Annotated in this window: 55 protein-coding genes and 1 tRNA gene (1 of these 56 running past the window's edge); 32 read left to right on the forward strand and 24 right to left on the reverse strand. The window is 33.0% G+C overall.

Going from position 1 to position 57,671, the window contains the following annotated elements:
- Window positions 1-642: 642 nt before the first annotated feature.
- The 10 genes from QO190_RS01940 to QO190_RS01985 all read left to right on the forward strand — a co-directional run bounded on the left by QO190_RS01940 (window position 643) and on the right by QO190_RS01985 (window position 8,706).
- Window positions 643-906 carry an AtpZ/AtpI family protein gene (locus QO190_RS01940; protein WP_371461423.1) on the forward strand — a complete coding sequence of 88 codons (264 nt, stop codon included), beginning with the start codon at window positions 643-645 and terminating at the stop codon, window positions 904-906.
- A gap of 5 nt (window positions 907-911) precedes the next feature.
- Window positions 912-1,283, forward strand: coding sequence for a hypothetical protein (locus QO190_RS01945; RefSeq protein ID WP_371461422.1), 372 nt, complete (start codon window positions 912-914; stop codon window positions 1,281-1,283).
- Window positions 1,284-1,347: 64 nt separating this feature from the next.
- Window positions 1,348-2,508, forward strand: coding sequence for a F0F1 ATP synthase subunit A (atpB, locus tag QO190_RS01950; RefSeq protein WP_371461420.1), 1,161 nt, complete (start codon window positions 1,348-1,350; stop codon window positions 2,506-2,508).
- A 130-nt stretch (window positions 2,509-2,638) separates the two neighbouring features.
- Window positions 2,639-2,833, forward strand: a complete 195-nt coding sequence (gene atpE / locus QO190_RS01955; RefSeq protein ID WP_012782425.1) for an ATP synthase F0 subunit C — start codon at window positions 2,639-2,641, stop codon at window positions 2,831-2,833.
- An 85-nt stretch (window positions 2,834-2,918) separates the two neighbouring features.
- Entirely contained in the window at window positions 2,919-3,416 is a 498-nt protein-coding gene (locus QO190_RS01960) for a F0F1 ATP synthase subunit B (RefSeq protein WP_069796933.1), read from the forward strand.
- A 1-nt stretch (window position 3,417) separates the two neighbouring features.
- Window positions 3,418-3,957 carry an ATP synthase F1 subunit delta gene (gene atpH / locus QO190_RS01965; RefSeq protein WP_371461418.1) on the forward strand — a complete coding sequence of 180 codons (540 nt, stop codon included), beginning with the start codon at window positions 3,418-3,420 and terminating at the stop codon, window positions 3,955-3,957.
- 16 nt (window positions 3,958-3,973) lie between these two features.
- Window positions 3,974-5,551 (forward strand): F0F1 ATP synthase subunit alpha, encoded by a 1,578-nt coding sequence (atpA, locus tag QO190_RS01970; protein ID WP_371461416.1) that lies wholly within the window; start codon window positions 3,974-3,976, stop codon window positions 5,549-5,551.
- Window positions 5,552-5,636: 85 nt separating this feature from the next.
- A complete protein-coding gene (atpG, locus tag QO190_RS01975) occupies window positions 5,637-6,494 on the forward strand; it encodes an ATP synthase F1 subunit gamma (protein WP_371461415.1) in 858 nt (285 codons plus the stop codon).
- Between the two features lie 524 nt (window positions 6,495-7,018).
- A complete protein-coding gene (locus tag QO190_RS01980; RefSeq protein ID WP_371461414.1) occupies window positions 7,019-8,362 on the forward strand; it encodes a hemolysin family protein in 1,344 nt (447 codons plus the stop codon).
- A 56-nt stretch (window positions 8,363-8,418) separates the two neighbouring features.
- On the forward strand, window positions 8,419-8,706 hold the full coding sequence (locus QO190_RS01985; RefSeq protein WP_069796922.1) for an ATP-dependent Clp protease adaptor ClpS: 288 nt from the start codon (window positions 8,419-8,421) through the stop codon (window positions 8,704-8,706).
- 296 nt (window positions 8,707-9,002) lie between these two features.
- Here QO190_RS01985 and QO190_RS01990 read toward each other — a convergent pair whose 3' ends face one another.
- Window positions 9,003-11,204: a M20/M25/M40 family metallo-hydrolase gene (locus QO190_RS01990; RefSeq protein ID WP_371461413.1), complete on the reverse strand. Its 2,202-nt coding sequence runs from the start codon at window positions 11,202-11,204 to the stop codon at window positions 9,003-9,005.
- Between the two features lie 10 nt (window positions 11,205-11,214).
- Complete coding sequence (locus QO190_RS01995; RefSeq protein WP_371461412.1) at window positions 11,215-13,776, reverse strand: BamA/TamA family outer membrane protein; 2,562 nt, start codon at window positions 13,774-13,776, stop codon at window positions 11,215-11,217.
- Between QO190_RS01995 and QO190_RS02000 the strand changes: the two genes are divergently transcribed.
- Both QO190_RS02000 and QO190_RS02005 read left to right on the forward strand, forming a co-directional pair.
- Window positions 13,762-14,490, forward strand: a complete 729-nt coding sequence (locus tag QO190_RS02000) for a TrmH family RNA methyltransferase (protein WP_371461410.1) — start codon at window positions 13,762-13,764, stop codon at window positions 14,488-14,490. The two genes, QO190_RS01995 and QO190_RS02000, sit on opposite strands and share 15 nt — an antisense overlap.
- Window positions 14,491-14,577: 87 nt before the next feature.
- On the forward strand, window positions 14,578-15,507 hold the full coding sequence (locus QO190_RS02005) for a diacylglycerol kinase family protein (protein ID WP_371461409.1): 930 nt from the start codon (window positions 14,578-14,580) through the stop codon (window positions 15,505-15,507).
- Window positions 15,508-15,510: 3 nt separating this feature from the next.
- Here the strand turns inward: QO190_RS02005 and QO190_RS02010 are convergent, their stop codons facing one another.
- The 6 genes from QO190_RS02010 to QO190_RS02035 all read right to left on the reverse strand — a co-directional run bounded on the left by QO190_RS02010 (window position 15,511) and on the right by QO190_RS02035 (window position 18,950).
- A complete protein-coding gene (locus QO190_RS02010) occupies window positions 15,511-16,368 on the reverse strand; it encodes a mechanosensitive ion channel family protein (RefSeq protein WP_371461407.1) in 858 nt (285 codons plus the stop codon).
- Window position 16,369: 1 nt separating this feature from the next.
- A complete protein-coding gene (locus QO190_RS02015; protein WP_371461405.1) occupies window positions 16,370-16,873 on the reverse strand; it encodes a phosphoribosyl-ATP pyrophosphatase in 504 nt (167 codons plus the stop codon).
- A gap of 11 nt (window positions 16,874-16,884) precedes the next feature.
- Window positions 16,885-17,196 carry a phage holin family protein gene (locus tag QO190_RS02020; RefSeq protein WP_371461404.1) on the reverse strand — a complete coding sequence of 104 codons (312 nt, stop codon included), beginning with the start codon at window positions 17,194-17,196 and terminating at the stop codon, window positions 16,885-16,887.
- 82 nt (window positions 17,197-17,278) lie between these two features.
- Window positions 17,279-17,623, reverse strand: coding sequence for a YtxH domain-containing protein (locus QO190_RS02025; protein ID WP_371461403.1), 345 nt, complete (start codon window positions 17,621-17,623; stop codon window positions 17,279-17,281).
- Window positions 17,624-17,746: 123 nt separating this feature from the next.
- Window positions 17,747-18,421 (reverse strand): (d)CMP kinase, encoded by a 675-nt coding sequence (gene cmk / locus QO190_RS02030; RefSeq protein WP_371461402.1) that lies wholly within the window; start codon window positions 18,419-18,421, stop codon window positions 17,747-17,749.
- A gap of 79 nt (window positions 18,422-18,500) precedes the next feature.
- Window positions 18,501-18,950 (reverse strand): hypothetical protein, encoded by a 450-nt coding sequence (locus QO190_RS02035; protein ID WP_371461401.1) that lies wholly within the window; start codon window positions 18,948-18,950, stop codon window positions 18,501-18,503.
- A 205-nt stretch (window positions 18,951-19,155) separates the two neighbouring features.
- On the opposite strand from QO190_RS02035, the gene typA reads away from it, so the two are divergent.
- From typA to QO190_RS02050, 3 genes are all read left to right on the forward strand, one after another.
- The gene (gene typA, locus QO190_RS02040) at window positions 19,156-20,958 is read left to right on the forward strand and encodes a translational GTPase TypA (protein ID WP_371461400.1); all 1,803 of its coding nucleotides are present in this window, start codon (window positions 19,156-19,158) and stop codon (window positions 20,956-20,958) included.
- 33 nt (window positions 20,959-20,991) lie between these two features.
- The gene (gene ychF, locus QO190_RS02045; protein WP_371461399.1) at window positions 20,992-22,083 is read left to right on the forward strand and encodes a redox-regulated ATPase YchF; all 1,092 of its coding nucleotides are present in this window, start codon (window positions 20,992-20,994) and stop codon (window positions 22,081-22,083) included.
- A 110-nt stretch (window positions 22,084-22,193) separates the two neighbouring features.
- A complete protein-coding gene (locus QO190_RS02050; RefSeq protein ID WP_069798490.1) occupies window positions 22,194-22,982 on the forward strand; it encodes a TIGR00266 family protein in 789 nt (262 codons plus the stop codon).
- 57 nt (window positions 22,983-23,039) lie between these two features.
- On the opposite strand, the gene QO190_RS02055 is transcribed toward QO190_RS02050, so the two are convergent.
- Window positions 23,040-23,744 (reverse strand): DsbA family protein, encoded by a 705-nt coding sequence (locus tag QO190_RS02055; RefSeq protein WP_371461397.1) that lies wholly within the window; start codon window positions 23,742-23,744, stop codon window positions 23,040-23,042.
- A 172-nt stretch (window positions 23,745-23,916) separates the two neighbouring features.
- Between QO190_RS02055 and QO190_RS02060 the strand changes: the two genes are divergently transcribed.
- The 3 genes from QO190_RS02060 to QO190_RS02070 all read left to right on the forward strand — a co-directional run bounded on the left by QO190_RS02060 (window position 23,917) and on the right by QO190_RS02070 (window position 29,111).
- Window positions 23,917-25,794 carry a DNA topoisomerase IV subunit B gene (locus QO190_RS02060; RefSeq protein ID WP_371461395.1) on the forward strand — a complete coding sequence of 626 codons (1,878 nt, stop codon included), beginning with the start codon at window positions 23,917-23,919 and terminating at the stop codon, window positions 25,792-25,794.
- 64 nt (window positions 25,795-25,858) lie between these two features.
- On the forward strand, window positions 25,859-28,459 hold the full coding sequence (locus QO190_RS02065) for a DNA gyrase/topoisomerase IV subunit A (RefSeq protein ID WP_371461394.1): 2,601 nt from the start codon (window positions 25,859-25,861) through the stop codon (window positions 28,457-28,459).
- A gap of 10 nt (window positions 28,460-28,469) precedes the next feature.
- Window positions 28,470-29,111, forward strand: a complete 642-nt coding sequence (locus QO190_RS02070) for a rhomboid family intramembrane serine protease (protein WP_371461392.1) — start codon at window positions 28,470-28,472, stop codon at window positions 29,109-29,111.
- Window positions 29,112-29,214: 103 nt separating this feature from the next.
- On the opposite strand, the gene prmC is transcribed toward QO190_RS02070, so the two are convergent.
- Entirely contained in the window at window positions 29,215-30,027 is an 813-nt protein-coding gene (gene prmC / locus QO190_RS02075; protein ID WP_371461391.1) for a peptide chain release factor N(5)-glutamine methyltransferase, read from the reverse strand.
- Window positions 30,028-30,111: 84 nt separating this feature from the next.
- Between prmC and QO190_RS02080 the strand changes: the two genes are divergently transcribed.
- From QO190_RS02080 to QO190_RS02090, 3 genes are read left to right on the forward strand one after another with little or no spacing between them, the layout of a single operon-like run.
- Window positions 30,112-30,486 (forward strand): STAS/SEC14 domain-containing protein, encoded by a 375-nt coding sequence (locus QO190_RS02080; protein ID WP_371461390.1) that lies wholly within the window; start codon window positions 30,112-30,114, stop codon window positions 30,484-30,486.
- A 24-nt stretch (window positions 30,487-30,510) separates the two neighbouring features.
- On the forward strand, window positions 30,511-31,068 hold the full coding sequence (locus QO190_RS02085) for a hypothetical protein (RefSeq protein WP_371461389.1): 558 nt from the start codon (window positions 30,511-30,513) through the stop codon (window positions 31,066-31,068).
- Window positions 31,069-31,110: 42 nt separating this feature from the next.
- Complete coding sequence (locus tag QO190_RS02090) at window positions 31,111-31,617, forward strand: pyridoxamine 5'-phosphate oxidase family protein (protein WP_371461388.1); 507 nt, start codon at window positions 31,111-31,113, stop codon at window positions 31,615-31,617.
- Window positions 31,618-31,662: 45 nt separating this feature from the next.
- On the opposite strand, the gene pdeM is transcribed toward QO190_RS02090, so the two are convergent.
- The 7 genes from pdeM to QO190_RS02125 all read right to left on the reverse strand — a co-directional run bounded on the left by pdeM (window position 31,663) and on the right by QO190_RS02125 (window position 39,823).
- Window positions 31,663-32,301 carry a ligase-associated DNA damage response endonuclease PdeM gene (gene pdeM, locus QO190_RS02095; RefSeq protein WP_371461386.1) on the reverse strand — a complete coding sequence of 213 codons (639 nt, stop codon included), beginning with the start codon at window positions 32,299-32,301 and terminating at the stop codon, window positions 31,663-31,665.
- A gap of 21 nt (window positions 32,302-32,322) precedes the next feature.
- Window positions 32,323-34,785, reverse strand: a complete 2,463-nt coding sequence (locus QO190_RS02100) for a ligase-associated DNA damage response DEXH box helicase (protein WP_371461385.1) — start codon at window positions 34,783-34,785, stop codon at window positions 32,323-32,325.
- Window positions 34,786-34,816: 31 nt separating this feature from the next.
- Window positions 34,817-36,409, reverse strand: coding sequence for an ATP-dependent DNA ligase (locus tag QO190_RS02105; RefSeq protein WP_371461384.1), 1,593 nt, complete (start codon window positions 36,407-36,409; stop codon window positions 34,817-34,819).
- A gap of 3 nt (window positions 36,410-36,412) precedes the next feature.
- A complete protein-coding gene (locus QO190_RS02110) occupies window positions 36,413-37,510 on the reverse strand; it encodes a ligase-associated DNA damage response exonuclease (protein ID WP_371481254.1) in 1,098 nt (365 codons plus the stop codon).
- Window positions 37,511-37,513: 3 nt separating this feature from the next.
- On the reverse strand, window positions 37,514-38,104 hold the full coding sequence (locus tag QO190_RS02115; RefSeq protein ID WP_213189358.1) for a ferritin-like domain-containing protein: 591 nt from the start codon (window positions 38,102-38,104) through the stop codon (window positions 37,514-37,516).
- 101 nt (window positions 38,105-38,205) lie between these two features.
- Window positions 38,206-38,967 (reverse strand): peroxide stress protein YaaA, encoded by a 762-nt coding sequence (yaaA, locus tag QO190_RS02120; protein ID WP_371461382.1) that lies wholly within the window; start codon window positions 38,965-38,967, stop codon window positions 38,206-38,208.
- 244 nt (window positions 38,968-39,211) lie between these two features.
- The gene (locus QO190_RS02125; protein WP_213189356.1) at window positions 39,212-39,823 is read right to left on the reverse strand and encodes an L-threonylcarbamoyladenylate synthase; all 612 of its coding nucleotides are present in this window, start codon (window positions 39,821-39,823) and stop codon (window positions 39,212-39,214) included.
- Between the two features lie 88 nt (window positions 39,824-39,911).
- On the opposite strand from QO190_RS02125, the gene QO190_RS02130 reads away from it, so the two are divergent.
- The 5 genes from QO190_RS02130 to QO190_RS02150 all read left to right on the forward strand — a co-directional run bounded on the left by QO190_RS02130 (window position 39,912) and on the right by QO190_RS02150 (window position 44,927).
- A tRNA-Met gene (locus QO190_RS02130) sits at window positions 39,912-39,984 on the forward strand.
- Window positions 39,985-40,105: 121 nt separating this feature from the next.
- Complete coding sequence (locus QO190_RS02135) at window positions 40,106-41,518, forward strand: CotH kinase family protein (protein ID WP_371461380.1); 1,413 nt, start codon at window positions 40,106-40,108, stop codon at window positions 41,516-41,518.
- 179 nt (window positions 41,519-41,697) lie between these two features.
- Window positions 41,698-42,057 (forward strand): BlaI/MecI/CopY family transcriptional regulator, encoded by a 360-nt coding sequence (locus tag QO190_RS02140; protein WP_069798227.1) that lies wholly within the window; start codon window positions 41,698-41,700, stop codon window positions 42,055-42,057.
- Window positions 42,058-42,123: 66 nt separating this feature from the next.
- The gene (locus QO190_RS02145; RefSeq protein ID WP_371461379.1) at window positions 42,124-44,046 is read left to right on the forward strand and encodes a M56 family metallopeptidase; all 1,923 of its coding nucleotides are present in this window, start codon (window positions 42,124-42,126) and stop codon (window positions 44,044-44,046) included.
- A 20-nt stretch (window positions 44,047-44,066) separates the two neighbouring features.
- Complete coding sequence (locus QO190_RS02150; protein WP_371461378.1) at window positions 44,067-44,927, forward strand: GLPGLI family protein; 861 nt, start codon at window positions 44,067-44,069, stop codon at window positions 44,925-44,927.
- 140 nt (window positions 44,928-45,067) lie between these two features.
- Here the strand turns inward: QO190_RS02150 and fsa are convergent, their stop codons facing one another.
- Window positions 45,068-45,721 (reverse strand): fructose-6-phosphate aldolase, encoded by a 654-nt coding sequence (gene fsa / locus QO190_RS02155; RefSeq protein WP_069798232.1) that lies wholly within the window; start codon window positions 45,719-45,721, stop codon window positions 45,068-45,070.
- A gap of 260 nt (window positions 45,722-45,981) precedes the next feature.
- On the opposite strand from fsa, the gene pepE reads away from it, so the two are divergent.
- Window positions 45,982-46,674, forward strand: a complete 693-nt coding sequence (gene pepE, locus QO190_RS02160) for a dipeptidase PepE (RefSeq protein ID WP_371461377.1) — start codon at window positions 45,982-45,984, stop codon at window positions 46,672-46,674.
- A gap of 79 nt (window positions 46,675-46,753) precedes the next feature.
- Here pepE and QO190_RS02165 read toward each other — a convergent pair whose 3' ends face one another.
- Window positions 46,754-47,164 carry an acyl-CoA thioesterase gene (locus tag QO190_RS02165; RefSeq protein ID WP_371461376.1) on the reverse strand — a complete coding sequence of 137 codons (411 nt, stop codon included), beginning with the start codon at window positions 47,162-47,164 and terminating at the stop codon, window positions 46,754-46,756.
- Window positions 47,165-47,299: 135 nt separating this feature from the next.
- Between QO190_RS02165 and dnaA the strand changes: the two genes are divergently transcribed.
- The 3 genes from dnaA (at window position 47,300) to QO190_RS02180 (ending at window position 50,054) form a co-directional block, all read left to right on the forward strand.
- Complete coding sequence (gene dnaA, locus QO190_RS02170) at window positions 47,300-48,751, forward strand: chromosomal replication initiator protein DnaA (RefSeq protein ID WP_069798238.1); 1,452 nt, start codon at window positions 47,300-47,302, stop codon at window positions 48,749-48,751.
- 96 nt (window positions 48,752-48,847) lie between these two features.
- Window positions 48,848-49,306 carry a low molecular weight protein-tyrosine-phosphatase gene (locus QO190_RS02175; protein ID WP_371461374.1) on the forward strand — a complete coding sequence of 153 codons (459 nt, stop codon included), beginning with the start codon at window positions 48,848-48,850 and terminating at the stop codon, window positions 49,304-49,306.
- 49 nt (window positions 49,307-49,355) lie between these two features.
- A complete protein-coding gene (locus QO190_RS02180) occupies window positions 49,356-50,054 on the forward strand; it encodes an SAM-dependent methyltransferase (RefSeq protein WP_069798243.1) in 699 nt (232 codons plus the stop codon).
- Window positions 50,055-50,056: 2 nt separating this feature from the next.
- Here QO190_RS02180 and QO190_RS02185 read toward each other — a convergent pair whose 3' ends face one another.
- From QO190_RS02185 to QO190_RS02195, 3 genes are all read right to left on the reverse strand, one after another.
- The gene (locus QO190_RS02185) at window positions 50,057-50,452 is read right to left on the reverse strand and encodes a hypothetical protein (protein WP_371461373.1); all 396 of its coding nucleotides are present in this window, start codon (window positions 50,450-50,452) and stop codon (window positions 50,057-50,059) included.
- Between the two features lie 87 nt (window positions 50,453-50,539).
- Entirely contained in the window at window positions 50,540-51,430 is an 891-nt protein-coding gene (locus QO190_RS02190; RefSeq protein ID WP_371461371.1) for a DUF4349 domain-containing protein, read from the reverse strand.
- 107 nt (window positions 51,431-51,537) lie between these two features.
- Window positions 51,538-51,993, reverse strand: coding sequence for a DUF962 domain-containing protein (locus tag QO190_RS02195; RefSeq protein WP_371461435.1), 456 nt, complete (start codon window positions 51,991-51,993; stop codon window positions 51,538-51,540).
- 163 nt (window positions 51,994-52,156) lie between these two features.
- Between QO190_RS02195 and QO190_RS02200 the strand changes: the two genes are divergently transcribed.
- Window positions 52,157-52,861, forward strand: coding sequence for a class I SAM-dependent methyltransferase (locus QO190_RS02200; RefSeq protein WP_371461370.1), 705 nt, complete (start codon window positions 52,157-52,159; stop codon window positions 52,859-52,861).
- Window positions 52,862-52,864: 3 nt separating this feature from the next.
- On the opposite strand, the gene QO190_RS02205 is transcribed toward QO190_RS02200, so the two are convergent.
- Window positions 52,865-53,455 (reverse strand): hypothetical protein, encoded by a 591-nt coding sequence (locus QO190_RS02205; RefSeq protein ID WP_371461368.1) that lies wholly within the window; start codon window positions 53,453-53,455, stop codon window positions 52,865-52,867.
- 133 nt (window positions 53,456-53,588) lie between these two features.
- Complete coding sequence (metG, locus tag QO190_RS02210) at window positions 53,589-55,622, reverse strand: methionine--tRNA ligase (protein WP_371461367.1); 2,034 nt, start codon at window positions 55,620-55,622, stop codon at window positions 53,589-53,591.
- Window positions 55,623-55,985: 363 nt separating this feature from the next.
- Here metG and QO190_RS02215 point away from each other — a divergent pair, with 363 nt between their 5' ends.
- Window positions 55,986-57,671, forward strand: partial view of a SusC/RagA family TonB-linked outer membrane protein gene (locus QO190_RS02215; protein WP_371461366.1) — the 5' portion only. The gene runs 1,038 nt beyond the window's last position; the window shows 1,686 of its 2,724 coding nt (coding positions 1-1,686); its start codon is at window positions 55,986-55,988; the stop codon falls past the right edge of the window.

Below are 57,671 nucleotides of genomic sequence, written 5' to 3' on the forward strand. Positions count from 1 at the left end.
TTCAAGAAAAAAAATCTTTGCGTATAAAAATATACCCTAGAAGCCCCATCTCAAAAAGCACTTCACCCTATAGACCCCTGAAATTGTAAAACGCTCTTGTATCTCGCCATGCGCTAATGAAATGAATGTAAGAAGTAAGGAATAATTATGAGTTGTATCACTTTAATATATACTTATAGTATAGTTGTAGTATAGTTAATGTATAAATAATAGATATTATATTTCTATAAAAGTAATAAATGAAGAGCATTATAAGGGAAGTATTCCAGATGATTCAGATTTCTAATGCGTGTATACAAAACAGAACCCTGTCATTCTGAACGAAGAACAGCGTAGTGAAGAATCTCTTCATGAAGCAAAATATTTCAACTTCACAACTTCACAATTTCCGATGGTTCTAAAAAATAGATGTTTTAAACAAAAAGTGAAATTTTTAAATTTCACCACTTTCAGCTCTTCCCAAAGGAAAGTCAAAGTAAAGTATAAGAAATGTATAATTAAAGGGTAACCAATCATCCATAACATCTTCTTTTAAGATTGTGAAAAGGGAGTGCCAGTCTTTTTAATTCTATAAACATGACATTTGTCATATTTTTTGTCATTCCGCTCAGTTTTACATAGTTTTACACCAAATTAAAAACAATGGCTCTACAAGACCAAAATACTTCGAAACCCACTGAAGAACAAAAGGAAGAGTACAAAAAAAATCCCATGCGCTTGTACGGAATTTATTCTTCCATCGTGTTTCAGATGTTGGCCATCATTGCTTTAGGATTTTGGGGCGGGAAGAAAATTAATGATTATCTAGAATTGCCCAATGATTTATTAACCGTAGCCATCGGTTTAGCTGGATTGGGATTAGCCTTGTACAGTACCTTAAAACAATTAGAAAACATAAACAAATAACACGCATGAAACAGTCTACCTCTTGGTTATACATTGTTCTTTTTATTCTGGTCTTTTTTTTACATTTTGCGATATGGCAACTTTATGTAAATGACTTTCAAGTCATATTTATTCGCTATTATCTTTTCTTAACCATTTTATTTATGATGCTCATCACCATTATGTCTATTGTCAAAAAGATTTATCCCGAGTATATCGGTTTTACTTTTATGGGGCTCATGCTCTTTAAGTTGAGTATTATGTTCTTGGTAATGAATAAATTACACTTATCCGAAGTGCCATATCACAAGTATCATTTTATACCGCCTTACTTGGTTTCTCTGCTGTTAGAAACTTTGTTCGCAATCGGTTTATTGAAAGAACAAAAAAATAACTAATTCATACTTTGTTAATTTGTTTTTTTATCATATTTTTGCAAAACTTTTAAAATAACATAAATCAATGCTGAAAAGAGGAGTTTTATTAATCGGTTTTTTATCTACATTTTCACTTTCTTTAGCGCAACATCACGAAGCTGCAGCAGAAACTAAACCTGCTACAGAAACCAAAGTGGTAAGTGCCGAAGAAGCAGAAAAAGAACAAATAAAGAAAGAAAATAAGGAGTTTATAGACCATCACTTGTTAGATGCTCACAGCTTTGATATTATGGTGGAAAAGAAAGCAGACGGTACAGAACACCACATCGGTTTCCCACTTCCTGTTATTTTCTATGATGAAGCAAACGGTCTTCACGCATTCATGAGTTCAGAATTTCACCACGGTAAAGAATTGAAAGATGCTCATGGCAAAAAATACAACGTAGTAGAAAGCAAAGGTGCAAACTACGCTCTTTACCACGAAAAAATTGTAAAAACAGATGCATCTGGTGCCATTACTTTAGATGACCACGGTCACGCTACCAATGCAAAAGTTTTAGACTTATCTATCACGAAAAGTGTTTTAATGATTCTATGTGCATCATTATTGATGATTGTAATTTTCGGCTCTATGGCTAGAAATTATAAGAAATCACCAATTCCTACAGGTGCAGGTAAATTATTCGAACCACTAGTAATCTTCATTAGAGATGAGATTGCGATTCCAAACATCGGACCGAAATATCACAAATATATTTCTTACTTATTAACTATTTTCTTCTTCATTTTATTCCTGAACGTATTTGGTTTATTACCTTTCGGGATTAATGTAACAGGGAATTTAGCCATTACAGCTGCTTTAGCAATTTTTACCTTCACCATTACACAGTTTACGGCAAACAGAAACTATTGGCAGCACATCTTCTGGATGCCAGGTTTACCGTTCTTAATGAAATTGGTAATGATTCCTATCGAATTAATCGGGATGATAATTAAGCCGTTTGCATTGTTAATACGTCTCTTTGCAAACATGTCAGCAGGTCACATCGTAATTATGTCATTAATTGCAATGATTTATTACTTCCAAAATGTAATTGCAGGCGTTGCATTCCCATTCTTAACATTTGTATTGTATTTATTAGAGATATTAGTAGCGTTCTTACAAGCGTATATCTTCACTATGCTGTCTGCGGTTTACTTCGGAATGGCAAATGAAGAACACCACCACGAAGAAGCTCATCACTAATAAGAACCAAGTGAAAAGAGCCAAGATAAAAGAGTTAAGAGCCAAGTAGAAAGTTATCATTTTGAACTCGAAACTCGGATTTCAAAACTCAAAACATAAAAGTAGAAACTAATTTTTAAAATTATATATTATGGAAATTCCAAAACTAGTAGGTGCAGGTTTAGTAGTAATCGGAGCAGGTTTAGGTATCGGTAAAATCGGTGCTGCTGCTTTAGAAGGTATGGCTCGTCAGCCAGAACAAGCTGGTAAATTACAAACTGCAATGCTTATTGCTGCTGCACTAGTTGAAGGTCTTGCATTTGCTGCATTATTTGCTGTAAACTAAGACTCAAAAAAATAGCACTCACCCGTAACGGTTGGTTACGGGAAGTGTTTTTAAAAATTAAATAAAAAAAATATATAAAAATCTTATGGGATTATTAGAGAATTTTTCGTCAGGTTTGTTCATCATTCAGTCAGTTATTTTCTTGATACTTCTTTTCGTGTTAGGAAAATTTGCATGGAAACCTATCCTTACTGCTTTAAATGAGAGAGAAGTTTCTATTCAAGACGCTATTAACCAAGCTAAATTGGCTAAAGAAGAAGTTGCAAATCTTAAAGCAGACAATGAGAGAATCATCCGCGAAGCTAAAGCTGAACGTGATGCCATCTTAAAAGAAGCAAGAGAGTTAAAAGACAAAATCGTAGGTGAAGCAAAAGACCTTGCAAAATCTGAAGGAGACAAAATGATTGAACAAGCTAAACAATCAATCAATGCTGAAAAAAATGCAGCAATGGCTGATATCAAAAATCAAATTGGTTCTCTTTCTGTAGAAATTGCAGAAACTATTCTAAAACAAAAATTAGATAATGCTGATGCTCACAACGCATTAGTTGAAAAAATCATTAATAAATCTAACTTAAATTAATATGCTAACCTCTAAAGTAGCGAAAAGATATGCACAAGGTTTACTAGACTTTACTCAAGAGTCTGGGAACACGGCTTCTATTTTTTCGGAAATGAAAGATGTAGTAAAGATTTTTAATGAATCTAAAGAATTAAAAAACTTCTTTGCTTCGCCAATCATTGACGCTAAAAAGAAAACCAAAGCAGCCTTAGAAATCTTTGCTCAGTTTTCACAATTAAGTAAGAATCTTATTACTTTGGTGATTAAACAAGGTAGAGAAAGTCATCTGCAAGATATAGCGCAAGAGTTTATCAATAAAGTAGAAGACTTACAAGGCGTACAGAGAGTTACCTTAACCGTAGCTTCTGAACTTTCTCAGAAAAATGTAGAAGACATTGTAAAATCTTCATCTTTAGTAGACCATACTAAAAACTACGACTTAAAAGTGGTAGTAAACCCTGAAATTATTGGCGGTTATATTTTAAGAGTAGGAGACCAGCAGGTTGATACTTCTGTAAGAACTAAACTAAGCCAAGTGAAAAAAGAATTTCAATTAAATTAAGTTAAAAAACCATAAAATGGCAGAAATAAATCCGGCTGAAGTTTCAGCAATTTTAAAACAACAGTTAGCCAACTTTGATACACAAGCGAGTGTAGAAGAAGTGGGTACAGTATTACAAATTGGAGACGGTATCGCTCTAGTTTACGGTTTAGAAAATGTACAATACGGAGAATTGGTAAAATTCGAATCAGGAATTGAAGGTATTGTATTAAATCTTGCAGAAGACAATGTAGGTGTTGCACTTCTTGGAGAATCTAAAAGAGTAAAAGAAGGAGATACGGTAAGAAGAACCGAAAGAATCTCTTCTATTAAAGTAGGAGAAGGTCTTTTAGGAAGAGTAGTAGATACTCTAGGAAATCCTATCGATGGTAAAGGTCCTGTAACCGGAGATCTTTATGAAATGCCACTAGAAAGAAAAGCTCCAGGAGTAATTTTCCGTCAACCGGTAAATGAACCACTTCAGACAGGTATCGTAGCAATTGACTCTATGATTCCAATCGGAAGAGGACAAAGAGAGTTGATCATTGGAGATAGACAAACAGGTAAAACTACCGTTGCTATCGACACTATTTTGAACCAAAAAGAATTTTATGATGCTGGTGAGCCTGTATTTTGTATCTACGTTGCTGTAGGTCAAAAAGGTTCTACTGTAGCACAAATCGTAAAAACTTTAGAAGATAAAGGAGCTTTAGCTTATACCGTTGTGGTAGCAGCAAACGCTTCAGACCCTTCTCCAATGCAGGTGTATGCGCCAATGGCTGGAGCTGCAATCGGAGAATATTTCAGAGACACTGGTAGACCAGCATTAATCGTTTATGATGATTTATCTAAACAAGCAGTAGCTTACCGTGAGCTTTCTCTATTATTAAGAAGACCACCAGGTCGTGAAGCATATCCTGGAGACGTTTTCTATCTTCACTCAAGATTATTAGAAAGAGCTGCTAAAGTAATTAAAGATGATACCATCGCTTCTCAAATGAACGATTTACCAGAATCATTAAGACCAATGGTAAAAGGAGGTGGTTCATTAACGGCTCTTCCAATCATCGAAACTCAAGCAGGTGACGTATCAGCATATATTCCTACCAACGTAATTTCGATTACAGACGGACAGATCTTCTTAGAGTCAGATTTATTCAACTCTGGGGTGAGACCAGCGATTAACGTAGGTATTTCTGTATCGAGAGTAGGAGGTAACGCTCAGATTAAGTCTATGAAAAAAGTTTCTGGTACCTTGAAACTTGACCAAGCGCAGTACAAAGAATTAGAAGCTTTTGCTAAATTTGGTTCTGACTTAGATGCGGCTACTATGGCGGTAATCGCAAAAGGAGAAAGAAACGTAGAAATTCTTAAACAACCAGTAAACTCTCCACTACCTGTAGAATCACAAGTAGCGATGATTTACGCAGGCACTGAAAACTTATTGAGAAACGTTCCTGTAAGAAAAGTAAGAGAATTCCAAGTAGAATACGTAGACTTCTTAAAAAATAAACACCCAGAAGTAATGGCTGCTCTTAAATCAGGTAAGATTGATGACAGTTTAACAGGTGTTCTTAAGCAAGTAGCTACAGATTTAGCTTCTAAATATAACTAAAATTAGTTGATGGTTTTTGGTTGATAGTTGACGGAATTTTCTAAGACTAGCAACCAACAACCGACAACCAACAACTAAACTAAATATGGCAAATTTAAAAGAAATTAGAGGAAGAATAACTTCTATTTCATCTACAATGCAGATTACAAGTGCGATGAAAATGGTTTCGGCTGCGAAACTGAAAAAAGCACAAGATGCCATTGTAATGTTAAGACCTTATTCTGAAAAACTTCAAGAAATCATTCAGAATGTAAGCTCAAGCTCTGATTCTGATAACGTTTCTGCTTTTGCACAAAAGAGAGAGGTGAAAAAAGTACTATACATCGCTATTACTTCTAATAGAGGTTTGGCTGGTGCTTTTAACTCATCTATTATCAAAGAATTAAACCACAGAATTTCTAATTCTGCTGTAGAAGTAGAAGTGTTAACCATCGGTAAAAAAGTTTTTGATGCTGTAAAGAAAAACAGAACGGTATATGATAATCAAAGTGCCATCTTTGATCATGTGAGTTTTGAAAAAGTATCAAAAGTGACTTCTGCTGTGATGAAGGATTTCAGCCAAGGAAAATTTGATGAAGTACATCTAATTTATAATAAATTTTTAAATGCTGCTAATCAAGAAGTAAAAACTGAACAGTTATTACCAATATCAATGCCGGAAACTGATGGTAATGCAAACAGTGATTATATTTTTGAACCCAACAGAAACGAGATTTTGGATAGCCTAATTCCTAAATCTATTAAAACGCAAGTGTACAAAGCAGTGCTAGATTCTATCGCATCTGAACATGGAGCGAGAATGACAGCGATGCACAAAGCGACTGACAATGCACAAGCACTTAAAAATGATTTGGTAATTTTCTATAACAAAGCGCGTCAAGCTGCGATTACCAATGAAATTTTAGAAATCGTTTCTGGTGCAGAAGCACTTAAAAATAGCTAAGAAATATTTCTTTTATACGATAAATGAAAGGGCGTCAACTCAGGTTGATGCCCTTTTTTGATGATGGTAAAATGATAACTTCATTTTATGAGTTCACTACAGACATTTAATTTTGTTTATAATGATTAATTTTCTTATCTAAAGGAATTTAGTTAAAAAGAATAAAACTAAAAATTAAAATACGTAATTAAGCGTATTGTATGTCATGGGGTTTGGGTGTACTTTTGAACTGTAAATTTAAATAAAGCATTACACAAAAGTGTAATTGATTCATAAAGTAAATCGTTTTAAATTTGCACCATAATAACCGTAGAACACAAATGATGATAAATTTTCTACTGCAGTAAAATTAAGGTTATTATGAAAACTGCAGTAGAAATTTTTTAAATTGGAAGTAGTAATTTTCTTCATATTTCGATTTTTAGACCAAAAAAGGGTGCGTTTACGCACTCTTTTTTATTAAACTTTTATATTAAAAATAATCATATATTTGCATAGATTAATTAATTCACAATTTTTTATAAATGGATTACGATAGTGTCGTCAAACTTCTTATTGCATTATTACTCGTATTATTAAACGGTTTTTTCGTAGCGGCGGAATTCTCCATCGTGAAGGTTCGTTATTCACAGATTCAAATTAAGGCTGCCGAAGGAAACAAAATGGCGAAACAAGCCGAACACATCATCAAACATTTAGATGCTTATTTATCTGCTACACAATTAGGGATTACCTTAGCTTCATTAGCATTAGGTTGGGTAGGAGAAAGCGCTCTGGAACATGTTTTCCATGGCATATTCTCTTATTTCAATATCAATATTGCACCTGCAATGATTACTACTATTTCTGTGGTAGTCAGTTTCCTAATCATCACGATTATGCATATTGTTTTTGGGGAATTAGTGCCTAAATCCATAGCGATTAGAAAGCCAGAAGCCACCACATTTGTCATTGCAGCACCATTAAGATTATTTTATAATATTTTCAAACCATTTATTTGGTTAATGAATTTATTCTCAAATGCTTTTTTAAAAGTAATAGGAATTCACCCTGCTTCTGAACACGAAATTCACTCCACAGAAGAACTTCAATTATTGGTAAAACAATCTGCAGACAGCGGTGAGATAGAAGAAGAAAACTACGAAATCATTAAAAATGCTTTTGATTTTACAGACCACACTGCAAAACAAGTGATGGTGCCTCGTCAAAATATTATTTCTATTGATATAGAAGATGATAAAGAAGAAATTCTAAAACAAATCATCGATTGTGGATATTCTAGAATCCCAGTGTTTAAAAACTCGATTGATAACATTATCGGACTTTTCTACACCAAGGAAATTATGAGAGAATACATCAAAAACAAAGACCTTGATTTAAAAGAGTTTTTGAGAGAAGCATTCTTCGTGGTTGGAAGTAAAAAGATTTCAGACTTGTTAAATGTTTTCCAACAAAAGAAACAGCATTTAGCCATCGTTATCGATGAATTCGGAGGTACAGAAGGTATTCTTACGTTAGAAGATATCTTAGAAGAATTGGTAGGCGAAATCCAAGATGAAGAGGATGATGAAGATAAAATCGTAGACCAAGTAGGCGAAAACGTTTTCTGGGTAAAAGCAACTCAACCTTTAGAAGAAATTAACGAGTGTTTGCCGAAAGAGTTATCAGAAGTTGGTGAATACAATACTTTAGCTGGATTTATCCTGCATCAATTAGAAGATATTCCAGAAGAAAATCAAGAGTTCGATATCGATGATTATCATTTCAAAATTTTGAAAATGAATAATAAGTCGGTAGAATTGGTAGAACTGGTGTACGAACCAAAAGATATTGTAGATGATTTAACCGAAGAAATTAGCGAAATCTAATCATTGGCTAATTAATCTCAACCTTTACCTTTACCTCAAAGTTAACTTCACTCAAAATGAAATTTTACGATAATCCTCAAAGAGAATATCAAGAAGAAGTAGCGCTTCTAGAACAGGAAGACGAAGTCTATAAATTAGTGCTGCATAATGATGATGTAAACACTTTTGATTTTGTGATAGAGTGTTTAATCGAAATTTGTAAACATACGCTAGAACAAGCTGAACAATGCACCATTTTGGTACATTACAAAGGCAAATGCACCGTGAAAACTGGTAGTATGGAACTTCTGAAACCCATGCACGAAAAATTAATTTCCAGAGGTCTTACTTCTGAGATTGTATAAATAAAAAACTCGTTCCAAAATTTCGGAACGAGTTTTTTGTTATCAAATTTTCTTTAACCTAAAAGTGAAATTTAATAGTTGTTCTATTTGTACAATATTAATATTCTAAATTTACAAGTTTATCAATTGCGTCTGGCTTTAGCCCGATGAAAAAGTCAAAAAAATAAATGGCTTTAGCCAAAACCTAGATAAAATTTGGCTAAAGCCAATCTTGTATTAGATTAAAAAAAACGGGCTTTAGCCCGTTCCAATTGATATATTAAAGTGATAGATTTAATGGTATTTTTGAATTAAGATTAAAACTTCACCTTAAAAACTTTCGTTTCTCCATTTCTAATCACGGTAACTTCTTTTTCGTCTCCAGCATTGAGTTTTGATAGACAATCCATATAAGAATAAACTTCTGTGATTTTGCAATCTCCAATTTGGGTAAGAATATCTCCAGACTGAATTCCTGCAACTGCGGCAGGTCTGTTATCGGTAACTCCATCAATGTGCAAACCATCTTTAGAGTCTGCATAACTTGGCATAATTCCCAGTGTTACTTTGTATTTTGGGACAGATTTGGTAGAAGTGGTTTTGGTCTTCGTAAACGGAATTTCAGATTTTTGAGAAAGTTCATTCGCAATGCCAAAAACATATTGGGTGATGGTTTTTACGCCATCGAAATTTATTTTATCACTGTCATCACTTGGTTTGTGATAGTCTGCATGTGTTCCAGTAAATAAGAATAAAACAGGAATATCTTTCAGATAGAAGCTGGTGTGATCAGAAGGACCAACTCCAGATTCATCAAGAGTAATATTATATCCTGCAGGTTTCACTTTTTTCACCAAATTTGGGAAAATAGGAGAGGAACCTACACCTCCTACAGTAAGATTTTTATCTTTATCTAATCTTCCTACCATATCCATGTTAATCATAGTGACTACATTAGGATATTGAGATTTTACATTTTCTGCGAATTTTTTAGAGCCAATCAGTCCGTCTTCTTCTGCAGAGAAAAGCACAAAAACATAATTTACTTTTTCGTGAGTCTTATTTTTGGCAAAAATTCTCGCCAATTCCATCACTGCTGAAACGCCAGAAGCATTGTCATCTGCACCATTGTGAATTTGTCCGTCAGAATTCATCAGTGTAGATTGATGATGTTGGTTTAATCCTAAATGGTCGTAATGTGCACCAATGACAATCGTTTTAGCGGCTTTATTGTCTAAATATCCTATCACGTTGGTTCCTTTACTTGGAGTAGAAGAATTTTCATCGTGTGGATTCAGTTTAATGGAATATTCAAACGGTTGTAAATGGGTTTTAAGGCCTAATTTTTTAAAATATTTCTGAATATAATTTGCCGCTTTTTGCTCGCCTTCACTTCCTGCCAATCTGCCTTGTAATTCGTCACTGGCAAGATAGGTAAGATGATTTTTAAGTTGAGTTTCGTTTACATTTTCTGCTTCGTCAGTGTCTACCCAATCTGCGATGAAAACATTGGTTTCTCTCGGTTTTGACTGATTTCTATTGCTGCTGAAAACCAATTTTTTCCCATCTTTAGAGAACATCGGGAACGCATTGAATTCACTTTCGTAGGTAATTTGTTTCAGATTTTTTCCTTCTAAATCTATGGTGTACAACTGGAAATCATAACCTCTGGTAGAATGATGATTACTTGAGAAAATAATTTTCTTGTCATTTGGAGTGAAATACGGCGCCCAATTCGCTTTTCCAAGATGCGTAATTTGTTTTAAATCGGTTCCATCAGCATTGATGGTGTAGATTTCCATATTGGTAGGTGCAACTAGATTTTGAGCCAAATAATCTTTGTATTCTTTGATTTCTGCATCTGTTTTTGGTCTAGAAGCACGGAATACAATTTTTTTAGAATCATGAGAGAAAAATGCGCCACCATCATAACCTAAACCGAAGGTAAGTTGTTTCAGATTTTTTCCGTCAATATCCATCGTCCAGAGTTCTAAATCGCCAGTTCTGGTAGAAGTGAAAACAATTTTTTTACCGTCTGGAGAAACCACAGCTTCTGCATCATAACCGGGAACATCTGTTAATTTTTTGACAATTTTCCCGCTCAAATCTGCCATATAAATGTCAAATTCTGGATAAATTGCCCAAAGATATTTTCCGTCTTTAGAAACAGGTGGAGCTGGACAAGCGCTGTTCGCTTCGTGTGTAGAAGCGTAGAGAATATGTTGGTTATCTGGCATAAAGAAAGAGCAAGTGGTTCTTCCTTTTCCTGTAGAAATTAATTGTAAATTATCAGATTTTTTAGAATAATCCTTCGATAAATCATAGGCGAAAATCTGATCACATTCTGCCCCCAAATTTTTATTGGTTACTTGCATCGTCAGGAATTTTCCATTGGGAGAGAAATACGCTTCTGCATTATCTCCACCATCTGTCAGTTGCTGAATATTTCTAAGATTTCTTTCTTGTGAAAATAAGAAAACACTATTAAGCAGTGCAAGAATGATTACATTTTTCTTCATATGCGCTTTTTTAGAAAGGATAACCAATCGAGAAGTTGAAAGTTGGTTTAAATGGTTTTATTTTGTCAAAAACCCATCTTTCTCCTTTTGGCTGATTTGGGTCGTGTAATTTGTAGGCTAAATCTATTCTTACCGTAATATACGCCACATTAATTCTCAATCCGAAACCAGAACCCAATCCCATTTGAGAAATAAATTTATTGAACTTAAATTCATCCCCAATTCCTGAATCTTTGGTGCTCCAAATGTTTCCAGCATCTGCGAAAACGGCACCTTCAAACATGTCATTAAATGGATATCGGTATTCTATGTTGGTGGTCAATTTTACGTTATCCATCATATAAGCTCTCACTTTTTGGTCGATTTGTGTATCTGCAGGACCTAATCCACCAAAAGCAATCCAAGCTCTGATGTCATTACTTCCCCCATTGAAATAAGAACGGATAAATGGCATGTTGCTAGAATTTCCATAAGGAATTCCTACACCTATGAATTGTCTTACAATAAACTGTGATTTGTTTTTGAAAGTGAAATATTTTCTCGCATCAATGTCGAATTTCACAAACTGGGAAATCGGAATGCCGAAAATGGTTTTGCTGTTGGTTAAAACCCCAGAATCCGTATTGTTTTTACTGAAAATACTCAATAAATTCCCAGCCAATTCTACTTTAGCATCCAAAAAGAATGGGTTTTGATAGCCTTTTTTCCCGATTTCATTGTAGATATAATTGTAAGCCAAAGAATTGATGAGAACGTCTTGAGTCAATCGGTCTTTTTTAATGGTAGACTGTCTGAAATTGAGCAATAAATCTAAACCAGTTGGCGAAAGACTATTCGCAAAACCTGTATCATTAAGCAATAATCTAGATTTGGCTTCGGTGTCTAAATTGATAGCACTAGGATTATAGATGTCGTAAAGGTTAAAAATTCCGTCTTTAATATCTCCTTCCGTTTTGAATAAATCATAATATTTATTCTTATTTCGGGTAAATGAAAACTGCGTGTTAAAAACGGATAATCGGTGAGAAATCACTTCATTCACCGTGATAAAATAATTCAAACCAGCGTTCACGTTGATTCTGTCCATCCCAATATTATTCTGTACAGAAGCACCTAAGTTAATGGTAGAAATGGGGGAGTATTTATTTGGGACAAATTTTTCGGTGTTAAAAGGCAAGAGCAATCTTGGGAAATTCAAGCCAAATTGTAGGGAATATTCAGAAGCGTTAAACAACGCATTAGGATTTTTTTCATCGTAAACCGTACCAAAAGTTCCAGAAACACTTCCCGTAAAGTTTTCGGCGCCACCAAAAACATTTCTAGCCGTCAATTCGGCAGAAGGAGAAAACCCGAAGTTCAAAATTTGAGAATAATGTAAATCAAGCGCGGTTTTAAAATTGTATTTCGGTAACGGAATGAGCTTGTATTTTACATTGATAATGGTGTCATTCGGATTGCTATATTTATCTGGAGAAGCTTTATAACTGGCAATGCTGAAATTATTAAGCGCTAAGAAATTTCTTTTGGTAAGATCAAGATTTTTTTGGTTGTAAATTTCACCTTTTTTCAACGTAATCGGTCTCCAAAGTGCTTTAACCTTATATTGGTCATCTATTCTTTTGATGATTGCATTTTCGTATTCTTTTACGTCTACATTGGCTGTGTCAGTAAGTTTTTCTAAATATTGAATTTCTACGTTGCCAATGGTGTATTGTTTGTAAGGTGTTTTCAGCGTGTCTTTCAAGATGTCCATAGTGAGTGGAACTTGCTTTCTGCTTTGCAAAGTGTCTGCGGTAAAATAAATTTCGCCACCATCTCTATTGAAGCTATAATAACCCTTTTCTTGCATGAGTTCGGTAATTCTTTTGACCTCGTCTTCTAATTTTTCTTGGTCTAAAACATCTCCTGATTTTACTTTAGATTCTGTAATTTTCTGTTCGTAAATATTTCGGATGTTTTCGTAGGGAATATTGTAGTAATATCCGTTGATATAAGTAGGATCTTTGTACGTAATTTTGTAATTGGCTTGTGCTTTTTTTGCCGCAGAATCGAGTTTGTGAGAGAAATCGACGTGAGCGTCCCAGAATCCTTTATATACCAAGAATTTTTTAATGGAATTAGCACTGGTTTCGGTTTTTCCTTGCTCTAAAATGATAGGAGGTTTCCCTAAAGAATGCCAAACTCTGTTCCAAAACAAACTATTGCCCTTCAATTCTGGGTGATTGTATTTTACATAAAGAGAATCTCTGAGTTTTTGGTTTCTCATTTGTCTCGGAAACGTTTGATACTCGTTTAGAATGCTGTCATATTTCGCATTCGCCATGTTATAAATCCATAAACGAGTAGGGAACAAATAGAGGTCTTTTTTATTGGGTTTTTGACTAACAAAATTCGGGATTTCTTCATCGAAATCTTTTCGGTCTACATATTCAAAATTATTTTTGGTCAATAAATACTCACCATTCGGAACTTTCTTGGTACTGTTACAAGCGTAAAGAAACCAAACGAGGATTGCAAAAGATAAAAATATGTGGTATTTTTGAAAATATTTAAAAAAATGCTTACTGCTCATAAAATAAAAGTTTTTCAGTCTTTGGACAAAAAGAAGTTCAGACAAAAATACAATTTGTTTTTGGTTGAAGGTAACAAAATAATCCAAGAGTTGAAACATTCTTCTTACAAAATTCAAGAAATTTTTTCTATTCAACCCGAAGATTTATCCTTCCCTGAAACAGAGATTCATCCGATTACAGAACGTGAACTGAAGAAAATTAGTTTTCTGCAAACACCAAAAGATTCTGTAGCGGTAGTAGAATTGCCTTCTCCTGAAATGCTAGAGCAACAGAAAATTCAGATTATTTTAGACGGAATTCAAGACCCGGGAAATCTGGGAACCATCATCAGATTGGCGGATTGGTTCGGAATTGAGCAGGTGATTTGCAGTCAAGACACCGTAGATGTTTACAATCCAAAAGTGATTCAGTCGACCAAAGGTTCTTTTGCCAGAATCAATGTAGTGTATACCGATTTAACCGAATATTTGGCTAAAACAGACGCAGTAAATATCGGTACAGATATGGTAGGCGAAAATATTTATCACTTTGATTTTCCTGAGAAGTTCAATCTTATTTTGGGCAATGAAGGAAACGGAATGCGACCAGAAGTAGAAAAATTGGTTTCCCAAAACATTACCATTCCTCGATTCGGACCAAAACAATCTACAGAAAGCCTTAATGTTTCGATGGCGACAGGAATAATTCTAGGGCAGATTTTTTCTAAAATTTAGGAATTAGGGATTAGAGATTAGGATTTAGTTTTGAGAAAAATGTTTATCTTTAAAAGCTAATTTTTATATCAACCTTTACCTCTTTCAATGCCAAGAATCGCCTTTTTCATTAATCCTACGATTAGACATTTCAAGAAAATTGAAATCGATATTCAGCATCATTTTCTTAATCAAGACTATCAGTTTTTTATTTCAGAATATTCTGGGCATTTTTTAACCTTGCCAAAAAGAGCGGTGGAAGAAGGTTTTACCCATTTTATTGCAGTAGGTGGAGATGGAACACTCAATGAGATTGTGAATGGTATAATAGAAGCGTTTCGTACAGAAAATGGCTATGATTGGGAAAGCATTTCAAGAATAAAAATTGGGATTTTACCATCAGGAAGCGGCAATGATTTTATCAAAAATTTAGGTTATACAACCATAGACGAATTGCAATCGCTTATTGCAAAAGATTCTTCCGCGCTTGTAGATGTGGGTTTTGCAGAATTTCTGAACAGAGAAAAACAAAAATCAGAGCGTTTTTTTATCAATGTTTCAGATGTAGGAATTGGGGGAGAAGTAGTGATTAGTAAAGAAAGATTGCCTTTGGTTTTTCCAGGCGAGGTGAATTATTTCGTTGCTATTCTTTCTACTTTTTTAATGTACAAAAAGAAAACCATCAAGGTCACCGCCAAAGATTTTACGTGGCAAGGAAAAGTACTGAATTATGTAGTTGCCAATGCCAAATATTTCGGGAATTCTATAGGAATTGCGCCACATGCAGAGATTTCTGATGGCGAATTTGCCATTACCAATGTGGGTGACATTAGTTTGTTGGATTACTTTAGAAATATTGGAACGGCTAAAAAATGCAAAAAAATCAATCATCCACAAGTTTCTTATACTTCGGCTCAAGAAGTTTTCATCGAAAATGCAGATGGTTTGGCTTTAACCATCGATATGGACGGAGAATTCATCGGTTATGCACCGGTGAAATTTACTTGTCTCAAAGAAAAACTGCGTTTTTTGAAGTAAAAATTATTCTTTTACTGTTTTTCTTTCATCATCAGGATTGGGAGAATTCTCTTGGATTTGAATGTCTTGTTTTTTAATGTAATGAATAACTTTGAACAAAATTTCAGATTTTAAACTGTTTCCGGGAGCGTTTACATCAGTCGTTTTGAACCAATAAGCGCCACGCAATTTTATTTTTTCGCCATCTATTTCTTGTACATAAACACTTGCATGAGGATTTTTTTCTACTTCTTCAAACGAATTGATGATGTGCAAAATATCCTTCATCACTTTTTCTAAATCTTCGGAATAATCTACATTAATGAAGAATTCACTTCTCAAAAGTTGATTGTACGTGAAATTTTCAAGTGGATTTTTTAGAATAATGGAATTGGGAATAAAAACATCTTTTCCGTCAAGAGTTTTAATATTGGTTTCTCTGAGCGACATTTTTTTAACTCGACCTCTCATTCCTTGTACTTCAATTAAATCACCGATTCTAAAAGGTCTTCTAAACGCCATAAGAATTCCTGCCAAGAAATTTTCGCCAATATCTTTTAGAGCAAAACCTACAATAAAAGTGGTGAGTGCAGTTCCTGCTAAAATTTTATCGGTAATATTTCCGTAGCCCAAAATTCCCAAACAAACGATAACCAAAAAGATGGTAAGGATAAAAGAAACGATATTCACCAAAAAATCTGTAACGATAGAATCTTTTGATTTTTCGTCTATGAATTTGGTAACGACTTTTGAAAAAAGTTTAATGGCGAAAATCCCCGCAATAAAAACCAAAATTGCCAACAAAATTGCAGGCAATTGACTTAGGAAATTTTCCCATGAATGTTGTATTGTACTGCTGAAATCGACAAATTCCTTTTCCATATTATAAAATTTCTTCTAGGCTTTTTAAAACTTCACGTTCTTCGTATTCTTCTAATTTTTCTCTTAAAAATTTTAAAACCATGGGAGCCAAATAAATAAGCGCAATGCCTATTAATTTTTTCTTCCAACTGGTGTGATAGAGGTTCTTCTTCGCAAAATTGGTCACTACGGCTGCCAATCCTATTTTAATGGCATTTTCGGCGATGCTTCCTACTACGTTTTGAGTATTGATGCCTATTTTTTCTTCGCCGTATTGATTGATTTTGGTTTTGATATAATTTTCGGAAGCGCCACCTGTAGCAAAACTTAAAATATTGGCTGGTTTGAGTGCTAATCGGTGTTCTCCGTTTTCGTCGGTCTTATCAACTAAAAATTGGTCGGTGAATCCATGAGTGATGGCACTTAAACTTTCTTTAGGGTTTTTAAATGCTGCGATGTCTTCTAACTCGGCAATTTCTTTTCTTAAAGTTTCCTTGCGTTTTCTTAAGTCTTCTAAGTTTTTCATGTCATGGAATTTTAATCGTTAAAAAGCGTTTCTATTGCCTTATTGGTAATGATTTTTTTAATGTAGTTTCTCATTAAAAAGACCAATAAGATGAGCAATAAATAGAATCCTGCAAGAATGAGGAAGCCATAAGCAAAGTTGTGGAGCCAATTTCCTAAGAATAAACCTAAACTTACGTTTAACAAAAAGATAAAGAAAATGGCAAGAACAGATATAATCATTACAGGTACTGAAACTCCAATGATTTTAAGAGATTTCTCGGTAGCATCTAGCTTTACGAGTTCTATTTTTTTTTCCGCGTAATCTTTGATGAGGTCTATCATGGCAAATTTCTTTGTTTAAAGTTACAAAAAAAGGAACTTTTATGATAAGTTCCTTTATAAAATTTTATAAAAACTTTACAGATTATTTTAAAGCATCTAGCTCTGTTTCTACTTCTTTTACTACTTCCGAAGCTTTATTGGCTGCGGTATGTTTGTATTTTTCGTAGCTTTCTTTTACGCTAGAAACTACTTTATCTAAATTTTCTTTTGCCTTGTCTGATAGATTTCCGTATTCCGACTTTACTTTTTCAGATACTTTATCATATTCGTCTAATGCTTGATCTTTTAAATCATTCGCTTTAGCTTTTAGTTTTTTTCTGGTTTCTTTACCTTCTTCTGGAGCGTAAAGCATTCCTAGAACTACACCTACTGCAGCACCTGCTAAAAGTCCTGCAATAATTCCTGCTGTATTTTTACCTTTTCCCATTTTGTAATAATTTAGTGTTAATAATTTATTTTGGTTTACCTCTTCATTCGCACAACTTCTATACCAAATATAAGAAAAATTTTCACAAATTTATGTTAAAATTGTATGAATAGATTCTATTTTTTATTTCGAAATATGTGATAGAATCAATGCTATGGTTTCTTCTTTGTTCAGTAAAGTATTGTCTATCAAGATGGCATCATCTGCTTTTTTTAGTGGAGCTACCGCTCTTTCACTATCGATTTTATCTCTGGTTTTTAGGTTTTCGTAAACTTCTTCTCTGGAAATGTCTACGCCAGAATGTTGCAGTTCTAGATGTCTTCTTTTTGCTCTTTCTTCTGGACTGGCGGTGATGAAAAATTTATAATCTGCATTTGGCAAAATAACGGTTCCTATGTCTCTTCCGTCCATGATTACGCCACCTTTTTGAGCTAAATTTCGTTGAAAATCAAGTAAAAAAGCTCTCACTTCTGCTTGTTTTGCAATAAGGCTTACATGGTCAGAAACTCTAGGTTCACGAATTTCTTTATCGATGTTTTTGCCATTGAGGAAAAGCTCTAAAACGCCATTGTTTAAAATAAATTCCAAATGAATTTGGTCAAATTTTTCAAAGAGTGACTTTATGTCTATTTTTTGGCTGTCATTAAGGCAGTTTTCTAACGCAAAATACGTAATTCCACGGTAGAGTGCACCTGTATCAATATGGATGAGGTCAAGTTTTTGGGCAATCACTTTAGAAATTGAACTTTTTCCGGTAGATGAAAATCCGTCAATAGCAATAACTGGTTTTTTGTTCATGCTACAAATTTCGTTAAAGTTTTTTGAATTTGAAAATAACCAAAAGAAAAACCTTTTGTGGTTGCTGAGTTTTTATCTTTTAAAAGGATTTATTTTTTGGATAGCCATGATAATAGTTAACTTCTATAATGAACGCTTTTCCATTGTTTGTTCTTTTAAAATTTTTTAGTCCAAGAGAATCCAAAATGCGATTTCCATGATTTAATATCAATTTGTCTAATGGTGAAAACTTTAAATAGATATTTTTGTCATAATCTTTGGGTAAATCTCCATCAAAAACAGTGTAAATCATTTGTTTTGAAACTTCACTAGTTTTTGTAATCTTATTAGGATAGAATTCGTAATAACTTCGAAATCCTGAGCTGTCAACTGAAGCATAAATATGTTGAATGTTGTTTTTTTTACTTTCGTTGTAAAATTTCACTTTTCCATAATGTGTGTCGATTTTATCAACAAGTGCTTTTTTGCTTGAGCAGCAAACAAATAGAATTTGTAAAACTATTATCCCCAAAAAACGTAGGTTTGTCATTTCGTAAAGCTAAAAATTACAGCAAACTTGCAGACTTGCAAAGTTACCAAACCAAATATACAAAAGTTTTCTTTCTATTCGTTTTCTAAAATCTAAAGTCTCAAAATGATTTCATTATCAATGTTTTAACGAATTGTTAATCTTGTATCTTCATACTTCCATCTTCCAATTTTTTTCACTACTTTTGCACCTTCAAAAAATATATATGCAAAATATCAGAAACATCGCAATTATTGCCCACGTAGACCACGGGAAAACCACATTGGTAGACAAAATTATCCATGCTACTAATGTTTTCAGAGATAATCAAGAATCTGGAGATTTAATTATGGATAATAACGATTTAGAGAGAGAAAGAGGAATTACAATCCTTTCTAAAAATATTTCAGTTACTTATAAAGATACTAAAATTAATGTAATCGACACTCCTGGTCACGCCGATTTTGGTGGTGAAGTAGAACGTGTTCTTAAAATGGCTGATGGTGTATTGTTATTGGTAGATGCTTTCGAAGGACCTATGCCACAAACTCGTTTCGTTTTGCATAAAGCTTTAGAATTAGGGCTTAAACCTATTGTAGTTATTAATAAAGTAGATAAAGAAAACTGTCGACCAGACGAAGTTCATGATAAAGTTTTTGATTTATTCTTTAACCTAGATGCTACCGAAGAACAGTTAGATTTCCCTACTTTCTATGGTTCTTCTAAGCAAGGTTGGTTCAATACTTCACTAGAACCTACAGATAACATTTTACCAATTTTAGATGGGATTTTACAATATGTTCCAGCTCCAAAAGTAGAAGAAGGTAACTTACAAATGCAAGTAACTTCTCTAGATTATTCTTCGTTTTTAGGAAGAATTGCAGTAGGTAAAGTATCCAGAGGTTCTATCAAAGAATCTCAGTGGATTGGTCTTGCACAAGAAAATGGCAATATCCTTAAAGGTAAAGTTAAAGAATTATATATTTTTGAAGGTTTAGGCAAGAAAAAAGTTACAGAAGTTCAAGCAGGTGATATTTGTGCAGTAGTAGGTTTTGATGCGTTCCAAATTGGAGATACTTTCGTAGATTTAGAAAATCCAGAACCATTGACTAGATTGTCTATTGACGAGCCTACGTTGAACATGACATTCTCAATCAATAATTCTCCTTTCTTTGGTAAAGATGGTAAATATGTAACGTCTAATCACTTGAAAGAAAGATTAGAAAAAGAATTAGAGAAAAATTTAGCATTAAGAGTAGAGCAAACCGAAGATGCAAATACATTCCTAGTTTTTGGTAGAGGTATTCTTCACTTATCTGTTTTAATTGAAACCATGAGAAGAGAAGGTTACGAGATGACGATTGGTCAGCCACAAGTAATTCTTCACGATGTAGATGGAGAAAGCCATGAACCCTACGAAAGTTTAGTAGTAGATGTTCCAGAAGAGTATGCTTCTAGAGTAATCGATTTAGCTACGCAAAGAAAAGGTGACCTTCACATTATGGAAACCAAAGGAGAAATGCAACACATGGAATTCGAAATTCCTTCAAGAGGTTTAATCGGATTGCGTTCTCAAATGTTGACGGCAACTGCAGGTGAAGCGATTATGGCGCACCGTTTTACCGATTATAAACCTTTCAAAGGAGCGATTCCTGGTAGAAATAATGGAGTTTTAGTTTCTAAAACACAAGGTCCTTGTACAGAATATTCTATCGCGAAATTACAAGATAGAGGTAAGTTTTTTGTAGATCCGGGCGAAGAAATTTATGCAGGAATGATTATTGGTGAACAAAACAAACCTGGAGACTTAGTCGTAAATATTGTAGAAGCAAAACAATTGAATAACATGCGTGCTGCTGGTAAAGATAAAGACGGAAATATTGCTCCAAAAATCTTATTCTCACTAGAAGAGTGTATGGAATATATTCAAGCAGATGAATGTATAGAAGTTACACCAAACTTCATCAGAATGCGTAAAAAAATCCTTTCTGAAGAAGATAGAAAACGTGCGGAAAGAAACGCGAAATAAAATTAGAACTTCAAATTTCAAATATAAATTACAATGAAATGTGGAATTGTAGGTTTACCAAACGTAGGTAAATCAACCTTATTTAACTGTCTTAGCAACGCCAAAGCACAATCTGCGAACTATCCGTTTTGTACGATTGAGCCTAACTTAGGAACAGTTTCTGTACCAGACCCTCGTCTTTTTGAGTTAGAAAAATTGGTAAATCCAGAGCGTGTTTTACCAGCAGTGGTAGAAATTGTAGATATTGCAGGTTTGGTAAAAGGAGCTTCTAAAGGGGAAGGTTTAGGAAACCAGTTTTTGGCAAATATCAGAGAATGTGAAGCGATTATTCACGTTTTAAGATGTTTTGATAATGGAAATATCGTTCACGTAGAAGGTTCTGTAGATCCAATGAGAGATAAAGAAATTATCGATATAGAACTTCAATTAAAAGACCTTGAAACACTTGGTAAAGCAGTTGAAAAAGCTAAAAAATTCATTAAGTCTGGTAAAAAAGAAGATATTTTAACTTACGAAACGCTTCAAAATCTTCAGAAATTTGTAGAAGATGGTAAAAACGTAAGAGAATTCCCTACAGACGATTTTACTCAATCTATTATTGATGAGGTTCACTTGTTAACCAAAAAGCCAGTGCTTTACGTTTGTAATGTTGATGAAAATGCAATTAAAAACGGTAACGAATGGATTGCTAAAATCGAAGAAATGGCGGCTAAAGAAAATGCAGAAGTAGTGGTTTTAGCAGCACAAATCGAAGCAGATATCAATGAACTGGAAACTTTCGAAGAAAGACAAATGTTCTTGGAAGAATTAGGTCTTGAAGAACCAGGAGTGAACAGACTCATCAGAAAAGCATACGATTTATTGCACCTTCAAACGTATTTTACAGCAGGGGTAAAAGAAGTAAGAGCTTGGACAATTGGTAAAGGTTGGACTGCTCCACAAGCTGCTGGTGTAATTCACACTGATTTTGAAAAAGGATTCATTAGAGCAGAAGTTATCGGTTATGATGATTTTGTGAGCTATGGTTCTGAAGCGAAAGTGAAAGAAGCTGGAAAAATGAGAGTAGAAGGAAAAGAATACATCGTAAAAGATGGAGATGTAATGCATTTCCGTTTTAACGTGTAAAAATTTTATAAGTAAAAACTTACTATATTAAATCGAGCAAAGTAATTTGCTCGATTTTTTTTGTAACGATTTCAATGGTTTCAAAACTAATTGTAAAAAAATAAAAAAAAATGAACAATCACGAAATAGACTACAAAATTCACGGTGAAGAATTGCAATGTGTAGAAATAGAATTAGATCCACAAGAAGCAGTGATTTCTGAACCCGGAAGTTTTATGATGATGACAGATGGTATCCAAATGGAAACCCTTTTTGGCGATGGAACAGAAACTGGCGGATTATTAGGGAAACTATTTTCTGCAGGGAAAAGATTGTTGACAGGAGAAAATCTTTTCATGACGGTTTATACCAATACTTCTTATCAAAAAAGACAAGTGACCTTTGCTGCGCCTTATTCTGGGAAAATTATTCCTCTAGATTTGTCTGATTTAGGTGGAAAAGTGATTTGTCAAAAAGACAGTTTTCTTTGCGCTGCAAAAGGTGTTTCTGTAGGAATAGAATTTCAAAGAAAATTAGGAACTGGACTTTTTGGGGGAGAAGGTTTCATTATGCAGAAACTAGAAGGAGACGGAATGGCTTTCGTGCACAGTGGTGGTTATGTGGTAGAAAAAGTCTTGCAACCCGGCGAAATTTTAAAAATAGATACAGGTTGTATTGTAGCTTTCACTCAAACGGTTTCTTACGATATTCAGTTTGTTGGCGGAATTAAAAATACCATTTTCGGAGGAGAAGGTTTATTCTTTGCGCAATTGCAAGGTCCGGGAAAAGTTTGGATTCAGACGCTTCCTATCAGTAGACTGGCAAGCAGAATTTTACAATATGCAGGTCCTTCTGGTAGAAGAGAAGAAGGAAGTGTTTTAGGGAAATTAGGAAATATGCTCGATGGAGACGGATTTTAATATTTAACTATTGATTTCAAAAATAAAAGCGAACTTTTTAAGGTTCGCTTTTTTATTTTAATTGCAATTTCCATCTATGTCGCAAGAATCTCCAGAATTGATGAGTTGTAAACCTTTGTCACCGCTAGAAAACTCTTCCCAAGTTTTTTCTAATGCTTCTAAAAACAATTCAGGTTGTTGCGCTCCAGAAATTCCATATTTATCATTAATCACAAAGAAAGGAACTGCGTTAATTCCTAATTGTGCAGCCAATTGCATATCTTGTTTCACAAAATAACCCAATTCATCAGATTGTAAGGCGTTTTTAGCCTCATCTTCTGTGATTCCAATAGTCTTTGCCAACTGAATCAATGTTTCCTCATCATCGATGTTTTTTCCGTCTAAAAACTGTGCTTCAAAAAGCGCTTCTTCCATTTCATTGGCTAAATTTTTAGTTTTTGACAACTGAATCAGCAAATGTGCTTTATAAGAATTAGCCACTTTAGAATTATCAAAATTAAAGTCGATTCCCGCTTCTTTTCCAGCCATTGCTGCACCTTCATGCATGGCTTTTGCTCTTTCTATGGTAATTCCTTTCGCTTTCGCAAAATATTCATAAGGATTTACATCTGGCTGCGTTACCAATTGTGGGTCTAATTGAAAACTGTGCCAAGTGATTTCTAATTTTTCGGCGTGAGGAAATTTTTCTAATGCTTTTTCAAATTTCTTTTTTCCTACAAAGCAAAACGGACAACGAACGTCACTCCAAATATTTATTTTCATAATTTTTCTAATTTGAGCTACAAATATAGTTTAGTTTAGACGCTATTGCATTGATGTATGATAAATTCTCGCTAAAAAAACTTTTCCACAAAATTTCTTCCATAAATTTAGTTTCGTTAAATTTGTGAGTTATTGGTTTTAATTAACTTTCACGCGGTAAAGCAGGAAATATATGAGTGAGAATCTACAGGTAAATTATTCAGAAGAAAACATACGAACGCTCGATTGGCAGGAACACATTCGTCTTCGTCCTGGTATGTATATTGGGAAACTAGGAGACGGTTCTTCCGCAGATGATGGAATTTATATTTTGTTAAAGGAAATCATTGATAACTCTATCGATGAATTCCGTATGAAATCTGGAAAAAGAATCGAAATTAAATTAGATGAAGGTAAAGTTACCATCAGAGATTTTGGTCGTGGTATTCCATTAGGAAAAGTAGTAGATGCGGTTTCTAAAATGAATACGGGTGGTAAATATGATTCTAAAGCTTTCAAAAAATCTGTAGGTCTTAATGGTGTAGGTACCAAAGCAGTAAATGCACTTTCAGATTATTTTAGAGTGCGTTCATTCCGTGATGGAAAAATGAAAGTGGCAGAGTTTTCGAAAGGAAACATCACCGAAAACCATCCTGAAACCGATACTTCAGACAGAAACGGAACCGAAATTTCTTTCATTCCTGATTACAGTATTTTCACGCATTTCAAATTCAGAAAAGAGTATATCGAAAGAATGCTTCGCAATTACGCTTATCTGAATCCGGGGCTTAAAATTATCTTTAACGGAGAAACGTATTACTCTGAAAACGGATTAAAAGACTTGTTAGAAGAAGAGTTAGAAGGCGAAATTCTGTATCCAATTGTTCATTTGAATGATGAAGACATAGAACTCGCGATTACCCATTCTGATAAATCACAAACCGAAACCTATTTCTCTTTCGTAAACGGACAAAATACTACACAAGGTGGAACGCATCTTAATGCTTTCCGTGAAGCGTATGTAAAAACGATAAGAGAATTTTTTAATAAAAACTTTGAAGCAGCAGATATTAGAAAATCTATTATTGCCGCTATTTCGATTAATGTAGAGGAACCTGTTTTTGAATCTCAAACCAAAACCAAACTCGGTTCTAATGATATCGGTCCCAATGGTCCTTCTGTAAGAACTTTTATCATTGATTTCTTAAAAAATAAACTCGATAATTTTTTACACAAAAATCCAGAAGTTGCCGAAGCAATTTTAAGAAAAATTATCATTTCCGAAAGAGAAAGAAAAGAACTTTCGGGAATTCAGAAACTAGCGAGAGAAAGGGCGAAAAAAGTTTCGCTTCACAATAAAAAACTGAGAGATTGTAGACAACACTACAATGATCAAAAAGCTTCTAGAAAATCTGAAACCATGATTTTCATTACTGAGGGAGATTCTGCTTCTGGTTCTATTACCAAATCTAGAGATGTAGAAACTCAGGCGGTGTTTTCATTGAAAGGAAAGCCTCTCAACTGTTATGGTTTGACCAAGAAAATTGTGTATGAAAACGAAGAATTTAACCTTCTTCAAGCTGCACTAAATATTGAAAATAGTTTAGAAGATTTGCGATACAATCATGTTATCATTGCTACCGATGCCGATGTAGACGGAATGCACATTCGATTGTTGATGATTACGTTTTTCTTGCAATTTTTCCCTGATTTAATTAAAAATGGACATTTATACATTTTGCAAACGCCACTTTTCAGGGTGAGAAATAAGAAAGAAACTAGATATTGCTACTCTGAAGAAGAACGATTGAAAGCACTGAATGAATTAGGCAAAAATCCAGAAATTACCCGATTCAAAGGATTGGGAGAAATTTCACCTGATGAATTTAAACATTTCATAGGGAAAGATATTCGTCTAGAACCAGTAGTCATTGGTAAAGACAGTACCATTAATGATTTGTTAGAGTTTTATATGGGTAAAAATACTCCTGACAGACAAACTTTCATTTTAGAAAACTTAGTGGTGGAAGACCCAGATATTGATAAAAAAGAGGTTCTGAACGACGCATAATTGTTTCTAAGAATTGGAAATATTTGAAAAAAGCAAACAAAGAAGGTAAAACGCAAGGTTAATAATGGAAGGACACGAGCACAAGGAAGAATCCTTAAAAAAAGTATCAGGTTTATACAAAGATTGGTTTCTAGATTACGCATCATACGTAATTCTAGACAGAGCCATTCCGTCTATTTATGATGGTTTTAAGCCAGTACAGCGTAGAATTATGCATTCTATGCGCGAATTAGAAGACGGTAGATATAATAAAGTTGCCAATATTGTAGGAAATACCATGAAATATCATCCTCATGGTGATGCTTCTATTACGGATGCGATGGTTCAAATTGGTCAAAAAGAATTGCTCATTGATACCCAAGGAAACTGGGGAAATGTCTACACAGGAGATTCTGCTGCGGCAGCCAGATATATTGAAGCTAGATTGACTCCTTTTGCTTTGGAAGTGGTTTTCAACCCGAAAACTACAGAATGGAGCAAATCTTATGACGGTAGAAATAATGAACCAATTGACTTACCTGTAAAATTCCCTTTGCTTTTGGCTCAAGGTGTAGAAGGAATTGGGGTAGGACTTTCTACCAAAATTATGCCTCACAATTTTAATGAACTTTTGAGTGCTTCTGTAGCTTATTTGAAAGGCAAAAAATTTGAACTTTATCCCGATTTTCAAACGGGAGGTTTATTAGATGTAAGCAATTATAATGATGGTCAACGTGGCGGAAAACTTCGTACTAGAGCCAGAATTATTCAAAAAGATAAAAATACGCTTTGTGTTACCGAGCTTCCTTTTTCTAAAAATACGGGCGATTTAATTGATTCTGTAATCAAAGCCAACGAAAAAGGGAAAATCAAAATCAAAAAAATTGAAGACAATACTTCTGATAAGGTGGAAATTAATATTCATTTAGCGAATGACGTTTCTCCAGATAAAACAATCGATGCATTATATGCTTTCACCGATTGCGAAGTTTCTATTTCGCCGAATGCTTGTGTTATTGTAGGCGACAAGCCAGAGTTTCTTTCGGTTTCTGAAATTCTAAGAAGAAATACAGACCATACGGTTTCTTTACTCAAAAAAGAATTAGAAATAGAACTTCACGAACTCGAAGAAAAGTGGCATTTTGCAAGTTTAGAAAGAATCTTCATTGAGAATGAAATTTACCAAGAAATTAAAGGTAAAAATTCTAAAGAAGAAGTTTATACTGCAATTGATAAGGCGCTGAAACCTTTCATTAAAAAGTTAATGAGAGCAGTTACGGTAGAAGATATCATCAAGTTGACGGAACTTCCTTTCATGAGAATTTCTCGTTATGACAGAGATAAAGCCGAAGAAAATATCCTCGCTCTAGAAGGTAAAATGGAACAGGTGAAACATCACTTAGCGAATTTGATTGCTTATGCTATTGATTATTTCACCAATATTCAGAAAAAATACGGAAAAGACAAAGAGCGTAAAACAGAACTTAGAGTTTTTGATAACATCGATGCTACCAAAGTAGTGTTAGCCAACGAAAAATTCTATGTGAATAGAGAAGAAGGTTTCATTGGAACTTCTCTCAAAAAAGACGAATACGTTTTCGATTGTTCAGATATTGATGACATTATCACCTTCCAAAGAGACGGAACGATGAAAGTAGTAAAAGTAGAAGCCAAAACTTTCATCGGGAAAAATATTGTACACGTTGGCGTTTTCAAAAAAGGAGACAAGCGTACCGTTTACAACATGATTTATCGTGAAGGTAAAGAAGGTCCTTATTACATGAAACGTTTTTCTGTAACGGGTGTTACCAGAAATACAGACTATAAATTGGCTTCGGATAAAAAAGGTTCAGAAATGTTGTATTTCTCAGCTAATCCAAATGGTGAAGCAGAAACGGTAACCGTTTTATTGAAACCAAATTCTAGAGTTAGAAAAAATAAAATTGAGATTGATTTCTCAGAATTAGCGATTAAAGGAAGAGATTCCAGAGGAAATCTCGTAACCAAATACGCCGTGAAGAAAGTTGATTTGAAAGAAGAAGGCGTTTCTACTTTGGCTCCAAGAAAAATTTGGTTTGATGATACGGTTCGCAGATTGAATGCAGACGGAAGAGGTACCTTATTAGGCAGTTTCAAAGGAGATGATAAGATATTAACCGTTAATCAAAATGGTGAGGCCAAATTGGTGACTTTCGACTTGCTAAATCGTTTTGATGATGAATATTTAATCTTAGAAAAATGGAAGCCAGAACAACCGATTACATGTATCTATTTTGATGGCGAAAAAGGCATCTATTTTATCAAACGTTTCTTGCTGGAAAATACAACGAATGTTCAGCATTTTATGCCAAGTGAACATCCGAAATCTTTCGTAGAATTTGTGGGAACTTCTGATGGTTGTACTGCAGAAATTATCTTCCCGAAAGATAAATCAGGCAAAGAAAAAGAGCCAGAAATTATCAATATTGATGAATTTATTGCTGTAAAAGGTATTAAAGCAATCGGAAATCAGTTTATCAAAGAAAAAGTAAAATCTATTAACATTACCATTCCAGAACCAGCTGAAGAAGAGCAAGAGTCAGAAGATTCTGCCAATGAAGAGTTTGATACTGATTCTGACGCTAACGAAATTCCAGAAGAAGGTCAAATTGGGGATTTATTCTCCATTGATGAAAATAATGAATAATTAAAAAAGCATGCATCCAATATTATTAATTACAATAGCTATTACTGTAGTCATCAGTATTATGGGATTTCAAAAAATCCATATTTTTGAAAAATATAAATTCAACGTTTCGGCGATACAAAATCGAAAAGAATACATCAGACTGCTTTCTGCAGGATTTCTTCATGCAGATTGGGGACATTTGTTTTTCAATATGTTGACGCTGTATTTCTTTGCACCAGTTGTGTTATATGTGTATGGAGTTTCAGGGTTTTTGTTGGTGTATTTAGGCTCAATTGTCATAGGAAATTTATTTTCTCTGTATTTGTATAAAAGACAAAGCTGGTATTCGGCAATTGGAGCGAGTGGAGGCGTTTCTGGGATTTTATTTGCTGCGGTAGCTTATGCACCCAACCAAATTGAAGTAAATTTCTTGCCTGGTTATATTTTTGGAGCTTTGTATTTTGGGTATTCCGTTTACATGATGCTTAATCCAAGACCGCATGATAATATTGGTCACGCTGCACATTTAGGTGGTGCTGCTTTTGGATTGGTTTACGCTGTTGCGCTAGAACCAGAAATTGCCATGATTAATGCAGTTTATTTACTGATTATGTCACTTCCATTGATTTACATGAGCTACCAAGTTTTTGTGAAGAAAAGAATTGGGTAGTTTATAATTAAAGAATTCAAAAATAAAGAAATAGTAAGTCGGATTTTAGTCCGACTTTTTTATTATAAATAATCTGCAAAATTTGCTTAATCAGCGAGAGAAATTACTTTTTGCCCATCACAAATCTATCATTGCCAGATAAATCTTTTACTAATTCGCTTTCTGAGAAATTTCTGAATAATTCTAGTGTTTCTTTTCCTAATTTTTGATTGATTTCAAGGAAAAATAAACCGTTTTCATTGAGATGATTTTCACAGTCTTTTGCAATTTTTCGGTAGAAAATAAGTGCATCAGAAGTTGGTGAAAATAAAGCGATATTGGGCTCAAAACCTTTTACCGAATCTTCGATTTCCGTATTTTCATCTATGCCGATGTAAGGAGGATTTGAGATGATCACATCATATTTTTCGGTCAAGTCTGTGTTCAGGTAATCTGATTGAATAAAGTTAATTCTTGTTTTATGGAATGTTGAGTTTTTTTGAGCAATTTCAAGTGCTTTTTCTGAAATGTCCATTGCGAAAATTTCCGCATCTGGGAAATGTTTTTTTAAAGTAATCGGAATGATTCCGCTTCCTGTTCCAACATCTAATAATTTTAGATTTTGGATTTTAGATTTTAGATTTTTAATTTTTGAAATCGCCAATTCTAGCAATTCTTCCGTTTCAGGACGAGGAATTAAGACGTTTTCATCTACAAAAAATCTATTTCCATAAAATTCGGTATATCCCAAAATCTGTTGATATGGTTTTCCTTTTTTGAGTTCTTCAGTTACTTTTTTGAATTCCGAAGCCAGATTTTCTAGTTTTGTTTCTTGAAAATCTTCTAAGAAATATCGGTAAAGAATTCTGCTTTCTTCTTTGGAATAAATAGTTGCTAAAGCTTCAGAAAACGCGTGGAAATAATCTTGAAATTGCATTTTACAAAATTATATAAATTATCCTAAATATTCTGTAATATGTTTCGGAGCTTAAACTCTGAAATTTGTCAAAAAATAAAAGTAATGATTACTAGAATCAAAGAATTACCGGATAACATGGTGGGCTTTTTAGCCACTGACGAAGTTTCAGCAAAAGATTTTATAGACGTAGTAATGCCAGAAGTAGAAAAATTTATCGAGGAAAAAGATAAGTTGAATTACATGTTGGTCATCGAAACAGATTTATCCAAATTTACAGCAGGAGCTTGGTTCCAAGATGCAATGCTGGGCGTAAAAACATTAACCAAATGGAATAGAGCGGCCATCGTTTATGATTCTGAAATAGTACAAGATTTTACAGAAATTTTTAGCAAAATTATGATTGGCGAGTTTAAAGGATTTGATAAAAAAGATTACGATACAGCCGTAAAGTGGACTTCGGAACAAATTGACCTATAATTTTTAACATCAAAAACTCTTGCTATGAACGAAAATAAAAATCCTCAAATTACATTAACCAAAAGCAGTTCTGTTTCGGAAATTCTACTTGAAAACGACAACAATGCTAAAGAAATTTTTAAAAATTTAAAACAAAATCTCTACAACGTAGAGCATTGGAACTTGGTTAAAGACAAGGAATACTGTCATTTTCAACTCTGCAACCAGAACGGAGAAGAAAAAACGGGAAAAATAGAAAATGGCGACCTGATTAGAATCTGCGTGACCGATGAAAATCAAAAAACGACTTGCTATGATTGGTTTCAAATAAGAGATTTAGAAGAAACCAATTTTCCAGACGAACAAATCATTAGTTTTCATCTCCATCCGATGATGAGTTCTCAATTAGTTATTGAAAAAAAGAATAGAAGCAAAAAACGCTTGGCAATTAATTCTTTTTCAATTAGAAGATTGAGAAATAAAATTATTACAGAAATAGAAGAAACCAACGAAATGATTAATCTAGAAACGGTGAATTTTTATCACAAAATCAGAAATCTTTTCTTAGGATTTAATGGAATTTTAAACATTAAAATATATTAAACAACATCAATACATCATATCAATCACCAAATCACAAAATTTATGTCAACCCAAAATTTATTTCAAAATGAAGCCATAGAAAAGCTTAAAGAGCTTTCAGAAAAAGCGAGAACGTGTATGTTTGTGACTGAATTAGACCAATTGCCTTCTAATTCTAGACCGATGAGTCTGCAAGAATGCGATGATGAAGGAAATCTTTGGTTTATTTCGAGCAAAGAAAGCAATAAAAATATGGAAATCGAAAGAGATTCTAGAGTTCAACTTTATTTTATGAATAATAGCGACAGCGAATATCTTTCTGTATATGGCAAAGCGTTTATCTATGATGATAAATCTACAATAGAAGAAAAATGGAGTGTTTTTGCCAATGCTTGGTTTGATGGAAAAGATGACCCAAATGTTTCTATTCTTAGAATTGTACCAGAAGATGTTTATTATTGGGATACAAAAGCTGGGAAACTCGTTTCTTTATTGTCATTTGCTACTGCGATTGTTACTGGTAACAAAACCGATAACAGTGATGGAGTAGAAGGACAAATTTCAATCTAGGGACACTCTATATATATCGAGTCCGCATTTTATTGCGGGCTTTTTTTACCATTCAATTAACTTTTCAGCGGTAATAATATATTTTTTAAAAGTAGAATTTTGCTTTTTCTCAAAATTAGTATCTAATCCAGTGAATTGAGAGAATGCAGGCAAAATAATTTGATTTTCCGAGACTAAAAAGCAAGGAAATTTCAATTTTTGTCGGTTTTGAGCCATCAATGAAACTCCAGGATGAATGTGCCCACCAATTTGTGGTTTTTGAATAGAGTCTAAAGATTCGTGAGAAAAAATAAGATTTTCGGTTTCATAAATTTCAGTTTCTTCCATTCCGAATTCTTCTGAAAATCTGTCGTGATTTCCTTTGACGAGCAACCATTTTATCATGTTAAAACTTTCAAACCATTTTCTGAAGATTTCTATTTCAGAATTCAGTTCTGCGTGAAACAAATCGCCAACAATAATTATCTTTTCAGGTTCATAATGTTCGATTACTTTTTGGAGATTTTCTAAATCTTTTTCAATCACGCCATTCGGTAAAGCAATTCCGTTTTTTCTGAAATGTGCGGTTTTTCCTAAATGTAAATCAGACAAAATCAAAGATTTTTCTTTGTCCCAAAAAATACTTCGGTATTGATTGAGCGTCAATCGTTCACCAGCAAAATTGATAGAAGTTTCAGAAATCATGTTGCAAAAATACGAGAAAAATTATCGAGAAAAGCGATTTCTTTTTTTAGGGATTCCAGCGGTTTTCATTCTTTCGATTCTGGTCAATAAATCTTCACTAGAAAGCGATTGACGAAGGCTGTCTACTTTTATAGGGAAACTCAATGGTGTAAATTGTGTGGTTTTTTCGAATACAATTTTAGAAACTGAAATTCTTTCAAAAGCTTCTCTTAGTCGTACTTCTTCTAACTGATTGTTAAAAACTTCAGTGTAAGCTTGTCTCAAAAGTAAATTGTCTGGTTCGTAATCTTCCAACACTTTAAAAATAAGGTTTGACGAAGATTGAATGCTTTTAAATTTCTTTTTATTGCCGTAATAATTTTGTAAAACCAAACCAGAAATCACTGCAATATCTCGAAATTTTCTTTTGGCCATTTCCGCAGCATTGATACTTGCCATCACATCTTGAATGAGATTTTCTTTGCTCAAAATTTGTTCCAAATGTTTTTCTTCTAAAGAAATCGGTTGGTCGCTACTCAGTTCGAAACCGTAATCATTCATCGCCATGGTAAAAGAAATCGGGAAAATTTTAGAAATTCTGTACGCTACCAAAGCAGACATCACTTCGTGAACCAATCTTCCTTCAAAAGGATACATAAAAAGGTGATTTCCGTATTTGTTTTCGATGAGTTCTACCAAAAATTCATCAGATTTCGGAATGTGAGAGACGCCTTCTTGGTCTAGAAGCAACGGTTGTAGAAATTTTAGTTCTTTTTCTCTAGGATTTGGGGAAAGAGAATCATCTAATTTTTCTCGTAAAAAATGAGACAAATAGGAAGTCATTGGCAATCTTCCACCTGCGTAACTTGCTGCAATTCCGCGTTTTTTAGAGCTTAATTTTACCTGAACTTCTTGTTCTTTGATATTCACAATTTCTAAAACTCTTCCTGCTAAAATAAAAGCATCTCCTTTGTTCAAACGGGAAATAAAAAACTCTTCAATCATCCCAATGTAACCACCTCCGAAAAATTTCACTTTCATCATCACATCGCTTACAATCGCACCTAAATTCATCCGATGAAGCATAGCAATTCTTCTGCTTTTAACTTTGTAAATTCCGTCTTCTATGACTACTTTTTGGAATTCTTCATAACTTTTCAGTGATTTTCCACCAATGGTGATGAACTGCAAAATCCATTTCCATTCATCATCGGTCATTTCTCGAAAACAAAAGGTTTCTTTGACTTGTTTTTTGATTTCTTCTTTTCTAAAACCTTCGCCAACTGCCAAAGTCACGAGAAATTGCACCAAAACATCAAATGCTAAAACAACTGGTTCTCTTTTCTCTATTTGATTCTGCTTATGCGCTTCTTTCAACGCTGCCACTTCTATCAATTCCAAAGAATGGGTAGGGACAAAATAAATTTTAGAAGTTTCAAAAGGAGAGTGTCCGCTTCTTCCCGCTCTTTGTAAAAATCTTGCAACACCTTTACTAGAACCGATTTGAATCACGGTATCCACAGGTTTGAAATCTACGCCCAAATCCAAAGAAGAAGTAGAAACTACCGCTTTCAAATAACCCGAAGCTAAATTATCTTCAATCCAATTTCTGAGTTCAAAATCTATCGAACTGTGATGAATCGCGATTTGACCTGCCAAATCTGGATTGGCTGCCAATAAATTTTGATACCAGTTTTCCGCTTGATTTCTGGTGTTGGTAAAAATGAGAGTAGTCTTGCTTTGGTCGATAATCGGAAGAATTTTTTCTGTCATTTTGCTTCCCATATGTCCAGCCCAAGGCAAAAGTTCTAATTCATCTGGCAAAACGGAAAGGATTTCTATTTTCTTTTTTTCTTTGGCGAGAACTATTTTTTTTGGAGTTTCATAAGGAACTAGAACATCTAAAGCTTCTTCTAAATTTCCGATGGTGGCAGTTAATCCCCAAATTTTCAAATTTTTAGAAATGCTTCGTAAATGCGAAAGTGCCAATTCTACCATCACTCCTCGTTTTGATGAGAGCAATTCGTGCCATTCATCTACAGCGACACATTGAAGATTTTCAAAAAAATTGGTTTTGGATTTTTGAGCGAGAAGTAAATGCAAACTTTCTGGAGTTACTATCAAAATTTCGGGCATATTTTTGGTCTGTTTTTGCTTTTCTGATGCAGAAATGTCGCCGTTTCTCACGCCAACTGTCCAGTCTAGTCCAATTTCATTTATAGCCGTTTGCATCGCTTTTGCAATGTCTTTAGAAAGCGAACGAAGTGGAGTTACCCAAAGCAGTTGCAGCCCTTTTTTGAAATTGTCTGGCTGATTAAGGAAATCATTAATAACAGCTAAAAATACCGAAAATGTTTTTCCAAAACCAGTTGGAGCCACTACCAATCCTGAGAAATTTTGAGCATACAAATCCCAAGTTTCCTCTTGAAAAGAAAACGGTTTTTGACCTTTTTCGTTCATCCAATTTTGGATGATTTGGTAACCTTGGGTTTTATTAATTTTCATATAATTAATTTGGACAAGTCAAGACTTGTCTTTACATTATTAAACTTTTTACGGTTTCTATAGTGTCTATTTCTTCTACGGTTTTGTCTTTTCGCCATCTTAAAATTCTTGGAAAACGCACTGCAACACCAGATTTATGTCGATTGCTGTAGCCAATTCCTTCAAAAGCAATTTCGAAAACCAATTCGGGTTTTACGGTTCTCACTGGTCCGAATTTTTCTAAAGAATTATTGCGGATAAATTTATTGATTTCCATAATTTCTTTATCTGTTAAACCAGAATATGCTTTGGCAATGGTAACGAGTTTTTCGCCGTCTTTTATCGCAAAAGTATAATCTGTATAATAAGCGCTTCTTCTTCCAGAGCCTTTTTGTGCATAAATGAGAACCGCATCAATCGTGAGTGGAGCAACTTTCCATTTCCACCAATCGCCTTTTTTTCTTCCTGCATGATAAATAGAATTTTTACTTTTCAGCATTAATCCTTCTGAGTTGATTTCTCTAGATTTTTCACGAATTTCATGAAGTTCTTCCCAATTATTAAAATCGATAATTTCTGACAATCTGAGATTTGAAATTTGAGATTTGAAATTTTTAGCATTTTGAATGAGATTTTCTAATTTTTGTCTTCTAAATTCTAACTTTTCATTCCGTAAATCTTCAAAATCAAGTTCTAATAAATCATAAACGTACAAACCAACGGGAATTTCTTCCATCATTTTTTTAGAAACATTTTTTCGGTTGAGACGTTTTTGCAAGTCATTAAAATTGAGGACTTGACCTTCTTTAATGGCTAAAATTTCTCCATCTAAGACGAAGTTTCCAGAGATTTTTTTGATGTTTTCTACGAGTTCAGGAAATTGTTCTGTCACCAATTCTTCGCCACGACTCCAGATGAAAATTTCCTCATTTCTTTTAATAATTTGTCCACGAATTCCGTCCCATTTATATTCTATTTGCCAATCTTTTGCTTCTCCTAACTTTTCTAGTTCGTTTTCTAATGGATATGCCAAGCAAAAAGGGTAGAGTTTTGATGCGTCTGTATTGATGTTTTCGCCATTAATCAATTCGGAAAATTGAGTTTCTTCTACTTTCCATTTTCCGATAATGGCATGCATTAAAGCGTTTTCATCAATTCCTGAATATTTAGAAAGTGCATTCACCAATAATTTATGAGAAACGCCAATTCTGAAACTTCCGCCAATTAATTTGTTGAAAATCAATCGTTCTTGTGTATCAAGGTTTTTCCAGGCATTTGTGACGAATTCTTTTTTTTCATCGGTTTTATCATGTAATGCGATAATTTCTTTCATCCAAATAGAAAGTGATTGATCAATAGAATTTTCAGAAGGTGGCAATAAAAGTGCAATGGTTTCGCCTAAATCGCCTACAGAAGCGTAACTTTCTAAAAATAGCCATTCTGGAATTCCAGAAATTTCCATTGCCCAAAGTTTTAGAAAATTGGTTTTTACAGGTCTTTTTGGTCGTTTTCCTGTGAAAAGTGCAATCAGCCACAATTTGTCTTCTTCTGTTGCGGTAGAAAAGTAATGTACCAACGCCGAAATTTTGTCGTTGGTCTTATTAGAAGTTTCTAACGTAGAAAATAATTGTGAAAATTGCTTCATGATTTAGAATTCTGAATTAGTATTTTCTTCTTGATTTCCGGGTTCTATATTGTCGTCTCCTTGTTCTTCTTCGCCAAATTTAGTTTTCTCTACTTCGGCAGCAGTTCCGATTTCATTTAAATATTTTGAGAAAATTTCGGTAGAACCATGAGTTACATATACTTTTTCGGCTTCTGTAGATTTTATGGTTTGTAATAATCCGTTCCAATCGGCGTGATCCGAAATGGCAAAACCTGCATCTGCAGATTTCCAGCGTCTTCTTCCTCTCACTTGCATCCAACCAGAACAAATTGCGGTAGCAGCATTTGGAATTTTTTTAATCATATTCGTTCCCAATAAAGCTGGCGGAACGATGACGATTTGATTTTCTAATGCTTTTTTATCATCAATTTCTAAAAGTTGAGTTTCTGGTAAAATCAATCCAGTAGAAGTAATAGCCTCATTCAATCGATGAATTGAGGAATGTACGTGAAGAGTTGCGATTCCTTCTAAAGCTTTCATTAAACGTTGCGCTTTGCCTAGAGAATATCCAAAAAAGACAGATATTTTGTTCATCTTTTGGTTTTCTATCACCCAATTTTGAATTTCTTGGTTGATTTTTTCTACCGATTTCCACTGATAAATTGGCAAACCAAAAGTAGATTCAGTGACAAATTCATTGCATTTTAAAACTTCAAAAGGTGTAGAAATTCCATCATCTTGAATTTTATAATCTCCAGAAATTACCGTCACAAAACCTTTATATTCTAAACGGACTTGTGCAGAACCAACAATATGACCAGAAGGATGAAAACTTAATTTAACACCGTTGATTTCTAGTGTTTCACCGTAAGCTAAACTTTGAACCGAAATGTCTTCTGAAATTCTAGATTTTAGGATGGGTTTTGTCTCGTGAGTACAAAGATATTCTTGCATTCCCCATCTTGCATGGTCTGCGTGAGCATGCGTAATGACGGCTTTCTTTACAGGAAACCAAGGGTCTATGTAGAAATCTCCTTTCGTACAATAAATGCCTTCTCTGCGAAATTCTATCAGTTTTACGATTTTTAAAGTTAAAAAAAACCGATGTTGAAATCGGTTTTTTATGTAAAGTAAAAGTATAAATTATTTTGCTTTAGTATTCAGATTGGTATCTGCAATTTGAGTTAAATGTTCGTCACATTTTTTCTCTTCTTCTAAAGTGGCTAATAATAATTTTAAACTTTGTTTGTATCCTAATACCTTTGCAAAAGCTGCGAGTGTACCGTAAGAAGCAATTTCGTAATGTTCCATTTTTTGAGCTGCAGCAATGATTCCTGCATCACGTACTGCACCCATTTCTGTTTCTTCCATTATACCTTTTCCTTCTTCTAATAAGCCTTTCATGGCATCACAAACAGCAGCTTGTGGTTTTTTTCCTAATTCTTTGAAACAGTCTTCAATTCTTTTAATTTGATTTTCTGTTTCTTTCATGTGGTCTTCTAAAGACTTTTTTAGTTCTGGAGAACTTGCATTTTTATGCATTTTCGGCATGTTTTTCAGGAGATTTTTCTCTGCCCAATACAAGTCTTTTAGTCCATCTTCAAATAAATCTGCTAAATCTTTTGCAGCGTCTTTTTTAGCAGGAACTTTTTCTGCTTTTACAGTTTTTACTGCAGTAGTTTTAGGAGTTGAAGTTTTAGTTGTCGTCTTTTTTGTTTTTGTAAGAGTTGCCATACTTATCTTTTTTTAAATTAATAATTTATGATTGTGATATGGCAAATTTCTATCTTTCCAAAGGACTTTTTTTTATATTTTATTTAAAAATTTTTATAAAATTACCTTACAAAAACCAATTTTTGGTTTGTTGATAATTCTTCGTTAATCAAATAATTTTCATAGTTGAAGGCTTTTACATCATTCAATGTTTTGGCATTGGTTTCAGCGCAAAATCTAGCGACTAAACCTCTCGCATGTTTGGTGTAAACTACGATGGTTTTCAGTTTTCCGTTCGGTTGAGTTTGGTAAAATTCAAAATCTACAACAGGATTGTTGAGTTTTTTTCTGTTGATGACTTTCCCGTATTCATTACTTGCTAGATTGAGCAATAATTCATTTTTTTTAAGTTCAGCATTGATTTGTTCTGTGATTTTTTCACTCCAAAATTCATATAGATTTTTATAATGCTCAAATTCGAAATTTCTTCCCATTTCTAAACGGTAAAGCATTACTTTGTCTGATGGTTTTAATAATCCATATAAACCAGAGAGTATTCTATGATTTTTTTGAAGATAATCCACAGCGTCTTTGCTTAACGTTTTCGCATCAAGACCTCTGTAAACTTCTCCCGTAAAAGCAAAAAGGGCAGGAGCAGATTCTTTGGCAGTTGGTTTGGGTTTCCAAACTTGGTTTCTGTGCCAGTTTTCATCTGCTAATTTTGCTGAAATTTCCATTAATTCTGATAAATATTGTGGACTTTTTTCTTTGAGATAAGAATGTATTAAAGTCGCTTCTTCTATGAATTTTGGAGTGGTAGATTTCAAAAATTCTGTAGAATTTTCTACATTCATCAGTTTTGCTGGAGAAGTAATGATTTTCATGAAAATTTTAAATTAAAATTTTAAATTTTAGATTTTGAATGTTCAAAAATAAGACAAATTTTGATTTTTGCCGACTATTACTATCATAGACGAAAACTGCGCCCCGACTGAAGCGGAACTCTTTTTGCGAAATGTAATGTAGCAAAAAAGTGGGAGCGGAAGGCGGAAACCTAACGAAGTGGTTCGACGACTTTAGGAGTCAAATTGGCGTCCAAAGTCTTCGACTTCTCTCAGACTGACACTTTTACAGAATTCCTTTTCCTTCACGTAAAATTTCTGGTTCACCGCTGGTTAAATCTACGATGGTAGAAGCTACGTTATCTCCATAGCCAGAATCGATAACGATATCTACCAAATGGTCGTATTTCTCTGCAATGAGTTCTGGGTCGGTAGAATATTCTATGACTTCGTCATCATCTTTTATGGAAGTAGAAGCAATAGGATGACCTAATTTCTCCACAATTAACTGCGGAATAGAATGGTCTGGAACACGAATTCCGACTGTTTTTTTGCCTTTGTAAGCCAGTGGTAAATTTTTATTGGCCTCTAAAATAAAGGTAAAAGGTCCTGGAATTTTAGATTTTAAAAGTCTGAAAGTAGACGTTTCGATAGGACGGGTAAATTCTGAAAGATGGCTGAGATTGTTACAAATAATAGAAAATTGTGCTTTGTCTAGTGTAGTATTTTTAAGACGAGCGAGTTTTTCCATAGCTTTTACATTGTAAATATCGCAACCCAACGCATAAACTGTGTCTGAAGGATAAATAATCAATCCACCATCTTGCAGCGTTTTAATCACCTCATTCATGTAATTTTCTTGAGGATTGTCTGGATATATTTTCAGAATTTTTGCCATACTCAAAGATACAAAAAATGAATTAATAAAAATATTTTTCAGAAATTTTGGAGATTTAAAAAATTGTTATATATTTGCACCACAATAACGCGAGATGGAGCAGTAGGTAGCTCGTCGGGCTCATAACCCGAAGGTCACAGGTTCGAGTCCTGTTCTCGCTACTAAGTTAAAAGAGAATTACGAAAGTAATTCTCTTTTTTTTGAAATAAGCTATTATAAATCATAGAATTTTGGTAATTTTTTATAAGATAATTGATGTAGTTTTGTTTCAAATTTCTAATTATGAAAAAATTTTTTCTGTTCAGTATTCTTTTACTTTTAGTCACTTGTAGAAATCAAGAAGAGAACAATCCTATAACTCCAGATCCTCCGTTATTTCAACAGGCATATCAACCGCCTTATTTTCAAACAGATTCTCAAAAATTCATTTATGATATTAATGCATTGCCAGAAATTACGGTAGAAGTTTCTCTTGCAGAATGGAATAAATTTTTGAATTTTTACGACCAAAATCCCAATAATGAAGAATATGTAGCCGGGAAATTCACTTGGGTGAAAAACGGAACTACAGAAATTTTAGATAATATAGGATTGCGACTTAAGGGAAATACCAGCAGAAGAAGACCAGAAGGTAATCCCGGAGAAACACATAATGCGACCAATCCAGATTGGCATCATGCAAGTTTTACCGTGAGTTTCAAGAAATATAATAAATCCCAACTCTTTCATAATTCTGAAAAAGTGGTTCTCAAATGGTTTAAAGATGATGCAATGTATGCCAGAGAAGTCTATTCTTATGATTTATTTGAGAAATTTGGAGTTTGGACTGCACCACAATCCAGTTATTGTAAACTCACCATTAAAGTGACTGGAGATAACAAAGCCGCTTATTTTGGAGTTTATCAGTTGCAAGAACCTGTTGACGATGTTTATTTAGCCAATAGAAGTACGTTTTTTTCTACGACTGGAAATTTATGGAAAGCGAATTGGGGAGCAAGTTTTAAAGATGCTTCCACTTCGAATATGGGAATTGAAGATGTAACTTTAACCTATACTAATACGCCGACTTACGATTATAAAGGCAGTAAATCTAATCTGGAAACAGCAAAAACACAATTAGCCGATTTCATCACGAATGTTAATTCCAAAAATGGTGATGATTTTAAAACTTATATTTCACAAAAAATGGAAGTTAATCTATTTTTGAAAACCTATGCCGTAAATGTAATGGTAGGAATGTGGGATGATTATTGGAATAATTCTAATAATTTTTATTTCTATTTTGATGCTGCAGGAAAATTTTATTTCATTCCTTATGATTATGACAATACTTTGGGAACATCTCTTCTGATGACAGATTCTGGTATTCAAAATCCTTTAACTTGGGGAAAAAGCGACCAAAATCCTTTGGTTTCAAAAGTTTTATCTATTCCTGAATATAAAACTCTATATATCAAATATTTAAATGATTTGATTGACAAAAAATACGATTTATTTTATCTCGATTACAGTCAACAAAGAATTCAGAAGTGGCAAAATATGATTGCATCGCATGTTTCTAATGATACTGGCGAAGATATGACCATTACAGATGTTCCTGCATCTTGGGGGAATTGTGGTTTTTACCGATTAAAAGGTAATAGTTCTACCGATAATTACTTCGTGAGAAAGGCTGCAAGTATCCCTAAAAATTAATTTATTCTATTGATTGTCATTTTGTTATAAAAATTTAACATTATTTTAACTAATTTTTTAGTGATAAAAGAAAATCTTTTCTAAATTTGTATCACTAAATAATTAGTTATGATTTCTTTTTTGTTAAATTTGATTTTAGAAATAGTTAATTTCTTCTTATCAATAATGATGTAATGATTATGACAGCAAAAACACTTACAAAAGCAGAGGAACAAGTAATGCAATATCTTTGGGAGTTAGAAAAAGGTTTCTTAAAAGATATATTAGAGCTTTTTCCAGAACCGAAACCTCATACCAACACCGTTTCTACCATTTTAAAAATTTTGATGGAAAAAGAGTTTGTAGGGCATAATGTTCACGGAAGACAGCACGAATATTTCCCGCTCATTTCAAAAGAAACCTACAGCGGAAAATCCATAAAAAGTTTAGTGAAGAACTATTTTGAAGGTTCTTACAGAAACGCTGTTTCATTTTTGGTAGAAAAAAATGAGATGAGTGTAGAAGATTTAGAAATGCTTCTAAAAGAACTTAAAAAATAATGAGTAAGAAGTGTAACAGCTTCGTCATTCGCAATTACTTATTAATCAACACTTAAAACAAAAACTATGGAAACAATATTCCTGTATTTCGGAAAGATGATTTTAGTTTCGGCGGTAATGTCGGCATATTATCTTTTGTTTCTTCGCGACAAAACTTTTCACCATTATAACAGATTTTACCTTCTGGGAACGATGGTTTTAAGTCTTTTGTTGCCGCTTTTAAAAGTAGAATATTTTACTATAGAAACTGATAGTAGAATTTTATTATTGCTGAATCAATTCAACCAAAATTCTTCTCAAGAAGTTGAAAATTCTTTCAATTTTTGGGATTTTGGAGCTTTGATTTTGGGAATTGTTTCCTTTTATCTTTTGGCTAAATTAACTTTAGGATTGGTGAAAATTCATCAACTCAAAAAAGAATTCCCAAAGGAAAGCATAGAAGGAATTACCTTTTATAACACCAATTTGCATGATGCTCCGTTTTCGTTTTTTAGAAATTTGTTTTGGAAAAAATCGATTCTGATCAACTCAGATTTAGGAAAACAAATCCTGAAACACGAAATGGTACACATAGAACAAAAACACAGTTTTGATAAACTGTTTGTCCAAATTATTCAATCGCTGTTTTGGTTTAATCCAATTTTTTACTTCATCAAAAAAGAAATCACCCTTATTCATGAATATTTGGCAGACAAAAAAGCTGTGAAAAACGCGGACACTAGAGCATTTGCGCAGATGCTTTTGGCGAGTAATTTCTCCGGAAATGTATTGCCTGCAACCAGTCCGTTTTTATCATCAAACCTTAAAAAACGACTAAAAATGCTTACACAAAAAAATACAAAATACAGTTATGCGCGCAGAATTTTGGCTTTGCCAATTCTTTTCGGGGTTTCCTTTGCGCTATTGGTAAATGCTAAAAATATTGAAATTAAAAAGCAAAATAAAGCCATAGAAATTGCGGTTCAGGAACTTAAAAAAGATACCGTTAAAGAAAAAGATGTGCAAAAACTGTTAGAAGCTCAACAAGCGAAAATTAATAAAGCTTCTGAAAAAATCAAAAAAGAGAACGAAAAAATAGCTGCTCTTAGCGAACAAACTCGTAAAAAATCTGAAGAGTTACAGAAAATTGCAAAAGAAAAAGGTGCAGATAGTTATGATTATGAATTGAAAGCCAAAGAATTAGAAAATCTTGGAAACGAAATTGATAGAATTGCTAATTCTGAAGCGTATCAGAATAATTGGAAAGAATTTGAGTTAAATTTTACTGAAATGGATAAGGTTTTTAATTCAGATGAATTTAAAAATCAGTTCAAAATGAATGAGGAAAAAATGAAGGAGCTCGAAAAGAAGTTTAATTCTAAAGAATTTAAAGATAAAATTATTAGAATTCAGAAAGTGAGAACTCCTCAAATGATGGATTTAGAAGTTCCAGAACCAATAACTCCACCTATAAGTATAGAAAAGTTAAAAAACAGCCCAAATTCTAATCTTACGAAAGAAGAAATCAAAAAATTAGATAAACTGTCAAAAGAAAGAGCCGAACTTTCAAAAAAACAAGCAGAACTCGCCAAGAAACAAGCCGAAATTGCCAAACAACAGGCAGAAATTTCTAGAAAATATGCTCAAAATAATCCTTTGGGGATTAGAACTCCAGAACCTAAAAGCGGAAAGATAATTATTATGTCTGATGCTAAATTTAAAGATGATAATGGTAATGTAAAAGGAAGAGTAATTAATAAAAATTCTGACGGAATTACTATTAGTTTTAGCGGTATTGAAAAGTCTAATTCAAGTATTTTTAATGATAATACCAAAATCTACATCAATGGTAAACTTTCTACAAAAGAAGAAATGGATAAATTAAATCCTAATGATATTGCTACGGTAAACGTAAATAAAAACGTGAATAATGGTAAAGAAGAAGGCGAAATAAGAATTCAAACCAAAAAAAAATTCCTAATTAATCCTTCAAAGATTCTAAATCCTTGAAGGATTTTTAAAATTATTATATGAAAAAATTACTTTTTACTTTTTTGTTGATTTCAGCATTCTTTTCGGCGCAGAATAGATTTATCTATGATTATAAATTTGTGACGGATTCTACCAACAAAGCGGACGTGAAATCAGAACTTATGTATCTGGATATTTCTGAGAAAGGCTCTAAGTTTTACAGTAGAGAAGTGTACGTTTCGGATTCTATCATGACGGCTGCTTTTGAGAAGCAAATTAAAGCGACTGGAAGTATGAATGTAGATATGAAAGCCATGTCTATGAGAAAAGGCAGCGTACGCTATAAAATTCATAAAAATTACCCTTCTTTCGATACCTATTCATTAACCAGAAGCGGAATGGATGCTTATAAAGTGTGGGACAAAAGAAAAATTCAATGGAAAATTCTTCCAGAAAAACAAAAAATAGGAGAGTTCGAGGCACAAAAAGCGGTTACGGAATTTGCAGGAAGAAAATGGACGGCTTGGTTTACCGAGGAATTGCCTTTTCAAGATGGTCCTTATAAATTTAGAGGATTACCAGGATTGATTGTGAAACTAGAAGATGCTACTCAATCTCACGTTTTTGAGCTAAAAGCAGTAGGAAAATACAAAGAGGAAATTCAAAAAGTCTCTGAATTTGTAGGCAATGATAAATACATAGAAGTAAATCAAGAACAATACAAAAAAATATTTCTAGAAGACCGAAATGATCCAGCAAAATCCATGAAAATGGCGATGGCAAATGGAGCAGTACTTCAGTTCAGAGACCAAAACGGAAACGAAATTTCTGCATCGGAAATGATTAAAAGAAGAGAACAACAAGTCAAAGAAAATAACAAGCGAGACAACAATCTTTTAGAGTTAGACTTGCTTCAATGAAAAATATAAAATCCTGAAAATCTAAATTTTCAGGATTTTTATTTTTAGAAAACTCAAAATTTATTAGCCTCAATCCTAAAGGAAGTAAATTTTGAGTTTTTTATCATCTATCTTCCAACATCTAACATCCAGCATCTTTATTACATCATCTTTTTAGAATCTGCAATAAATTGAGCTAAACCGTTATCAGTTAAAGGGTGTTTTAGTAAAGATAAAATCGGAGCAAGAGGCGTTGTTACTACATCTGCACCAATCTTAGCACAGTTGATAATGTGCATAGAATGACGGATAGAAGCTGCTAGAATTTCAGTTTTGTAATCGTAGTTATCAAAAATAATTCTAATTTCTTCAATTAATGCTAATCCGTCTGTAGAAACATCATCTAATCTTCCTAAGAAAGGAGAAACGTAAGTAGCACCAGCTTTTGCAGCAAGAAGCGCTTGTCCAGCAGAGAAAATTAAAGTACAGTTGGTTTTAATTCCTTTATCTGTAAAATATTTTAATGCTTTAATTCCGTCTTTAATCATAGGAATTTTTACCACGATATTTGGGTGAATTGCAGCCAATTCTTCGCCTTCTTTTATCATTTCTTCGTAAGTAGTACTTAGAACTTCCGCAGAAATATCACCATCTACGATTTCGCAAATCGTTTTGTAGTGATTTTTAATTGCTTCAGCTCCAGAAATGCCTTCTTTCGCCATTAAACTTGGATTGGTCGTTACACCGTCTAGAATTCCTAAATCTTGTGCCTCTCTAATTTGGTCTAGATTAGCTGTATCAATAAAAAATTTCATGTTAAAATTATTTTTTGCAAAGATAAGGATTTAAGAGCCAAGTAAAAAGCGAAACGGAGTGAAATTGTAAAGTCGTGAAGTCGTTAATCTGTAAAATCGTGAAATCGTTTAATTGTGAATTGGTGTAAAATTAAGATTATTAACTTGACTCAGCGTGGAGAGCAATTTACCTTTTTTGAAAGGATATTTTCAATAAAATATTATATTTTTGCATTTTTATAACTACTTTACAAATTAACGACTTTACAACTTCACAAAAAATGAACGTTTTATTAGCTTCTACCTCTTCACTTTTTGGTGGGAAATATTTAGAATATATCAAAGAAGAAATTGCCGAATTATTCAGCGGAATAGACGAAATCATCTTTATTCCTTTTGCAAGACCAAGCGGAATTTCACATGAAGAATACACGCAAATTGCAAGAGATTTTTTTGAACAAATCAATATCAAAGTAAAAGGATTGCATGAATTCGAGGATAAAATTGCAGCGGTAAACGAAGCAAAAGGCTTTTTTACAGGCGGCGGAAATACTTTTCTCCTCGTGAAAACCTTACACGAAGAAAATTTAATGACCGTTTTATCAGAAAATGTAAAATCTGGAAAACCGTATTTAGGAACTTCTGCAGGAAGCAATATTGCAGGCCTTAACATGAAAACTACGAACGATATGCCAATTGTATATCCGCCAAGTTTTGACTGTATGGGATTGGTTCCGTTTAATATTAATCCACATTATTTAGACCCAAATCCAGATTTGAAACATAATGGAGAAACTAGAGAAACCAGAATCAAAGAATTCCTTACCCAAAATGAGGTAAAAGTAGTTGGTTTAAGAGAAGGAAACTGGATTAGAGTTCTTGGTGATAAAATTACAACAGAAGGAACACAACTGACTAGAATTTTCGAGAAAGGAAAAGAACCTTATGAATTAGAATCTGGAAAATCCTTGTAAAATCTTGATAAAGAATTTGGTAAAATAAGAAGTGAAATGATTTTTGTCATCTCACTTTTTTATTTTTGTTTTTTTTTGCTTATTCCTTCCAATTTTCTTGGATGAGTTCCATTAAGAAATCAGGGCATCTAGACACTTTGTTGGTTGTAGCGTCTAAGAAAAAAAGAGTAGTAGATGCTTCCGTGATTTTTTGTTTAGAATCATTATAAATTTCATATTCAAATTCTATTTTCACTCCCGGAACTTTTTTTACATACGTATGAATTTCTAAAATTTCGTCATAAAAAGCAGGTTTTAAATACTTGATTTTATACTCCGAAACTGGTAGCCAAATCCCGCGTTTTTCGATTTCATCGTATGAAATTCCAAGGGTTCTAAACAACTCCACTCTAGCAACTTCTAGGTATTCTGCATAGTTGCCATAGTAGACATATTTCATGGGGTCTGTTTCTCCGTAACGTACTCGTAATGTGTAAGTTGTGTGTATCATTTTAGCTTTTCTTTAATACATACAAATATATTTTTAAAAAAGCAATACCCCAAAAATTTTTTTAAGAAATAATTATTTTTCATATTTGTCTTCCCGATAAAATTAATCAGAGAAAATTATTTAGCAGAGAAAAAAATGGATCAAAACTTAGGCTTGATTTGGGAGCGTTGTCTTAAATTTATGCGAGACAATTTGAGCGCTTCTGAGCATGAAGATGTAAAAAAACTAGAACACTCATTCGACTTATTGTTTGACAGGGTACAACCTGTGTCATTAATTAACCACAATCTTACATTGTTGGTTCCTTCTGACTTCTATAAAGAATATATAGAAGAAAATTACCTTTCTCTACTCTCTGCAGCTCTCAAAAAAAATATCGGAAAAGGAGTTAAATTGTGGTATTCTGTAATGGAAAATAAACCACAAGGATTAGAAAAACCCGCTACTCAAAATTATAAAGGAATTTCTGTACAAGCTCCGAAAGTTCAAGAGGTGCTTCCTACTACAGTTTCTAAAAGTTTAGTTAATCCTTTTGTAGTTCCAGGAATTAAAAAGGTAAACATAGATGCTAACCTTAACCCAAATTTATCATTTGATAATTTTGTAGAAGGAGAGAGCAATAAATTTGCATGTACCGTAGCTAAAACCATTGCTAAAAGACCAGGTGCAACTTCTTTTAACCCATTATTCATTCATGGTGGAGTAGGTGTAGGAAAAACTCACTTAGCTCATGCAATTGGTTTAGATATTAAACAGAATCTTCCAGATAAAGTTGTTTTATATTTATCATCAGAAAAATTTATCCAGCAGTTTGTTTCTGCGGCGAAAGCTCAGAATAAAACAGATTTTGGTAACTTTTACCAAATGGTAGATGTTCTAATTATCGATGATATTCAGTTCCTTTCTGGTAAGGCTGCAACTCAGGATATGTTCTTCCACATTTTTGATCATTTGCATCAAAACGGAAAACAAATTATCTTAACTTCTGATAAAGCTCCTGCAGATATTCAGGATATTCAAGAAAGAATTGTTTCTCGTTTTAAATGGGGATTAAGTGCAGAAGTAAAATCTCCAGATTTTGATACAAGAAAGAAAATTATCGTAGATAAACTTCACAGAGATGGTATCGTTTTAAAAGATGATATGGTAGATTTTTTAGCTGGAGAAGTAAAATCTAACGTGAGAGAACTTATTGGTGTAATTAATTCTGTGATTGCGCATTCTATGATTTCTAAATCAGATTTAAGTCTAGATTTATTGAAAGAAACCATTAACAAGATTGCAGCAAATCAAAAGAAAACCATCAATATTCCATATATTCAAGAAGTGGTTTGCGAATATTTCGGTATTCAGAGAGAGCAATTGCTGTCTAAAACTAGAAAAAGAGAAATTGCATTGCCTAGACAATTAGCGATGTATTTCGCGAAAGAATATACCAATGCTACTTTTACTAAAATTGGCGAAGAAATGGGCGGAAAAGACCATTCTACGGTAATGTATGCTTGTGAAACCATCAGAGATGTTTCTAAAATTGACAAAGAACTGAAGAAATATCTGAAAGAAATTAAAGATAAAATCTTTGAATAAAATTTAGGTCTTTGACCTATTGATAATATATATATTGAGGAATTTTTTAAATTTAGATTTGAAAAATTCCTTTTTTAATTAAATGACGACTTACTTATGAAAATTTTAATGGTTTGCCTCGGAAATATATGCAGAAGTCCATTAGCAGAAGGAATTTTGCGTTCTAAAATTTCAGAAAAACATATCGTAGCAAGTGCAGGAACAATTTCTTTTCATGAAGGTTCACCTCCTGATAAACGTTCTACCAAAATTGCCAAAGAACATGGCGTAGATATTTCTCATCAAAGAGCTAATTACTTTACCGAAAAGCATTTAGAAGACTTTGATAAGATTTTTTGCATGGATTTAAAAAATTTAGAAGATGTATTGTCAAAAGCCAAATCTGAAGAACAGAGAAGTAAAGTTTCCTTGATTATGGAAGAAGTTGGCGTTTTATCTGATGAAAAAATAGAAGTTCCAGATCCGTATTATGGCGATATGAGTGATTTCGAAAAGGTGTATAAAATGTTAGATCAAGCTTGTGAAGTTATTGCTCAAAAGTACAACTTGAAGTAAATTTTCTAAAAATTGATTACTTTTATCTCTAATTAAATTTTTTTAAAACATGTTGTTTCTAATCCCAGCTTATTTATCCGAAGAATCTCCGATAGACTATTTTGCACCATCGATTAAAGAATATATTCTTAAAACCGATTATTTTTTCGTGGAAAACGAAAAAACAGCCAGAAAAGTCATTAAATTTTTTGCCCCAGAAAAAAAACAAAGTGATTTAAAGCTTTTTCTTTTGGATAAATATTCTGAATCTAATGATTTAAAAGAAGCGCAAAAACTCATGAAATCTGGTCAGGATTTTGGTTTGCTTTCTGAAGCGGGATTGCCTTGTATTGCAGATCCTGGAAATCTGATGGTAAAATGGTGTCATGAGAATAATATAAAAGTAATCCCAATTAATGGGCCGAGCTCTATCATTTTAGCTCTGATTTCGAGTGGCTTTAATGGACAGGAATTTACCTTTCATGGATATTTGCCAATTGATAAAGAGCAAAAGAAAAAACAGATTCTCTTTCTAGAAAATCAAGTTCAAAAGTCAGGATATTCTCAGATTTTTATGGAAACGCCTTATAGAAATAATCAACTTTTAGAAGATTTAATTAAATTTCTCAATCCGAATACGAAACTTTGTATCGCTGCAAATATAAATCATCCTACAGAAGAATTTATCAAAACTTTAAAAATCTCTGATTGGAAAAATAAAAAACCGGAACTTCATAAAATTCCGGCGGTATTTGTTTTGGGGAAATAAACTTATTTTTTCTTGTAAGTATAAATATATCCATCATTTACGTCATCACTTAGAATCAATGTTTTTTCTTCATTGTTTACAATCATTTTGTCTGGTGCATTAGAAAAATCGATGTAAACTCTTTCGTAATGTTCTAAATTAGAGACATTTTTATAAAGAGAAAATGTACCTTCATTGGTTACTGTACCATTAGTAGTAATGGTGTATTTTTTATCAGAATCTAATTTCATGATAATTGTTTTTCCACTTGAAGCAGGTGTTTCTGTGGTGTTTCCAACTCCACCTATAGAAGAAACCCATTCCCATTCTCCAACTACTGGACTCACATCTGTATCGTCTTCACTTCTACAAGAAAAAACAGCCAAAAATGCGAATATTGCAAAGATTAAATTTTTCATATTTTTTATTTTATGAAACAAATTTACGTTTATTTTTTATAAATTATTCAATGAAATTTATCATTACTGATTTTTGTTATAATAAATCTATTCTTTTTTTGATTTTCTTTTTCTCCATTTTTTAATTGAATAAATGATTATTGGAAGCGTCAATAAAAATGGCCAAAGTGCGACAATTTCTAATAAAAAATTGATGAAAAGATTCCAACCATTTGCTAATGAATCTACTAATCTGCTTCCGAAACCAATTTTAGATGTAATGGTGTTTCTGGGTTTTTCTTTGGTTAAAGTTAAATCTAATGTGCTGTAATTTACTTGGTCATCTATGTAGCGAAGTTTGCCTTTAGAAGATTCTATTTCTTCTTCTAAACCACGAATTTTTTCTTGAATTTCTAGTAAATCTTTGGTAGAAGCGCTTCGTTTTAATAACTCTCTGTATTTTTCTAGATAGGTGAGTTTATTTTCTAATCTTATGGCTACATCTGTATATTCTTCGGTTACGTCTTCTGCTCGAATATTTTTTTGTGTTACAGAGCCTATTCCTTCTGAAAAAGAATTAATTAAACCATCAAAATTCTGATTAGGCACTCTAATTTCCATAGAAATAGTCGTTTCTGTTTCGTCATTAGAATAGTTTTCATTCTGAATATAGCCTTTGAAATTTTTAACAACGTTTTGTACTTTTTCTTGTGCAGATTTTATGTCACCTACATCAATCATCATATTTCCATTTTTGATGATTTTTTTGGAAATAGCATTTTTATTCGTTGGTTTTGATGAGTTGGGAGAACTTTCATTTACACTTACCGCTGCAGAATCTACTAATTTAATTTCTGCGAGAGGTGGAGGAGCGTTATAATTTGCAGATTTTGCTGCAATCATAGGTTCAGCAATCATTGCCAAATCTGCACTAACTGATTTGTCTTTACTACAATTCAAAAGAGAAAGAATTGTAAAAAAATATAAGATTGTTTTCATAGGAAAGAAATTTAAGTTAATTTTCCTATTGCAACTATTGTGCTAAATTTTTCAAAAAATAAAAATCCTTGAATTTTTTTCAAGGATTTATGATAAATTTCATTAAATTAATATGGAATTCCGATTTTCTTTAATATAAAATGCAAAAGCCAAATTGGTCCAATCAATAAAAACTGTAAATCCTTTAAGAAACTCGGTTTTTTACCTTCAATTTTATGACCGATGAACTGAAAAATCCATGTGATGACGAAGATTAATAAGTAAATGAAAACTGGTTTTTCAAAAATTTCATTAATTATTGAGGCGCAATAAAACATTAACAAAACTATAAAAAACATTATTATTCCTATAGTCTTAGATAATCTAAAATAGAATATTGTTAAAAAGATTATTGACAATATAGAAATTAAACTTAGAAATAAATCACCAAAATTCAAATGAGTTATTGTCCATTCTGTGTATTGAGAAGTATTATTTAATGTTATAGTTGTTGCTGATCTAGGAATCAGACTGATAAATCCTACTATGGTAAAGAAAATTAAAGGAACGCAAATCCAATGAATAAATTTGTTGGTTTACTTTTGGTGACTTTCTGCGTATTCTGCGAAAAGTTGGTCTATTTTTCTCATATTTTTTAAATTTTATTAAAAGTAATAAATCCATTCTAAAGTCAGAATATTTTTTGAAATTTTAAATTATGTGATTCCTAATTAATATTTTTGCAAAATGAAAGACTTAATGGGACGCGCAATTTGGGATTATTATTACCAAGAAAATCCTGAAGATTTACAAACCGAAACTTCTATCTCAGAACTGGATGATTTGCCAGTTTCTTATCTTTTCAGAGATTATCAAGAAATGAATGCTTTAGAAAAAAAAGCTTTGGATTTATCTTTTGGTAAAGTTTTAGATGTAGGTTCTGGAGCGGGTTCACATAGCCTTTATCTGCAAAATTTAAGAAAATTAGAGGTTACCGCACTAGATATTTCCCCAAAATCTATTGAAATTTGTAAAGCAAGAGGTGTGAAAAATGCGATTTGTGAAGATTTGCTTCAATTTTCTGAAAAGAATTTTGATACCGTTTTGCTTTTGATGAATGGAACTGGGATTTTTCAAAGTTTAGAACACATTGACCAATACTTGCAAAAACTGAAAAGTTTAGTTGCTGAAAACGGACAAATTCTCTTAGACAGTACAGATATTTTGTATATGTATGACCAAGATGAAGATGGTGGAGTTCTGGTTCCTGCAACAGGTTATTACGGAGAATTAGATTATTATTTGTATTACAAAGGAGAATCTGAACTGCCAATGAAATGGTTGTATTTAGATTTTGATACCTTAGAAAATGCAGCGATTGCTAATGGTTTTAAAATTCAAAAAATTGAACAACTAGAAGATTCTTATTTGGCTCAACTTACGTTAAAGTAAGGTTTATTCTACATTCCAAAGTAGAAAATTGATGATGTCTATTCTTTTTCTTTGGTTTTCATCAAATAAATCTTGAAAAATTTCAAAACGATAAGGAATCGTTAATGCAAATTTATCACGATTAATTTCATCTGTGATTTTAGAAAGTTCTATATAGGTTTCGTTTGGAATTTGTTTGGCAATTTCTAGAAAAAGAGCATTGTATTTTTGTTTTTCTTCGTCTGAGATTTTTTCATCAGATAAAAGATTTCCTCTGTTAAAGAAAACTGCGTTGATATCTGGATAAGATTCACCTAAAGACTTTAGAGTAATGGCTTTGTAAAGTTCATCGTCATTAGAAATTTTATTAATTATTTTTAACTCATTATTAATTTTAGCAAAATAATTTATACTTAATTTTTTTAAGTTTTGTTTCAATTCATATGATAAATTTAGACTTTTTCTTTTGTTAAGATAATTTGCTTTTAACTTATATTTTTGTTGCTGATAAAAATTAATTCTTCTATCAGAATCATTTAACAATAAATTTTGAGCTTTAAAATTCCCCAATCCAAAAAATAAAAAACAGAGTAGAAGTGATTTTAGAAAATTCATATCGTTATATTTAAACTTTGTCAAAGATTTCTTTGCTTCGCAAAAACTTTGACAAAGTGTGATATCCAAAAATAAAAAAAGATTTCGGAAATATCTCCGAAATCTCTAATTATTTAATTGATTAATTTTTTAATTATCCAATTTCAATTCCGTTTTCTACGGTTTCATCAGGCGTTACGAAACTCAATTTTCCATCAGGTTTGGTTGTTAAAAGCAACATTCCTTGAGATTCAATTCCACGGATTTTTCTTGGAGCCAAGTTCAACAAAATCATCACTTGTTTTCCAACCACTTCTTCTGGCGTAAAACTTTCTGCAATACCAGAGACTACAGTTCTTACATCAACTCCGGTGTCTACTTTTAGTTTCAATAATTTATCTGCCTTTTCTACTTTTTCAGCTTCTAAAATAGTAGCAGTTCTTAAATCTATTTTGGTAAAATCGTCAAAAGTGATTTCTTCTTTCATAGGATTTGCTTTAGGATTGGTTTTTGCGTTAGATATTTTGGTGTTTTCTAATTTTTGAATTTGGAAATCAATGGTTTCGTCTTCAATTTTTGAGAAAAGAAGTGAACTTTCATTGATTGTATGTCCTGTTTTTACGAGAACTTGAGCATTTTCCACTTCTTGCCAAGAAATTTTCTCGGTATTGAACATTTTCAATAACTTTTCCGAAGAAAAAGGCATGAAAGGTTCACATAATTGTGCTAAACCAACCGCAATTTGTGCTCCTACAAACAATGAGTTTGCCGCTTTTTCAGGGTTATCTTTGATGGTTTTCCAAGGTTCTTCGGTTTGTAAATATTGATTTCCGAAACGTGCTAAATTCATTAAAGCTGAAAGAGCATTTCTGAATTCATATTTGCTTAAATATTCATTAATTTCTTTTGCAGCTTTAGAAATTTCAGAAAGTTCTTCTGCGTTTTCATTTCCTGCAGGAATCACTCCATCATAATATTTGTGAATGAGCACAGCAACTCTATTGATGAAATTTCCGAAAATACCCACCAATTCAGAATTATTTTTGGTTTGGAAATCCTTCCATGTAAAGTTATTATCCTTAGTTTCTGGTGCTGAAGAAAGCAATGCGTAACGCAAAACATCTTGTTGATCTGGGAATTCTTCTACATATTCATGCGCCCAAACTGCCCAGTTTCTAGAGGTAGAAATTTTATCATTTTCAAGATTTAAAAATTCAAAAGCAGGAACATTACTTGGCATAATATAATCTCCGTGAGCCTTCATCATTGCTGGGAAAATAATACAGTGAAACACAATATTATCTTTACCAATAAAGTGAATTAAGTCTGAATCTTCAGATTGCCAATAATCTTCCCAGTTTTTACCGTTTTTTGCAGCCCATTCTTTGGTGAAAGAAATGTAACCAATTGGCGCATCAAACCAAACGTAAAGCACTTTTCCTTCTGCATCAGGAAGTGGAACTTGTACCCCCCAATTTAAATCTCTGGTCATTGCTCTAGGTTTCAATCCATCATTGAGCCAAGATTTTACTTGTCCATATACATTAGGTTTCCAGTCGTCTTTATGGCCTTCTAAAATCCACTCGTTTAAGAAATCTTCATATTCATTTAAAGGAAGATACCAGTTTTTGGTTTCTTTAAGTACAGGAACGTTTCCACTCAATGCAGATTTTGGATTAATTAATTCTGAAGGAGAAAGGGTAGAACCGCATTTTTCGCATTGGTCACCATAAGCTCCATCATTTCCACATTTTGGGCAAGTTCCTACAATGTATCGGTCTGCCAAAAATTCGCCAGCTTGTTCATCATAATATTGTTCTGAGATTTCTTCGGTAAATTTTCCGTTTTCGTACATTTTTAGGAAGAAATCTTGAGAAGTTTTTTTGTGATTTTCTGAAGAAGTTCTAGAATATTCATCAAATGAAATGCCTAAGTCTTCAAAAGATTTTTTAATGATTGCGTGATATTTATCTACAATATCTTGAGGAGTTACGCCTTCTTTTTTTGCTCTAATGGTAATAGGAATTCCGTGTTCGTCTGAACCACAGATAAAAGCAACATCGCTCCCTAATCTTCTTTGGAAACGTGCGTAAACATCAGCAGGAATATATACTCCAGCTAAATGACCGATATGAACAGGACCGTTTGCATAGGGTAATGCAGCGGTAATCATTTTTCTCTTCTGCATGGAAAATTTTTTTGCAAAGATAAGGTTTTGTTTGCCTTTTTGGAAAATTTTGACTTCTTGGCTTATATTTTGGTTAAAATTTTCTTTGTTAACGATTGTTTAACATATCAAATTGCTAAACATTCGTTTGAAATATTGCGAAATTCTTTATTGTCTCATTGATGAGATAATAGGATGTATTTTATTGTTAATCAGTAATTTGTGTTTTAATTAATACAAAAGTGACTGATTCTTATCATGAATAATTAACAATTTTTATATAAATTTAATAAATATTTAAAAATTTCATAAATTAGCAATGCCTAATTGTAATAGCAATTATGCGATGTGAAAAATGAATATTAATCCTTAAATTTTATTTTTGTGAGAAACTATAGTAAAGTTTTAAAAATTGCTCCAGCTTTTTTATTGGCAGGAACAATTATGCTAGAAGCTCAACAAAGAGATTCAATTAAACAAAGAGACATTGAACAAGTTGTGCTTATTGGTTATGGAGCTAAAAAGAAGTCTGATTTAACAGGGTCTATTACAGCCCTAAGTGAAAAAGATTTTAATAAGGGAGCAATTACAAGTGCGGAAGGTTTATTAAATGGTAGAACGTCTGGGGTTGTTGTAACTCAGTCTGGTACACCGGGTAATGATGCCGTAATTAGAGTAAGGGGCGGTTCTTCTTTATTAAGTAGTAATGATCCTTTAATTGTTATTGATGGTTTGCCAGTAGAAGGTGGATTGTCCTCAATTAACCCTAATGATATTGAATCTTTTTCAATATTAAAAGATGCTTCTTCTACAGCAATTTATGGTAACAGAGGTTCTAATGGTGTAATTTTAATTACTACAAAAAAAGGTTCTAAAAAGAAATTACAAGTTTCTTTTAATTCTTTTACTACTTATAATACATTAGCTAAGAATGTTGATGTGTATAATGGAGATCAGTTCAGGGAAATTATTAATACAATGGCTCCTGATAAAGCGAATTTATTGGGGACAGCTAATACAAATTGGCAAGATTTAATCTTTAGAAACACAGCTTCTTTTGATAGTAATTTGTCTTTAATGGGCAACTTATTTGATAAGATTCCATCTAGATTAAGTATTGGTCATACAGAAAATGAAGGTCTTCTTTTGACATCTAATTACAAAAGATCAACAGCTTCTTTTACTTTGAACCCAACTTTATTTGATAATCATTTAAAGCTTAATATTTCTGGTAATTATACTTATGCGTTTAGAACAAACGCTGATGAAGGTGCTATTGGTAGCGCAATATCTTATGACCCTACCCAAAGTCCTTATGATGCACAAACACCTTTTGCTGGTTATAGAGAATGGTATCAGCAAGATGGAGCTAAATACTTTTTCCGTGGTACATCAAACCCACTATCTCAGTTATTAGAGAGAAGAAATATTGGTAATCATCATAGATTTTATGGAAACATTAACTTAGATTACAAATTTCACTTTTTACCAGAGTTAAGATTAATTGTAAATGCAGGTATAGATAAACAAGAAGGTGATGGCAAAACAGAAATTAGTTCTTTTGCAAGAGCAGGTTACTGGAATGGTTTACCTGTAGGTAATTTTACTGAAACAAACTATGATAATTTTAACAAAAATCTCAATACTCAATTAAACTATACTAAAAACTTTGGTAAACTAAGTTTTGATTTATTAGGAGGTTATGAGTATCAAAATTTTGATTATGAAAATTACAATTCTGCCAATCAATTATTATATGTACTAGATCCTAATAACAACGTTGCGGATACTTACACTGATCCAGGTGTTAACTTGCAAGCATTTTTTGGAAGATTAAATTTAGGATGGAATAATAACAGATATTTACTAACTGTAAATTATAGAAGAGATGGTTCTTCTAGATTTTCTAAAGATAATAGATGGGGTAACTTTGGAGGTGCAGCATTTGCCTGGAAGATGCATGAAGACTTATTTAAAGACAATAGTACTATTAATGAGCTGAAACTAAGATTAAGTGTTGGTGCTGTAGGTCAACAAGATATTGGTGGATATAAGATAGATTACTTTAAG

Source organism: Cloacibacterium sp. Arc13 (genome assembly GCF_041431305.1).
GTDB lineage: Bacteria > Bacteroidota > Bacteroidia > Flavobacteriales > Weeksellaceae > Cloacibacterium > Cloacibacterium caeni_B.

Excerpts from the sequence above, each read along its gene's own strand:
- QO190_RS01940 (WP_371461423.1), top strand. The coding sequence starts at position 643 with ATGGCTCTACAAGACCAAAATACTTCGAAACCCACTGAAGAACAAAAG.
- QO190_RS01945 (WP_371461422.1), top strand. The coding sequence starts at position 912 with ATGAAACAGTCTACCTCTTGGTTATACATTGTTCTTTTTATTCTGGTC.
- atpB (WP_371461420.1), top strand. The coding sequence starts at position 1,348 with ATGCTGAAAAGAGGAGTTTTATTAATCGGTTTTTTATCTACATTTTCA.
- atpE (WP_012782425.1), top strand. The coding sequence starts at position 2,639 with ATGGAAATTCCAAAACTAGTAGGTGCAGGTTTAGTAGTAATCGGAGCA.
- QO190_RS01960 (WP_069796933.1), top strand. The coding sequence starts at position 2,919 with ATGGGATTATTAGAGAATTTTTCGTCAGGTTTGTTCATCATTCAGTCA.
- atpH (WP_371461418.1), top strand. The coding sequence starts at position 3,418 with ATGCTAACCTCTAAAGTAGCGAAAAGATATGCACAAGGTTTACTAGAC.
- atpA (WP_371461416.1), top strand. The coding sequence starts at position 3,974 with ATGGCAGAAATAAATCCGGCTGAAGTTTCAGCAATTTTAAAACAACAG.
- atpG (WP_371461415.1), top strand. The coding sequence starts at position 5,637 with ATGGCAAATTTAAAAGAAATTAGAGGAAGAATAACTTCTATTTCATCT.
- QO190_RS01980 (WP_371461414.1), top strand. The coding sequence starts at position 7,019 with ATGGATTACGATAGTGTCGTCAAACTTCTTATTGCATTATTACTCGTA.
- QO190_RS01985 (WP_069796922.1), top strand. The coding sequence starts at position 8,419 with ATGAAATTTTACGATAATCCTCAAAGAGAATATCAAGAAGAAGTAGCG.
- QO190_RS01990 (WP_371461413.1), bottom strand. The coding sequence starts at position 11,204 with ATGAAGAAAAATGTAATCATTCTTGCACTGCTTAATAGTGTTTTCTTA.
- QO190_RS02000 (WP_371461410.1), top strand. The coding sequence starts at position 13,762 with ATGCTTACTGCTCATAAAATAAAAGTTTTTCAGTCTTTGGACAAAAAG.
- QO190_RS01995 (WP_371461412.1), bottom strand. The coding sequence starts at position 13,776 with ATGAGCAGTAAGCATTTTTTTAAATATTTTCAAAAATACCACATATTT.
- QO190_RS02005 (WP_371461409.1), top strand. The coding sequence starts at position 14,578 with ATGCCAAGAATCGCCTTTTTCATTAATCCTACGATTAGACATTTCAAG.
- QO190_RS02010 (WP_371461407.1), bottom strand. The coding sequence starts at position 16,368 with ATGGAAAAGGAATTTGTCGATTTCAGCAGTACAATACAACATTCATGG.
- QO190_RS02015 (WP_371461405.1), bottom strand. The coding sequence starts at position 16,873 with ATGAAAAACTTAGAAGACTTAAGAAAACGCAAGGAAACTTTAAGAAAA.
- QO190_RS02020 (WP_371461404.1), bottom strand. The coding sequence starts at position 17,196 with ATGATAGACCTCATCAAAGATTACGCGGAAAAAAAAATAGAACTCGTA.
- QO190_RS02025 (WP_371461403.1), bottom strand. The coding sequence starts at position 17,623 with ATGGGAAAAGGTAAAAATACAGCAGGAATTATTGCAGGACTTTTAGCA.
- cmk (WP_371461402.1), bottom strand. The coding sequence starts at position 18,421 with ATGAACAAAAAACCAGTTATTGCTATTGACGGATTTTCATCTACCGGA.
- QO190_RS02035 (WP_371461401.1), bottom strand. The coding sequence starts at position 18,950 with ATGACAAACCTACGTTTTTTGGGGATAATAGTTTTACAAATTCTATTT.
- typA (WP_371461400.1), top strand. The coding sequence starts at position 19,156 with ATGCAAAATATCAGAAACATCGCAATTATTGCCCACGTAGACCACGGG.
- ychF (WP_371461399.1), top strand. The coding sequence starts at position 20,992 with ATGAAATGTGGAATTGTAGGTTTACCAAACGTAGGTAAATCAACCTTA.
- QO190_RS02050 (WP_069798490.1), top strand. The coding sequence starts at position 22,194 with ATGAACAATCACGAAATAGACTACAAAATTCACGGTGAAGAATTGCAA.
- QO190_RS02055 (WP_371461397.1), bottom strand. The coding sequence starts at position 23,744 with ATGAAAATAAATATTTGGAGTGACGTTCGTTGTCCGTTTTGCTTTGTA.
- QO190_RS02060 (WP_371461395.1), top strand. The coding sequence starts at position 23,917 with ATGAGTGAGAATCTACAGGTAAATTATTCAGAAGAAAACATACGAACG.
- QO190_RS02065 (WP_371461394.1), top strand. The coding sequence starts at position 25,859 with ATGGAAGGACACGAGCACAAGGAAGAATCCTTAAAAAAAGTATCAGGT.
- QO190_RS02070 (WP_371461392.1), top strand. The coding sequence starts at position 28,470 with ATGCATCCAATATTATTAATTACAATAGCTATTACTGTAGTCATCAGT.
- prmC (WP_371461391.1), bottom strand. The coding sequence starts at position 30,027 with ATGCAATTTCAAGATTATTTCCACGCGTTTTCTGAAGCTTTAGCAACT.
- QO190_RS02080 (WP_371461390.1), top strand. The coding sequence starts at position 30,112 with ATGATTACTAGAATCAAAGAATTACCGGATAACATGGTGGGCTTTTTA.
- QO190_RS02085 (WP_371461389.1), top strand. The coding sequence starts at position 30,511 with ATGAACGAAAATAAAAATCCTCAAATTACATTAACCAAAAGCAGTTCT.
- QO190_RS02090 (WP_371461388.1), top strand. The coding sequence starts at position 31,111 with ATGTCAACCCAAAATTTATTTCAAAATGAAGCCATAGAAAAGCTTAAA.
- pdeM (WP_371461386.1), bottom strand. The coding sequence starts at position 32,301 with ATGATTTCTGAAACTTCTATCAATTTTGCTGGTGAACGATTGACGCTC.
- QO190_RS02100 (WP_371461385.1), bottom strand. The coding sequence starts at position 34,785 with ATGAAAATTAATAAAACCCAAGGTTACCAAATCATCCAAAATTGGATG.
- QO190_RS02105 (WP_371461384.1), bottom strand. The coding sequence starts at position 36,409 with ATGAAGCAATTTTCACAATTATTTTCTACGTTAGAAACTTCTAATAAG.
- QO190_RS02115 (WP_213189358.1), bottom strand. The coding sequence starts at position 38,104 with ATGGCAACTCTTACAAAAACAAAAAAGACGACAACTAAAACTTCAACT.
- yaaA (WP_371461382.1), bottom strand. The coding sequence starts at position 38,967 with ATGAAAATCATTACTTCTCCAGCAAAACTGATGAATGTAGAAAATTCT.
- QO190_RS02125 (WP_213189356.1), bottom strand. The coding sequence starts at position 39,823 with ATGGCAAAAATTCTGAAAATATATCCAGACAATCCTCAAGAAAATTAC.
- QO190_RS02135 (WP_371461380.1), top strand. The coding sequence starts at position 40,106 with ATGAAAAAATTTTTTCTGTTCAGTATTCTTTTACTTTTAGTCACTTGT.
- QO190_RS02140 (WP_069798227.1), top strand. The coding sequence starts at position 41,698 with ATGACAGCAAAAACACTTACAAAAGCAGAGGAACAAGTAATGCAATAT.
- QO190_RS02145 (WP_371461379.1), top strand. The coding sequence starts at position 42,124 with ATGGAAACAATATTCCTGTATTTCGGAAAGATGATTTTAGTTTCGGCG.
- QO190_RS02150 (WP_371461378.1), top strand. The coding sequence starts at position 44,067 with ATGAAAAAATTACTTTTTACTTTTTTGTTGATTTCAGCATTCTTTTCG.
- fsa (WP_069798232.1), bottom strand. The coding sequence starts at position 45,721 with ATGAAATTTTTTATTGATACAGCTAATCTAGACCAAATTAGAGAGGCA.
- pepE (WP_371461377.1), top strand. The coding sequence starts at position 45,982 with ATGAACGTTTTATTAGCTTCTACCTCTTCACTTTTTGGTGGGAAATAT.
- QO190_RS02165 (WP_371461376.1), bottom strand. The coding sequence starts at position 47,164 with ATGATACACACAACTTACACATTACGAGTACGTTACGGAGAAACAGAC.
- dnaA (WP_069798238.1), top strand. The coding sequence starts at position 47,300 with ATGGATCAAAACTTAGGCTTGATTTGGGAGCGTTGTCTTAAATTTATG.
- QO190_RS02175 (WP_371461374.1), top strand. The coding sequence starts at position 48,848 with ATGAAAATTTTAATGGTTTGCCTCGGAAATATATGCAGAAGTCCATTA.
- QO190_RS02180 (WP_069798243.1), top strand. The coding sequence starts at position 49,356 with ATGTTGTTTCTAATCCCAGCTTATTTATCCGAAGAATCTCCGATAGAC.
- QO190_RS02185 (WP_371461373.1), bottom strand. The coding sequence starts at position 50,452 with ATGAAAAATTTAATCTTTGCAATATTCGCATTTTTGGCTGTTTTTTCT.
- QO190_RS02190 (WP_371461371.1), bottom strand. The coding sequence starts at position 51,430 with ATGAAAACAATCTTATATTTTTTTACAATTCTTTCTCTTTTGAATTGT.
- QO190_RS02200 (WP_371461370.1), top strand. The coding sequence starts at position 52,157 with ATGAAAGACTTAATGGGACGCGCAATTTGGGATTATTATTACCAAGAA.
- QO190_RS02205 (WP_371461368.1), bottom strand. The coding sequence starts at position 53,455 with ATGAATTTTCTAAAATCACTTCTACTCTGTTTTTTATTTTTTGGATTG.
- metG (WP_371461367.1), bottom strand. The coding sequence starts at position 55,622 with ATGCAGAAGAGAAAAATGATTACCGCTGCATTACCCTATGCAAACGGT.